61 protein-coding genes, 1 other RNA gene and 1 riboswitch (1 of these 63 only partly in view) are annotated in these 56,759 nt (G+C 43.8%); of the genes, 25 read left to right on the top strand and 37 right to left on the bottom strand.

The window, feature by feature from the left end; translation table 11 throughout:
* The first annotated feature begins 250 nt into the window (after positions 1 to 250).
* The 5 genes from H150_RS0105915 to ppk2 all read left to right on the top strand — a co-directional run bounded on the left by H150_RS0105915 (position 251) and on the right by ppk2 (position 6,685).
* Entirely contained in the window at positions 251 to 1,783 is a 1,533-nt protein-coding gene (locus tag H150_RS0105915; protein WP_019958136.1) for a Re/Si-specific NAD(P)(+) transhydrogenase subunit alpha, read from the top strand.
* Between the two features lie 11 nt (positions 1,784 to 1,794).
* On the top strand, positions 1,795 to 3,177 hold the full coding sequence (gene pntB / locus H150_RS0105910; RefSeq protein WP_019958135.1) for a Re/Si-specific NAD(P)(+) transhydrogenase subunit beta: 1,383 nt from the start codon (positions 1,795 to 1,797) through the stop codon (positions 3,175 to 3,177).
* A gap of 79 nt (positions 3,178 to 3,256) precedes the next feature.
* Positions 3,257 to 3,727: a hypothetical protein gene (locus H150_RS14745; RefSeq protein ID WP_019958134.1), complete on the top strand. Its 471-nt coding sequence runs from the start codon at positions 3,257 to 3,259 to the stop codon at positions 3,725 to 3,727.
* A gap of 37 nt (positions 3,728 to 3,764) precedes the next feature.
* Positions 3,765 to 5,618, top strand: a complete 1,854-nt coding sequence (locus H150_RS13850) for a bifunctional chorismate-binding protein/class IV aminotransferase (RefSeq protein WP_019958133.1) — start codon at positions 3,765 to 3,767, stop codon at positions 5,616 to 5,618.
* Positions 5,619 to 5,794: 176 nt separating this feature from the next.
* Entirely contained in the window at positions 5,795 to 6,685 is an 891-nt protein-coding gene (gene ppk2, locus H150_RS0105895) for a polyphosphate kinase 2 (protein WP_040755721.1), read from the top strand.
* Positions 6,686 to 6,724: 39 nt separating this feature from the next.
* On the opposite strand, the gene H150_RS0105890 is transcribed toward ppk2, so the two are convergent.
* The 13 genes from H150_RS0105890 to pilM form a co-directional block, all read right to left on the bottom strand.
* Positions 6,725 to 7,045: a hypothetical protein gene (locus H150_RS0105890; protein WP_019958131.1), complete on the bottom strand. Its 321-nt coding sequence runs from the start codon at positions 7,043 to 7,045 to the stop codon at positions 6,725 to 6,727.
* 87 nt (positions 7,046 to 7,132) lie between these two features.
* Positions 7,133 to 7,504, bottom strand: coding sequence for a 50S ribosomal protein L19 (gene rplS, locus H150_RS0105885; protein ID WP_019958130.1), 372 nt, complete (start codon positions 7,502 to 7,504; stop codon positions 7,133 to 7,135).
* Positions 7,505 to 7,512: 8 nt separating this feature from the next.
* On the bottom strand, positions 7,513 to 8,259 hold the full coding sequence (gene trmD, locus H150_RS13845) for a tRNA (guanosine(37)-N1)-methyltransferase TrmD (protein ID WP_019958129.1): 747 nt from the start codon (positions 8,257 to 8,259) through the stop codon (positions 7,513 to 7,515).
* Positions 8,259 to 8,774, bottom strand: coding sequence for a ribosome maturation factor RimM (gene rimM, locus H150_RS0105875; RefSeq protein WP_026353514.1), 516 nt, complete (start codon positions 8,772 to 8,774; stop codon positions 8,259 to 8,261). Before rimM ends, trmD begins: the two co-directional genes overlap by 1 nt.
* A 27-nt stretch (positions 8,775 to 8,801) precedes the next feature.
* Entirely contained in the window at positions 8,802 to 9,041 is a 240-nt protein-coding gene (gene rpsP, locus H150_RS0105870) for a 30S ribosomal protein S16 (protein ID WP_019958127.1), read from the bottom strand.
* A 90-nt stretch (positions 9,042 to 9,131) separates the two neighbouring features.
* Positions 9,132 to 11,840 (bottom strand): bifunctional acetate--CoA ligase family protein/GNAT family N-acetyltransferase, encoded by a 2,709-nt coding sequence (locus H150_RS0105865; protein WP_019958126.1) that lies wholly within the window; start codon positions 11,838 to 11,840, stop codon positions 9,132 to 9,134.
* Positions 11,841 to 11,998: 158 nt separating this feature from the next.
* Positions 11,999 to 13,081 carry a 3-dehydroquinate synthase gene (gene aroB, locus H150_RS0105860; RefSeq protein WP_026353513.1) on the bottom strand — a complete coding sequence of 361 codons (1,083 nt, stop codon included), beginning with the start codon at positions 13,079 to 13,081 and terminating at the stop codon, positions 11,999 to 12,001.
* Positions 13,056 to 13,598 (bottom strand): shikimate kinase AroK, encoded by a 543-nt coding sequence (aroK, locus tag H150_RS0105855; protein WP_336234320.1) that lies wholly within the window; start codon positions 13,596 to 13,598, stop codon positions 13,056 to 13,058. The genes aroB and aroK overlap by 26 nt, the downstream gene beginning before the upstream one ends.
* Before the next feature lie 38 nt (positions 13,599 to 13,636).
* Positions 13,637 to 15,796 carry a type IV pilus secretin PilQ gene (locus H150_RS0105850; RefSeq protein ID WP_026353512.1) on the bottom strand — a complete coding sequence of 720 codons (2,160 nt, stop codon included), beginning with the start codon at positions 15,794 to 15,796 and terminating at the stop codon, positions 13,637 to 13,639.
* Positions 15,797 to 15,818: 22 nt separating this feature from the next.
* Entirely contained in the window at positions 15,819 to 16,346 is a 528-nt protein-coding gene (locus H150_RS13840; RefSeq protein ID WP_019958122.1) for a pilus assembly protein PilP, read from the bottom strand.
* Complete coding sequence (locus H150_RS13835; protein ID WP_019958121.1) at positions 16,343 to 17,029, bottom strand: type IV pilus inner membrane component PilO; 687 nt, start codon at positions 17,027 to 17,029, stop codon at positions 16,343 to 16,345. Before H150_RS13835 ends, H150_RS13840 begins: the two co-directional genes overlap by 4 nt.
* A 2-nt stretch (positions 17,030 to 17,031) precedes the next feature.
* Positions 17,032 to 17,628 carry a PilN domain-containing protein gene (locus H150_RS0105835; RefSeq protein WP_019958120.1) on the bottom strand — a complete coding sequence of 199 codons (597 nt, stop codon included), beginning with the start codon at positions 17,626 to 17,628 and terminating at the stop codon, positions 17,032 to 17,034.
* Complete coding sequence (gene pilM / locus H150_RS0105830; protein ID WP_019958119.1) at positions 17,625 to 18,719, bottom strand: type IV pilus assembly protein PilM; 1,095 nt, start codon at positions 18,717 to 18,719, stop codon at positions 17,625 to 17,627. Before pilM ends, H150_RS0105835 begins: the two co-directional genes overlap by 4 nt.
* A gap of 114 nt (positions 18,720 to 18,833) precedes the next feature.
* On the opposite strand from pilM, the gene H150_RS13830 reads away from it, so the two are divergent.
* On the top strand, positions 18,834 to 21,332 hold the full coding sequence (locus H150_RS13830; RefSeq protein WP_081619551.1) for a PBP1A family penicillin-binding protein: 2,499 nt from the start codon (positions 18,834 to 18,836) through the stop codon (positions 21,330 to 21,332).
* A 107-nt stretch (positions 21,333 to 21,439) separates the two neighbouring features.
* Here H150_RS13830 and erpA read toward each other — a convergent pair whose 3' ends face one another.
* The 11 genes from erpA to H150_RS0105770 form a co-directional block, all read right to left on the bottom strand.
* Positions 21,440 to 21,790 carry an iron-sulfur cluster insertion protein ErpA gene (gene erpA / locus H150_RS0105820; protein WP_019958117.1) on the bottom strand — a complete coding sequence of 117 codons (351 nt, stop codon included), beginning with the start codon at positions 21,788 to 21,790 and terminating at the stop codon, positions 21,440 to 21,442.
* A 30-nt stretch (positions 21,791 to 21,820) separates the two neighbouring features.
* Positions 21,821 to 22,873, bottom strand: a complete 1,053-nt coding sequence (gene argC / locus H150_RS0105815; protein ID WP_019958116.1) for an N-acetyl-gamma-glutamyl-phosphate reductase — start codon at positions 22,871 to 22,873, stop codon at positions 21,821 to 21,823.
* A 139-nt stretch (positions 22,874 to 23,012) separates the two neighbouring features.
* Positions 23,013 to 23,405, bottom strand: coding sequence for a 30S ribosomal protein S9 (gene rpsI, locus H150_RS0105810; protein WP_019958115.1), 393 nt, complete (start codon positions 23,403 to 23,405; stop codon positions 23,013 to 23,015).
* Positions 23,406 to 23,414: 9 nt separating this feature from the next.
* Entirely contained in the window at positions 23,415 to 23,843 is a 429-nt protein-coding gene (gene rplM, locus H150_RS0105805; protein ID WP_019958114.1) for a 50S ribosomal protein L13, read from the bottom strand.
* A gap of 190 nt (positions 23,844 to 24,033) precedes the next feature.
* Positions 24,034 to 24,215, bottom strand: a non-coding RNA gene (ssrS, locus tag H150_RS14980) — 6S RNA.
* 25 nt (positions 24,216 to 24,240) lie between these two features.
* On the bottom strand, positions 24,241 to 24,531 hold the full coding sequence (locus H150_RS0105795; RefSeq protein WP_019958112.1) for a cell division protein ZapA: 291 nt from the start codon (positions 24,529 to 24,531) through the stop codon (positions 24,241 to 24,243).
* Positions 24,528 to 24,863 carry a hypothetical protein gene (locus H150_RS0105790; protein ID WP_019958111.1) on the bottom strand — a complete coding sequence of 112 codons (336 nt, stop codon included), beginning with the start codon at positions 24,861 to 24,863 and terminating at the stop codon, positions 24,528 to 24,530. The genes H150_RS0105795 and H150_RS0105790 overlap by 4 nt, the downstream gene beginning before the upstream one ends.
* A 34-nt stretch (positions 24,864 to 24,897) precedes the next feature.
* Positions 24,898 to 25,761, bottom strand: a complete 864-nt coding sequence (locus tag H150_RS0105785) for a helical backbone metal receptor (protein WP_019958110.1) — start codon at positions 25,759 to 25,761, stop codon at positions 24,898 to 24,900.
* A gap of 75 nt (positions 25,762 to 25,836) precedes the next feature.
* Entirely contained in the window at positions 25,837 to 27,681 is a 1,845-nt protein-coding gene (locus H150_RS0105780) for a TonB-dependent receptor domain-containing protein (RefSeq protein WP_019958109.1), read from the bottom strand.
* A 106-nt stretch (positions 27,682 to 27,787) separates the two neighbouring features.
* Positions 27,788 to 27,979, bottom strand: a riboswitch (cobalamin riboswitch).
* A gap of 62 nt (positions 27,980 to 28,041) precedes the next feature.
* Positions 28,042 to 29,241: a branched-chain amino acid ABC transporter substrate-binding protein gene (locus H150_RS0105775; RefSeq protein WP_019958108.1), complete on the bottom strand. Its 1,200-nt coding sequence runs from the start codon at positions 29,239 to 29,241 to the stop codon at positions 28,042 to 28,044.
* Positions 29,242 to 29,379: 138 nt separating this feature from the next.
* The gene (locus H150_RS0105770; protein WP_019958107.1) at positions 29,380 to 30,378 is read right to left on the bottom strand and encodes an NAD(P)H-dependent glycerol-3-phosphate dehydrogenase; all 999 of its coding nucleotides are present in this window, start codon (positions 30,376 to 30,378) and stop codon (positions 29,380 to 29,382) included.
* A 362-nt stretch (positions 30,379 to 30,740) separates the two neighbouring features.
* Between H150_RS0105770 and acpP the strand changes: the two genes are divergently transcribed.
* From acpP to H150_RS0105755, 3 genes are all read left to right on the top strand, one after another.
* Positions 30,741 to 30,974 carry an acyl carrier protein gene (acpP, locus tag H150_RS0105765; protein ID WP_019958106.1) on the top strand — a complete coding sequence of 78 codons (234 nt, stop codon included), beginning with the start codon at positions 30,741 to 30,743 and terminating at the stop codon, positions 30,972 to 30,974.
* An 81-nt stretch (positions 30,975 to 31,055) separates the two neighbouring features.
* Positions 31,056 to 32,300: a beta-ketoacyl-ACP synthase II gene (gene fabF / locus H150_RS0105760; protein WP_026353511.1), complete on the top strand. Its 1,245-nt coding sequence runs from the start codon at positions 31,056 to 31,058 to the stop codon at positions 32,298 to 32,300.
* Between the two features lie 208 nt (positions 32,301 to 32,508).
* Entirely contained in the window at positions 32,509 to 33,705 is a 1,197-nt protein-coding gene (locus H150_RS0105755) for an amino acid aminotransferase (protein WP_019958104.1), read from the top strand.
* Positions 33,706 to 33,786: 81 nt separating this feature from the next.
* On the opposite strand, the gene H150_RS0105750 is transcribed toward H150_RS0105755, so the two are convergent.
* The 8 genes from H150_RS0105750 to H150_RS0105715 form a co-directional block, all read right to left on the bottom strand.
* The gene (locus H150_RS0105750) at positions 33,787 to 34,212 is read right to left on the bottom strand and encodes a roadblock/LC7 domain-containing protein (protein WP_019958103.1); all 426 of its coding nucleotides are present in this window, start codon (positions 34,210 to 34,212) and stop codon (positions 33,787 to 33,789) included.
* Between the two features lie 5 nt (positions 34,213 to 34,217).
* Complete coding sequence (locus H150_RS0105745; protein ID WP_019958102.1) at positions 34,218 to 34,778, bottom strand: GTP-binding protein; 561 nt, start codon at positions 34,776 to 34,778, stop codon at positions 34,218 to 34,220.
* 34 nt (positions 34,779 to 34,812) lie between these two features.
* Entirely contained in the window at positions 34,813 to 36,306 is a 1,494-nt protein-coding gene (locus H150_RS0105740; protein ID WP_019958101.1) for a hypothetical protein, read from the bottom strand.
* Between the two features lie 84 nt (positions 36,307 to 36,390).
* The gene (locus H150_RS0105735; protein ID WP_019958100.1) at positions 36,391 to 36,747 is read right to left on the bottom strand and encodes a hypothetical protein; all 357 of its coding nucleotides are present in this window, start codon (positions 36,745 to 36,747) and stop codon (positions 36,391 to 36,393) included.
* 285 nt (positions 36,748 to 37,032) lie between these two features.
* A complete protein-coding gene (cysE, locus tag H150_RS0105730) occupies positions 37,033 to 37,818 on the bottom strand; it encodes a serine O-acetyltransferase (RefSeq protein WP_019958099.1) in 786 nt (261 codons plus the stop codon).
* A gap of 19 nt (positions 37,819 to 37,837) precedes the next feature.
* A complete protein-coding gene (gene rng, locus H150_RS0105725) occupies positions 37,838 to 39,334 on the bottom strand; it encodes a ribonuclease G (RefSeq protein ID WP_019958098.1) in 1,497 nt (498 codons plus the stop codon).
* A 339-nt stretch (positions 39,335 to 39,673) separates the two neighbouring features.
* Positions 39,674 to 40,267, bottom strand: a complete 594-nt coding sequence (locus H150_RS0105720) for a Maf family protein (RefSeq protein WP_019958097.1) — start codon at positions 40,265 to 40,267, stop codon at positions 39,674 to 39,676.
* Positions 40,268 to 40,296: 29 nt separating this feature from the next.
* Complete coding sequence (locus tag H150_RS0105715; RefSeq protein ID WP_019958096.1) at positions 40,297 to 41,121, bottom strand: SDR family NAD(P)-dependent oxidoreductase; 825 nt, start codon at positions 41,119 to 41,121, stop codon at positions 40,297 to 40,299.
* Positions 41,122 to 41,203: 82 nt separating this feature from the next.
* Here H150_RS0105715 and H150_RS0105710 point away from each other — a divergent pair, with 82 nt between their 5' ends.
* The 7 genes from H150_RS0105710 (at position 41,204) to H150_RS0105680 (ending at position 45,099) form a co-directional block, all read left to right on the top strand.
* On the top strand, positions 41,204 to 41,503 hold the full coding sequence (locus tag H150_RS0105710; RefSeq protein ID WP_019958095.1) for a hypothetical protein: 300 nt from the start codon (positions 41,204 to 41,206) through the stop codon (positions 41,501 to 41,503).
* Positions 41,500 to 41,919, top strand: a complete 420-nt coding sequence (locus H150_RS0105705; protein ID WP_019958094.1) for a YqaA family protein — start codon at positions 41,500 to 41,502, stop codon at positions 41,917 to 41,919. Before H150_RS0105710 ends, H150_RS0105705 begins: the two co-directional genes overlap by 4 nt.
* A gap of 41 nt (positions 41,920 to 41,960) precedes the next feature.
* Entirely contained in the window at positions 41,961 to 42,749 is a 789-nt protein-coding gene (rsmA, locus tag H150_RS0105700; RefSeq protein WP_019958093.1) for a 16S rRNA (adenine(1518)-N(6)/adenine(1519)-N(6))-dimethyltransferase RsmA, read from the top strand.
* A 26-nt stretch (positions 42,750 to 42,775) separates the two neighbouring features.
* On the top strand, positions 42,776 to 43,507 hold the full coding sequence (locus H150_RS0105695; protein WP_026353508.1) for an amino acid ABC transporter ATP-binding protein: 732 nt from the start codon (positions 42,776 to 42,778) through the stop codon (positions 43,505 to 43,507).
* A 119-nt stretch (positions 43,508 to 43,626) separates the two neighbouring features.
* Positions 43,627 to 44,460, top strand: a complete 834-nt coding sequence (gene hpnC / locus H150_RS0105690) for a squalene synthase HpnC (RefSeq protein ID WP_019958091.1) — start codon at positions 43,627 to 43,629, stop codon at positions 44,458 to 44,460.
* A gap of 44 nt (positions 44,461 to 44,504) precedes the next feature.
* Entirely contained in the window at positions 44,505 to 44,795 is a 291-nt protein-coding gene (locus tag H150_RS0105685; RefSeq protein WP_026353507.1) for a hypothetical protein, read from the top strand.
* Between the two features lie 16 nt (positions 44,796 to 44,811).
* Positions 44,812 to 45,099 carry a hypothetical protein gene (locus H150_RS0105680; protein WP_019958089.1) on the top strand — a complete coding sequence of 96 codons (288 nt, stop codon included), beginning with the start codon at positions 44,812 to 44,814 and terminating at the stop codon, positions 45,097 to 45,099.
* Positions 45,100 to 45,169: 70 nt separating this feature from the next.
* Here the strand turns inward: H150_RS0105680 and H150_RS0105675 are convergent, their stop codons facing one another.
* The 3 genes from H150_RS0105675 to asd all read right to left on the bottom strand — a co-directional run bounded on the left by H150_RS0105675 (position 45,170) and on the right by asd (position 47,318).
* Entirely contained in the window at positions 45,170 to 45,391 is a 222-nt protein-coding gene (locus tag H150_RS0105675; protein ID WP_019958088.1) for an NF038104 family lipoprotein, read from the bottom strand.
* Between the two features lie 171 nt (positions 45,392 to 45,562).
* Complete coding sequence (locus H150_RS13825) at positions 45,563 to 46,042, bottom strand: FxsA family protein (RefSeq protein WP_019958087.1); 480 nt, start codon at positions 46,040 to 46,042, stop codon at positions 45,563 to 45,565.
* Between the two features lie 154 nt (positions 46,043 to 46,196).
* On the bottom strand, positions 46,197 to 47,318 hold the full coding sequence (gene asd / locus H150_RS0105665; RefSeq protein WP_019958086.1) for an aspartate-semialdehyde dehydrogenase: 1,122 nt from the start codon (positions 47,316 to 47,318) through the stop codon (positions 46,197 to 46,199).
* A 335-nt stretch (positions 47,319 to 47,653) separates the two neighbouring features.
* Between asd and H150_RS0105660 the strand changes: the two genes are divergently transcribed.
* The 3 genes from H150_RS0105660 (at position 47,654) to H150_RS0105650 (ending at position 49,790) form a co-directional block, all read left to right on the top strand.
* On the top strand, positions 47,654 to 48,226 hold the full coding sequence (locus H150_RS0105660; RefSeq protein WP_019958085.1) for an RDD family protein: 573 nt from the start codon (positions 47,654 to 47,656) through the stop codon (positions 48,224 to 48,226).
* A gap of 391 nt (positions 48,227 to 48,617) precedes the next feature.
* The gene (phhA, locus tag H150_RS0105655; protein ID WP_019958084.1) at positions 48,618 to 49,406 is read left to right on the top strand and encodes a phenylalanine 4-monooxygenase; all 789 of its coding nucleotides are present in this window, start codon (positions 48,618 to 48,620) and stop codon (positions 49,404 to 49,406) included.
* Between the two features lie 33 nt (positions 49,407 to 49,439).
* A complete protein-coding gene (locus H150_RS0105650) occupies positions 49,440 to 49,790 on the top strand; it encodes a 4a-hydroxytetrahydrobiopterin dehydratase (protein WP_019958083.1) in 351 nt (116 codons plus the stop codon).
* A 59-nt stretch (positions 49,791 to 49,849) separates the two neighbouring features.
* Here H150_RS0105650 and H150_RS0105645 read toward each other — a convergent pair whose 3' ends face one another.
* Positions 49,850 to 50,431 carry a DJ-1/PfpI family protein gene (locus H150_RS0105645; protein WP_019958082.1) on the bottom strand — a complete coding sequence of 194 codons (582 nt, stop codon included), beginning with the start codon at positions 50,429 to 50,431 and terminating at the stop codon, positions 49,850 to 49,852.
* A gap of 195 nt (positions 50,432 to 50,626) precedes the next feature.
* Positions 50,627 to 51,250, bottom strand: coding sequence for an isochorismatase family protein (locus tag H150_RS0105640; protein WP_026353506.1), 624 nt, complete (start codon positions 51,248 to 51,250; stop codon positions 50,627 to 50,629).
* Positions 51,251 to 51,432: 182 nt separating this feature from the next.
* On the opposite strand from H150_RS0105640, the gene argJ reads away from it, so the two are divergent.
* From argJ to H150_RS15310, 6 genes are all read left to right on the top strand, one after another.
* Positions 51,433 to 52,647, top strand: a complete 1,215-nt coding sequence (gene argJ, locus H150_RS0105635) for a bifunctional glutamate N-acetyltransferase/amino-acid acetyltransferase ArgJ (protein WP_019958080.1) — start codon at positions 51,433 to 51,435, stop codon at positions 52,645 to 52,647.
* A 568-nt stretch (positions 52,648 to 53,215) separates the two neighbouring features.
* Entirely contained in the window at positions 53,216 to 53,554 is a 339-nt protein-coding gene (locus tag H150_RS0105625) for a P-II family nitrogen regulator (protein ID WP_019958078.1), read from the top strand.
* Between the two features lie 12 nt (positions 53,555 to 53,566).
* Complete coding sequence (locus H150_RS0105620) at positions 53,567 to 54,880, top strand: ammonium transporter (protein ID WP_019958077.1); 1,314 nt, start codon at positions 53,567 to 53,569, stop codon at positions 54,878 to 54,880.
* A 151-nt stretch (positions 54,881 to 55,031) separates the two neighbouring features.
* The gene (locus H150_RS0105615; protein WP_019958076.1) at positions 55,032 to 56,102 is read left to right on the top strand and encodes a metallophosphoesterase; all 1,071 of its coding nucleotides are present in this window, start codon (positions 55,032 to 55,034) and stop codon (positions 56,100 to 56,102) included.
* Positions 56,103 to 56,180: 78 nt separating this feature from the next.
* A complete protein-coding gene (rfaE2, locus tag H150_RS0105610; protein ID WP_019958075.1) occupies positions 56,181 to 56,678 on the top strand; it encodes a D-glycero-beta-D-manno-heptose 1-phosphate adenylyltransferase in 498 nt (165 codons plus the stop codon).
* Positions 56,675 to 56,759, top strand: partial view of a biotin--[acetyl-CoA-carboxylase] ligase gene (locus tag H150_RS15310; protein ID WP_019958074.1) — the start only. It continues 1,748 nt past the right edge of the window; only the first 85 of its 1,833 coding nucleotides appear in the window; it begins with the start codon at positions 56,675 to 56,677; its stop codon lies beyond the right edge, outside the window. The genes rfaE2 and H150_RS15310 overlap by 4 nt, the downstream gene beginning before the upstream one ends.

Raw genomic sequence — 56,759 nt, 5'->3', positions numbered from 1 at the left:
GTTTGATGTGTATATTTTTAATAATAAGTGAATGAATTATAACATATTTTGAATAATGTGCTAATGAAAAAATATGCTATCAACTCATTGAAATTTTGGGTTGAATTGGTGAAACTCGCATGATGGGACAGATTCAATTTACAAAATGATGGATGGTTTTGATTCAAATGTCATGGTTGTGGATGTGAGTCATATCTTTTGAACGATAGTTATTGTGATCAATCACACCATTTTATGAAGGAGGCATGCGATGAAAATCGGGATACCTAAGGAAAGTTTGAGTCGTGAGTTGCGTGTTGCGGCTACACCCACCACGGTAGCGCAATTGGTAAAATTGGGTTTTGCAGTGGAAGTCGAAACCCAAGCGGGGATGGGAGCGAGTTTTGATGATTTGGCTTATGTCAATGCAGGCGCTTTGGTGGTGGATGCAGAGCAGGTCTGGCGAGCAAACATGCTTTTAAAGGTCAATCCACCGACTTTTACAGAAGTCGAAAAAATGCAAAAAGGCGCAGTATTGGTCAGTTTCATACAGGCCGCTCAAAATCCTGATTTGCTTGAAAAATTGCGTGCTCAAGGTGTGACGGCCTTGGCGATGGAAATGGTGCCGCGTATTTCTCGCGCCCAGTCTATGGATGCGTTGTCGTCTTTGGCCAATATCAGTGGTTACAGGGCGGTGATAGAAGCGGCGCATGAATTTGGGCGTTTTTTTACAGGGCAAATTACCGCTGCAGGCAAAGTACCACCGGCAAAAGTTTTGGTGATTGGTGCGGGCGTGGCGGGTTTGGCGGCTATTGGGGCAGCAAATTCTTTGGGAGCCATCGTTAGGGCATTTGATACCCGTTTGGAGGTGGCAGAACAAATTGAATCCATGGGTGGGCAGTTTTTGAAATTGGATTTTCCGAATGAAGCAGGTGGCAGTGCTGATGGTTATGCCAAAGTGATGTCGGAAGAGTTCATCGCAGCTGAAATGAAATTGTTTACCCAGCAAGCCCAAGAGGTGGACATTATCATCACAACCGCAGCCATTCCAGGTAAGCCTTCACCCAAATTGATTACCAAAGCGATGGTCGACAGCATGAAACCAGGATCGGTGATTGTGGATTTGGCCGCGGTGGGCGGTGGCAATTGTGAATATACCGTGCCGGGTGAATTGATTGTGACAACAGGCGGTGTGAAAGTGATTGGTTACACCGATTTGTCCAATCGCTTGGCAGGACAGTCTTCACAGCTATACGCTACTAATTTGCTGAATTTGACCAAACTTATTACACCTGAGAAAAATGGTGAAATCGTTTTGAATACGGAAGACGTGATTGTGCGCAATATGATGGTGACGCATGACGAAGCAGTAACATTTCCACCACCGCCGATTCAAGTTTCAGTACAGCCTCAAACAGTCAAAACCGAAACCATAGAAAAACCAGCACCTAAACCGGTTGCCGCATGGAAAAAAATGTTGCCTGCCATACTCGCAGCTATGGCGATTTTATGGGTAGGCGCATTGGCACCGACTGAGTTTTTAAATCATTTTATTGTGTTTGTGCTTGCGTGTGTGGTTGGTTATTACGTGGTGTGGAATGTGTCACACTCTTTGCACACACCTTTGATGTCAGTGACCAATGCCATTTCAGGCATTGTGATTTTGGGCGTGATTTTGCAAATCGGACAAGGGCATTTCTTGGTCAGTATATTGGCTTTTGTCGCCGTATTTTTGGTCAGTATCAATATTTTTGGCGGTTTTTTTGTCACTCGCCGCATGCTCAATATGTTCCGTAAAGGTTAAGGGGAAAACTCATGTCTTCAGGATTTGTCAGTGCCGCTTACATTATTGCGGCCGTTTTATTCATCGCCAGTTTGGCAGGTTTGTCCAAACAAGAAACTGCTAAGCGTGGCAATGTTTTTGGTATGTTGGGAATGACTATTGCGTTGGTGGTGACGGTGTTTGGTCAAAACACGCAAGGCTTGGTTTGGATTTTGATTGCGATGTTGGCAGGTGCCGCTGTTGGTATTTACCGTGCCAGCAAAGTTGAAATGACACAAATGCCCGAACTCATCGCGATTTTACACAGTTTTGTCGGTTTGGCAGCGGTGTTTGTAGGCTTTAACAGCTATATTGAACCCGGCAATATTGCCGCTGACATGCACACCATCCATATGGTCGAAGTGTTTTTAGGCATGTTCATTGGCGCGGTGACATTTACGGGTTCGTTGGTCGCATTTGGTAAGCTCAATGGTAAAATCAGCTCCAAAGCCTTGACCTTGCCCAATAAAAATTTGCTCAATATTGCGGCTTTGGTGTCTGGCGTGATTTTGTTGGTTTTATTCTTGGGTGCGGGCGGCGCTTGGTGGGGTACGGCGTGTTTGTTGTTGATGACCGTGATTGCTATGGGTTTCGGTTGGCATTTAGTGGCGTCTATTGGTGGTGCTGACATGCCTGTGGTCATTTCCATGCTCAATTCGTATTCAGGTTGGGCTGCCGCAGCAACAGGTTTTATGTTGTCGAATGATTTGTTGATTGTCACAGGTGCTTTGGTCGGCTCTTCAGGGGCGATTTTGTCATACATCATGTGTAAAGCCATGAACCGCTCGTTTATTTCGGTGATTGCAGGCGGTTTTGGCAATGAAACCAGTGCCAATGCCGAAGAAGTGACGGGCGAGCACAAAGAAATTCAAGCCGATGCGTTGGCTGCCATGCTCAAAGAAGCCAGCAGCGTCATCATTACACCGGGTTATGGCATGGCGGTGGCACAAGCGCAATATCCTGTGGCTGAATTAACGCAAAAATTGCGTGCCAAAGGGATTAACGTGCGCTTTGGTATTCATCCTGTGGCAGGGCGTTTGCCTGGACACATGAATGTGTTGCTCGCTGAAGCGAAAGTACCTTACGACATTGTGTTGGAAATGGATGAAATCAACGATGATTTTGGTGACACCGATGTGGTGTTAGTCATTGGTGCCAATGACACGGTCAATCCTGCTGCTGCCTCTGACCCGCACAGCCCTATTGCAGGCATGCCTGTTTTGCATGTGTGGGATGCTAAAAATGTGGTGGTGTTCAAGCGTTCGATGAATGCAGGCTATGCAGGTGTGCAAAACCCATTGTTTTTCAATGACAACAGCTTTATGTATTTTGGAGATGCCAAAGACAAAGTTGCGGAAATTTTGCAGCACTTGTAAAAGCGTCCTGAAAACTTTGACAAGCGGCTTACAGGCCGCTTGATTTGATAGGACAATCGCCATTAATGAAGGAAAACACATGTTGTGTAAACAGAAAGTGCAAATTATTTTTGGGTTGTTGTTGTGTGCCTGTATCACGGTAGCGGGCGCGCAATCGCCTGCGGGATTTGTCAAAAAAGTGTATGCCGATCACTTGAATGAAGATTTATTAGGCATTGATACGATTAAATTGCATGCCGCACCGCAATTGCGCCGCTTGATTGAAGAGCGCGATCGCATTGCCGATGCGCATGAAGGTGAAATGTGTGAATGGGTCTATGATGCGTATCCACTAATTCCGGGCAATGACTATGACACTCGTTTGAATCAAATGACATTCACACCGTTGGCCAATGGTCGCATCAAAGCCAAAGGCCGGAATTTTGGTCAAACATTTGAAATTGATTTTGCGGTGGCATGCAGTGGCGATACTTGTAAAATCGTCAATTTGTATACGCCTGATGATTATCGGGCAAAAATGGCACAAATCATTCGAGCGGGAACGTGTTAGTGTTGTTGTTAATTTTTAAAATGAATAAAGTCAAAGCATGAAATCATTAGAAAGACCGTATTTTGTGGTTTTGGACGATGCCCAAACCAAGCGTTGTCGTTATTACCAAAACTGGGTTGGTTTGGATACCATCACTGCCGATCAATTGCATCAAATAGATGGCTTATTGCGGCAAGGGTGGGACAAATCTTGGCATGTGGTGTTGTGGCAATCATATGATTTTGGTGTCGATGTGATGTTTGGTGACCATGAGCATGCCATGTATTTGTTGTGGTTTGAGCGTTGCGATGTGGTGGATGAGGCCGATGAAAGTTTGCCTTGGCGTGCGGTACAAGACCATGCTGGTATTGTGGATTTGTGCAATACCACCGAGCAAGAGGATTATTTGCGCCACATTGCAGAGATTCATGCGGCCATCGGTCGGGGGGATGTGTATCAAATCAATTACACCACTGCTTGGACAGGGACGGCTTATGGCGAGCCTGTGGCTTTGTATCAGCGTTTGCGTGAACGCCAACAAGTGCCTTATGGCGTTTTGGCGCATGTGCCGCCTGAAGTCAATGGTGGCGCAGCTTGGCATTTGGGTTTTTCGCCTGAATTGTTTTTGCAATTGCAAGATGATGGCACCATGCTTACCAAGCCCATGAAAGGCACGGCACCGATTTTACAGGACGGCTTAGATGAAGCGCGTGCACACGCTTTGCAAAACGATGCCAAAAATCGTGCTGAAAACGTGATGATTGTGGATTTATTGCGCAATGATTTGGGCAAATTGGCCACTGTGGGCGGTGTGGCTGTGCCGCAAGCGTTTGAAGTCAATGCGTTCGGTTCGGTGTGGCAAATGACTTCCACCGTCACCGCCACGATGCGTCCTGAAACCAAGGTTGCAGACATTTTACAGGCCGCTTTTCCTTGTGGCTCGATTACAGGTGCGCCCAAACGCATGGCGATGCAAGTGATTGCCGATTTGGAGCAGCGCAAGCGTGGTATGTACACAGGCAGTATTGGTTATTTAGAGCCTTGTGATGGCGGTTTGGGCTTTGAAGGTGTGTGGAATGTCATCATCCGTTCTTTGAGTTTGACACAACAACAAAACAGCCCACATTATGATTTGAATATGGGCATTGGTTCGGGCATTGTTATCGATAGCGTGGCAGAAGATGAATGGGACGAATGTTTGTGGAAAGCCCGTTTTGTACAGCAATTGCCCTCAGCGATAGGCTTGATGGAAACGATGTTGGTCGAAGATGGCGTGTGTGCGCTATTGGATTGGCACAAACAGCGTTTGCACCACAGCAGCAAGGCTTTGAGTGTGCCTGTGAATGTAGAACAGGTGTGGCAAGATTTACAGGACGCTTGTGTGCAAAAATATGCACAAGGACGCTTTCGGGTGAAATGTGAAGTTTTGCCTAATGGCGAAGTGGTGTGGACGGATGCCCCATTAATCCCTTTGCAAGGCAAACAGCGTGTGTGTGTCAGCGAGGTGGTATTGCCTATTCAAGACGTGTTGCGCCGCCATAAAACCACGCAGCGACATGTTTTGGACAGCGTGTGGCAAGCTGCGATGGTGCAAGACTGTTTTGATGGTTTGCTGTTTAATCAAGCAGGCTATCTGCTTGAAGGTGGTCGCTCGAATGTGTTTGTGCAAATGGCTGATGGACGTGTGTATACGCCAAGTTTGGATTTGGATATTTTGAATGGTGTGATGCGCCAAGCTGTTTTGCACAATCCTGCACAATACGGTTTTGAGCATGGTGTACAAGAATCGGCTTGTATTGATTGGGTAATGTTACAGGACGCTGCTCATATTTATATGAGCAATGCCTTGCGTGGCTTGATGGAAGTGGATTTGCTTGATTCATTTGACATAACACAAAAGCATATTGTTTAAGTGCTTAATTGTGGTGATAATCGGCTTATAATATTCATAAAAATGTCATTAAAATCATTTATCACACAAATCACGAAGGTCGATATATGGGTACGTCGTTATCTGAAGTAGTGGAAGTTTCGCAAGATGTCGTGCAAGACGATGCGGTTGTTGTTGAGGAAAAAGACACAGTAGACATGGTGCTTGTCAATGAATTGGTGGAGGAGCTGGCTGATATCGATGAAGATGGTCTGTCCATTTTCACCGAAAGCGTGTTGCATACGCCTTTGAGCCAAGAAAATGCTGATCGGGCACCTTTACCTAAAAATTATCCGTACAAAAACCGCATAAGTCGTAAAGTGTATGAGCATGACAAACAATTGTTGCAAATTGAATTGTTAAAAGTGCAATCTTGGGTCAAAGAAACGGGTCAGCGCATTGTATGTTTGTTTGAAGGTCGTGATGCAGCGGGCAAGGGCGGTACCATCAAACGCTTTATGGAGCATTTAAATCCGCGTGGTGCGCGTGTGGTGGCGTTGGAAAAGCCGACTGAAGTCGAGCGCGGTCAATGGTATTTTCAACGCTATTTAAATCATTTGCCAACAGCAGGTGAAATGGTGTTGTTTGACCGTTCTTGGTATAACCGTGCTGGCGTGGAAAAGGTGATGGGTTTTTGTGAATCGCATGAATATTTACAATTCATGCGCCAAGCGCCTGAAGTGGAGCGCATGTTGGTCAATGATGGCATTCATATTTTTAAATTTTGGTTTTCAGTCAGTCGTGAAGAGCAATTGCGCCGTTTTATTTCACGCCGTGATGACCCATTAAAACATTGGAAATTGTCGCCGATTGACATCCAATCTTTAGACCGTTGGGATGATTACACTGAAGCGAAAAACCAAATGTTTTTCCATACCCATACAGGCGATGCGCCGTGGATGGTCATCAAATCGGATGACAAAAAACGGGCGCGTTTGAATTGTATTCGTCATTTTTTACATGCTTTGGATTATCCGGGTAAGGATGTCAAAGCCATTAAAGGGGTAGACAATAAAATTGTGTCTAAACCCAGAATTAAAAACAAATAATCAGCCTTCAATAAGCGTCCTGTAACCATACAGGACGCTTTATTTGTTTTTGGGTAATATTTGGGCTCGACATATTTGAAAAGCTGCTTGGGTGGACTGGCTGTATTGTTGTTGTAACTGCGCTTGGGATAATTGCGTTAAGCGCCACAAATCACGTACAGACAATTGTTGCTTGGCTTGTGTGACCATACAACGGCAGATGGGCGTGTGTTGGCTGCTAGAAAGCTTCAATTGTGGCAATTGGCTGAGGTATTGGTGGCATTGTTGTTGTAACCATTTATCAGGGCTAAGAGTCCAGTTGGCATAAATGCTGTGGCTCAAACATAACAAAGCCATGCTGAATAAAACCGAATGACGCATAAACGACCTTTGATTGTGGGTGGAAGCATCATAAAAAAAACGGTGCCATTTGGCACCGTTTTTAACGTATTTTTAGCAAATACTGAATTATTTAGCCACTTTACGTGCTGGCAATTTCTCTTTAATACGAGCAGCTTTACCAGTCAAACCACGTAAGTAGTACAATTTAGCGCGACGAACGTCACCACGACGTTTCACTTCAATTTTAGCTACTGAAGGAGCGTACAATTGGAATGTACGTTCAACGCCTTCACCGTTAGAGATTTTACGAACGATGAAGCTAGAGTTCAAACCACGGTTACGACGAGCGATAACAACGCCTTCGTAAGCCTGCAAACGAGTACGAGTACCCTCAGTTACAGATACAGATACGATTACAGTGTCACCTGGTGCAAATGCAGGGATTTCTTTGTTCAAGCGAGCAATTTCTTCTTGCTCTAATTGTTCAATAATGTTCATTTAATATCCTAAATATCATATGGCCTTGTCTGTTGACTCGATGAATCGAGTTCAGACGCCTGTAATTTCAACGCAGCAATCAAATCAGGTCTGCGTTGTTCAGTGCGCAAAGTGGCTTGCTGGGCTCGCCATTTTGCAATCTTGGCATGATTTCCTGAGAGTAAAACTTCAGGAACATTCATGTTTGCAAAGCTTTCAGGCCGCGTGTAATGTGGGCAATCGAGTAAGCCGTTGGCAAATGAATCTTGTTCTGCCGATGCTTGTTTTCCGAGTGTGCCATCAATTTGACGCAATACAGAATCCATTAACATCATGGCAGGCAGTTCGCCGCCTGTGACCACAAAATCACCAATTGAGATTTCTTCATCTACATGGCTGTCAATCAAGCGTTCATCCACGCCTTCATAGCGACCACACAGTAAAATCAAACCATCTAATTGTGCCAATTCTTGCGTTTTGGCATGTGTTAGCGGTGTGCCTTGAGGGCTCAAATACACCACACGAGGAGTTTTTTGGCCTTGATGTTGGGCTTTAGCATGTTCGATTGCAGCTGCCAAAGGCGGCGCCATCATCACCATACCAGGTCCACCACCATAAGGTCTGTCATCGATATAACCGAGTTTGTTATCAGCAAATTGACGCGGATTGATCGCGCTAAATTGCCACAAGCCTTGGTTTAATGCGCGCGAGGTCACACCATAATCGGTGAGTGCGGCAAACATCTCTGGCAGTATACTGATGACTTGAATGTGCATCAGTAATCCAAACCCCATTCCACTTCAATGGTTTTGGCTTCCAAGTTCACTTCGCCAACAAAGTGTTCAATGAATGGAATCAGTTTTTCGCCGTGTTCACCACCACGAATCACCAACACATCATGTGCACCTGTTTGCAACAAACTGTGGACGTTGCCAAGAACAATACCTTCTTTATTGATGACACTCATGCCAATCAAATCTGTCCAGTAATATTCACCATCTTCGGTTTCTTCAAAATCCGCGCGAGCAATGGCAATAGTATAACCTTGCCACAATTCAGCTTGGTTACGATCATCGCAACCTGCGAATTTAACCTGCAGTTCTTTATTGTTCACGACTTTGCCGGTTTCAACTTCGATTTCAACACGTTGTTTGCCTTTAATCAGGTACCAAGTACCATAATCCAGCAAACTGTCGAGATACTCGGTATCGCTACCGATTTTGACCCAGCCTCTGATACCAACGGCACCACGGACAAAGCCCATGGTAATCAATGCACTGCCATCTGGCAGGGTTAAAACCGCATCAGTCATCGTGAATTAAGCTTGTTCTTTAACCAATTTGGCAACCGCGTCGCTCAATTGTGCGCCTTGGCTAACCCAGTGGTTCAAACGGTCGTTGTTCAAACGTACGCGTTCTTGTTTTTCGTTCGCAACTGGGTTGTAAAAACCAACGCGCTCGATGAAACGACCGTCACGACGGTTACGAGAGTCAGCAACAACAACGTTGTAGAAAGGACGGTGTTTAGAACCACCGCGAGACAAACGAATGACAACCATGTGTATTCCTTAAAAATCAATAGAAGTAAACCCGCAATTTTAGGCTAAAAATAGCTTTAATGGCAAGCTCTTAATCGCAAGCTGCTGAATTTAACTGACGGTTTCAACATTCAAAGGGCGAGTAACGATGTAAATATTATGGTCTTCGGGGTCTTTTTTCAGTTTGAAGCCTAATTTTTTAACCAAAAATTGCATACCTTTGTTGCTGACTAAAACTTCACCGCGCATACTGAGTAAGCCTTGTTCGCTGGCAACTGCGAACAGTTTGTTCATTAAAATCGTACCAATACCATGACCTTGCCAAGTATCCGCAATTGAAATGGCAAACTCACACACTTCCATATCTGGGTCTGTGGTATAACGGCTCATGCCCAATACTTCTTCTTGACCATTTTCATCGGTACGCACCAAAGCCAAAGCCATTTCACGGTCATAATCCAATTGCGTAAAACGTACCAAAACTTGTTGTGACAATTGTTTGATGCTAGACATAAAGCGGTTGTAACGACTTTGGTCGGATAAATTGCGTACAAATTCTTGTACCATATCCGCATCTTCAGGCCGCAATGGGCGCAATGCCACAGGCATTCCATTTTTCAGTTGCAAGGTTTCCTCTAAATAAGCAGGATAAGGCATGATGGCCATGTGTTGATAGCGTTGCACATTTTGGGTTGCGGTAGATTGTTTATCAATAATGATACGAGCATCCACTGCAATAGCGCCTTGTGGGCTTAAGAGCAGTGGGTTGATTTCTACTTCAATGATTTCGGGCATGTCGCTGACCAAATCTGACACTCGTAGCAACACTTTTTGCAATGCTTCAAAATCAATGGCAGGCATATGTTTGAATGCACCCAAAGTTTGACCAATTTTGGTACGGTCTATCATGTCTTGGATGATGAATTTATTCAAAGGTGGTAATGCCGTTGCATTGTCTTTTTGAATCACCGCTGATACCCCACCTGCACCAAAAGTGATGACAGGGCCGAATATTTTGTCGCGCGTCACACTGATCATTGCTTCACGTGTGCTTTTTTGTTGCAACATTGGTTGTACGGTCAAGCCTTCGATGCGTGCTGAGGGAGCGAGTAAACGGGCTCGTTCCAGAATTTGACGATAAGATTCACGCAAATTGACTTCATCGGGAATGTTCAAACGCACACCGTCGACATTGGATTTGTAAAAAATATCGGGCGAGTCGATTTTTAAGACGACGGGGTAACCCATTTTTTGTGCCAATTGCACCGCTTCATCTTCGCTTTTGGCCAAATGGGTTGGATTGGTGTGAATGTGAAAACAATTTAACAGACTTTTAGAAGTGTATTCTGGTAAGACCGTCAAATTTTGTGCTTGGGCCGAAGCAATCAATTGTTTGGCTTGCTTGTCATCAGCAGCCACGGTTTTGCCTTCTAAAGGGTTGGGTGTTTGCCATAACAAGGCTTGGTTTTGTTGAAACTTGGCCAAACTGCTGAATACTTCAATGGCAAACTCAGGCGATTTGAAACGGATGGCTTGGGCTTGTGCCAATAATAAATTGCTGTTTTTAACCTTGTCATTGCCCATCCATGCCAGTAGCAAAGGTTTGCTGGTTTGCCTTGCCAATTGCAGCATCATTTTGGCAGTACCAATGTCATCACTGGCTTGTTGAGGTGAAAAAATCACCAACACCCCATCCACATTAGAATCGTCCATGCAAATTTTAGTCACTGAGCGAAAGCGAGCAGGAGACGCATCGTTGCCAATATCTATTGGATTTTGAATTTGAAAGTGAGCAGGTAAAACTTGTTGTAGCAATTGCTGGGTTTCGGGAGCCAATTTGGCTAATGGCACTTTGGCATCGTGTGCATTGTCTACGGCCAAAACACCCAAACCAATGCCATTGGATATAATGGCCAAACGATTGCCTGCTGCGCGATAGTTGGCGGTTAACATGCGTGCTGCGGTAAACATTTGTGACATGGTTTGCACTTGCAACACACCTGCGCGGCTCAAAGCACTGTTAAAAATATCATTGCTGTCTAATAAGCTGCTGGCAGTGGACAAACCATCAATATGATCTTCATCTCGTCCTGATTTTAAGACAACGACAGGTTTTAAGCGTGCCGCTGAGCGCAAAGCACTCATAAAACGCCGTCCATCTTGTATGTGATGGATGTGTAACAAAATGGCTTTGGTACCTGCATCGCTGACCAAAAAATCTAAGATTTCGCCATAATCAATGTCTAAAGATTCAATACCCAATGACAAAACGGTTGAAAAACCAATTTGGCGCGAATCAGCCCAGTCTAATAAAGCAGAACTCAAACCGCTAGACTGGGTGATTAAGGCTAGGCTGCCTTGTTTCAGGACGCCTGGATAGGTAGAGGCTTGCAAGTTTTTGCTGGGGCGTATCAAGCCTAAAATACTGGGACCCAATAATCGGATTTTCAAACGCTTCGCCAACTTGACGGCTTTGTGTAACAATTGCAAATCTTTGGGATTAGGTTCATCTAGATTTTTAATCAACACCACAAAGCGTATTTTTAATTTGGCACAGTCACGAATCAAGCTGTCGTATGATGTGGGTGTCGTGGTGACAATCACCACATCGACTTGAGTCGTCAATTGATTCAAATTGGCAACAGCAGCAATGCCAGCCACCATTGGATGGCGAAGGTTGACAGGGCTCAATTGCCCCTTAAATTCACCGCTTAATAATTGGGTAAAGATGATTTGACCCGTGCTGTGCGGCCGATCACTGGCACCAACCACGGCAATGTGCTTGGGATTGAATAAATCATGCAAATAGTGTGGTTTCATTTGGCGGATCTCAGTAATGGCTATTGAGATATTCTACCTGAAAACAATATGTTATTTGTATATGTTGTATCAAGTTTTGTGAATATAATAATCAAACGAAACAAAGGCGTCCTGTAAGCTCAAGACGCCTTTTTTATGTTGAATATGGCTGATATTGTTTAAACGTGAGGGATGACGTTCGCTAGGATTTCCGCCGTGATGCCTTTGGCCATTGCCGCTTTACCCAAACGCTCTAAAACCACAAAACGCATTTCACCATTGATGACTTTTTTGTCATGTTGCATGTGGGCAATCCATGTGTCTAAATCAAAATCAGGTGCTTGTGTTGGCAATTGGGCTTGTTCTAATAAGCGAATGACACGTGCTGTGTCTTCAGCATTGATGTGTCCTAAATGCTCAGACAAGTGGCATGCTAACACCATGCCCGCAGCCACTGCTTCGCCATGTAACCACACGCCATAACCCATTTCCGTTTCGATGGCGTGGCCAAAAGTATGACCCAAATTCAAATAAGCGCGCACGCCATGCTCTTTTTCATCTTGAGCGACAATGTTGGCTTTCATTTTGCAACAATGGAAAATCACTTGCGCCAAAATGTCTTGTTCTTGCGCTTGAATGGCAGAGATGTTTTGTTCCAAAGTATTCAAAAATTCAGCATCGCCTAATAATGCGTATTTGATCACTTCGGCCATACCTGCTGCAAATTCACGTTCAGGCAAGGTTTTCAAAGTGTCTAAACCAATGAACACCGCTTGAGGCTGGTAAAACGCCCCAATCATGTTTTTGCCCAAAGGATGGTTGATGGCTGTTTTGCCTCCGACGGAAGAGTCGACTTGGCTCAACAATGTGGTTGGAATTTGAATGAATGGCGCACCACGTTGGTAGGTAGCAGCGGCAAAACCGACCATGTCTCCAATCACACCACCGCCCAAAGCAATCAATGTGGTGGAACGTTCAGCATGGTTTGTCAGCAAACCATCGAAAATCAAATTCAAACTTTCCCACGTTTTGTATTCTTCACCATCTGGTAAAATAATGCTGAATGCATCCACACCAGCTGCTTTACAGGCCGCTTGTACTTGTTCTAAATACAAAGGTGCAATGGTATGGTTGGTCACAATGGCGGCTTTTTTAGAGCTGTATTGTGCCAATTGACGCATCAAAGCGTCCTGTAAACTGGATTCAATGAAAATAGGATATTGGTGAGAGGGTGCATCAACAGTCAGAGTCAGTGGCTTCATACAATTTCAGTTGTTGGATTAATTGGCTGACGACAGCGGAAATAGGCTGTGTGTGGGTTTCGATGATGACATCGGCAATTTCATGGTACAAAGGGTCGCGCAATTGAAAGAGTTTTTCCAATTGTTCTCGTGGATTTTCCACTTGTAATAAAGGTCGTGATTTGTCTTGTGAGGTGCGCTTTAAGATGCAGTCTATGCTGGTGCTTAGATAAATGACGGTGCCGGATGCTTGGAGCAATTCACGATTGGCGGCCTGTAAAATTGCGCCACCACCTGTGGCAATCACACAACGCTTCATAGCACTTAAATCTTGTATGACGGCGTGTTCGCGCTCACGAAAACTGGCTTCGCCTTCGAGTTCAAAAATAGTACTGATGGGAACGCCAGAACGTTTTACGATTTCTTGGTCTGAATCATAAAACTGCCAGCCAAGACGCTGCGCCAAGCATTTACCTATGGTGGTTTTGCCTGCGCCCATCAAACCGATAAAAATAAGATTGCCTGCTATGTAGTCCATAGCAGGCATTGTAACCGAACTTAAACCAATCGGATATATCAATAACGCAAGTTTGTACCTGTCGCGCTCATGATGCGAGGTGTGATGAAAATCAACAATTCACGTTGCTCATCGTTTTTGGTTTGACGTTTGAATAAATTGCCCAATACTGGAATATCACCCAATAAAGGCACTTTATCATGTACGCCACCATTACTTCGACGATAAATACCACCGACAATAATAGTTCCACCATTTTCAACCATGACTGTACTGTTCAAATTGTTGGTAGAAATACATGGTTCAGACGCGCGGCAGCTGTTATCAACTGAGTCATTGGTAATATCCAAATCCATAATGATATTGCCATCTGGCGTAATACGAGGCGTGACTACTAATCCCAATACAGCTTCTTTAAATGAAGTAGAGGTTGCGCCACTTGAGCTGGCCTCTTGGTAAGGAATTTCGGTACCAGATTTGATTTCTGCTTTTTTGCCGTTTTGTGTTAAAACACGTGGGCTAGAAATGGTTTTGGTTTTGTTAGTCGCTTCGGATGCGGATAATTCTAAGCCTAAAGCACCTGACAATGTTTGGCGTACCACTGCGATGCTGCTGGTTGGAGCGCTGGCACCTAAATTAACGCTAGGAATATTAGCAAAATTCATTGGGCCTGCCCATGCATTATTGGAACCTGAGTTGCCTGCGGAGCCAACAATACCTGCACCAATCCCTGTAGCAGTGTTGCCGCTAGAGCCTATGTGAGTTTGTTGACCAAACCAACGAGTACCTAGCTCACGAGAGAAACCTGTACCAGCTTCAACAATTCGAGCTTCAACCATAACTTGTTGCGAAGGAACATCTAATTCTTCAATTAGAGTTTGAATTTTACGCAAAGATGAAATCACATCATTAATGATAAGTGTGTTAGTTGCAGGATCAATTAATGCTGAACCACGGCTAGATAAAATAGAGTTACGATCACTGGTACTGGTTGCACCGCTAACTGGAATATTCAAAACTGTACGGAATTCTTCCACACTCTTATATTTTAATTGGAAAGACTGTGAAATCAATGGACCCAGCTCTTCCAATTCTTTGGCGGCAGTCAAATTACGCTTGTCTTTAGACAATAGTTCTTCGCGAGGCGCTACATTAATGATGTTGCCATTTTGACGTTTGTCTAAATCGCGGGCATCTAAAACCAATTGTAATGCTTGATCCCAAGGCACGTCTTTTAAGCTGATGGTCATGCTGCCTTGAACAGAGTCACTGGCAACAATATTCATACCTGATTCTTTGGCCAAAATTTGCAAGATGGTGCGCACTTCGACATTTTGGAAGTCCAAAGTGACATTGCTGCCTTTGAATTTTTGGTTTTTAGAGCTTAAACCAGCTTGGCTCACATTGCTTTGAGGAATGATGTGGAATACTTGACGACCATTCTCCAATTTGTTTTGGTATGACCAGCCACCAGTAGTTATGATTTCCAATTGGGTTTGTGAGTTGTTGCGAGTCAAGTTAATGAAACGAACAGGTGTACCAAATGTAGAAACATCCAATTTCTTTTGCTCAGCAGTACTAATGCTGGTATTTGGCAAGGTCACAATTAGACGGTCGGCTAAGCGTTTGATATCAAATTTGGTTTTTGGATTAGGTAGATTTAAAGTAATTTCACCACGGCTAGCTGAGCCTTTTTTGAAGTCTATGCTAACGCCGCTGTGAGCATATTCATTTTCATTAGAGGGCAGTTGTGCAGCATTGCCAATAGGAGCACTGGATGTTTTAATGGCTGGCTCACTTTGGGTAGTCAAGCTTTTTGGTGATGCACTTTTAGAACTGATATGCACCCAAATCTCATCGCCTTTGCGTTCAGTATAATATTCACTGCCTTCGCGTAAATCGATGGCCAAACGAGAGCGGCCGCTGGTTTCTGCGGCTAATATTTTACCTAGCAAGCTGTCATTGTAGGCAAAATCCGTCTGAGACAAATTCAAACTGGTATTTGGAAAATCTAATGCAATAGTAGGAGGTGTACCTGTTACAAAACCTTTGGGTTCGGTGACATCGCTATCAAACTTAATTTTGACAATTTTTTTATTGTCAGTTAAAGAAGTGACTTTGATATCCGTAATATTGCCTGCCCAGGCTGTTTGTAGCATTAAACCCAAGCTTAAACCAGAGAGCAGTTTAACGGTTGCTTGAATGTGTTTCATATTCATCCCTTATTTTCTTTTATCACTGTTATTTTCCGGTATCGGCACGGACAATACTGCCTTCTCGGTGCTCCCATGCGCCTTCAGTATTTTCTACCAACTCTTTTAATACTATGCGGTCGGGTTCGATAGCAGTTACTTTACCGAAGTCTTGGCCTAAATAATTACCATTTTGAATGGTGTAAATGTGTCCATCTACTCGAATAAAGCCTATGGTTTTACCTGCTTGAACCATAGAACCTACATATTCTAATTTTTCTAAACCAAAAGCTTCTAAGACCTCTTTGGGGCGATTGCCATTAGGACCATTTGCATTATTGATAGCATTACCAGCTTGTAATCGAGCAGAATCAAAAGAATGTAAGCCAGTATAAGCTGGAGGCGTATAGGTCGCCATAGCATTGATACTAGGCACATCTTGTTCTGGATAGGATTTGATGGCTTTGGCTTTGACATCAGCCATCCATTTTTGTAAGTCACCATGCTCTGAGCAAGCACTTAGCATGATGCAACTTAACCCTAAAGCAAAGTATTTGTATTTTAATGACTTATTCATTTTTTGTTTGCTCCATCTGATTCAGACTTATCTTTGCCTTTAGCTTTGGTATTGGCTTTAGCTTTACCTGAATCTTGTTCTGCTTGAGCATTCAATTGGGCATTTGGATCAACCGCTTTATAGGTATTGGCCATCGCTGTCAACGTGAAGGTATTGGATTTTTCATCTTTTGCATCAGATTTTAACTGGATTTGACTCAGTGTAATGATACGAGACAGTTTGCCAACGCTGCGAGCAAATGCACTGATTTCTTGATGGGTTCCTGTCAACGCAATTTTGTATGGCAAAATATCGATAGGACCGTCGTTAACGATGGCTTGAGGCGTCACTGTATTTAAACGCATGCCGCTAGAAGAAGCAGCGTCATGTAATTCTTGAATCAAGTTAGGCACTTCTGCATCGGTTGGCAATTGGCGTAACAATACAGAAAAAGACTCGTTGATTTGTTCTAATTGTTTTTTCAAAGCAGGCAATTGTGCCGCTTCTTTGGCTTTTTTAGAAAAATCTTCTTTGAGTTTGACTTCTGCTTGTTCAGCAGATTCTAAAGCAGCACGTTGATCACTGAAAACAAAAAAGTAGCCTAAGCCCAAAATGATGACCACCACTGCTACTGCAATCCCTAACTGTACTGGAAGAGATTGCTTATACATTTCCTGTAAATTAAATTCTTTTGACGATGCCATGATTAATTGCCCTCCAAAATAGAGCCAGTCTCAGCAGGTGCCCCATCTTTAATTGCACTGTGGTCAACCAATTTGGCACTCAAAATAAATTCTTGTGCTTTTTCTTTTTTGGTAATACTGGTTAATTGAGGTGTTTCAAACACGCCCGTACTTGGTAAGGTTTTCATAAAAATAGCTACCTTACTGTCGCTCGTGGCATGACCAATCAGTTTATAATTGCGCTTGCTATCACCATCAATCGAAGTCAAATACACACCTTCAGGCGCCAAGATATTCAAATCATCCAAAAGTTTGGCTGCTTCAAAGCGTTGATTTTGTAACTCTTCAATTTTTTGCTTGCGTTGCAAGAAACTGTCTCGAGTCAATTGTAGTGCAGCCACTTCTTTGATTTCATTTTCCAGTTTAGCGGTTTCGTTCTTAAGTAAGGTGTTGCGCTCTTGTTGGGTTTCAACCAAGCCTGCCAAACCTATCCAAACCATAATACCCAAGCCTAAACCGGTTAACGCAGCAGCACCCATTAAAATTTGGAATTTTTTCAGCTGCTCTTTTTTGGCTTCTGCACGGTAATCGAGCAGGTTTAATTTAACTATCTTAATCATGCAACACCTCGCACAGCCAAGCCGCAGCATACAGTTAAACGGCCCGCATCTTGTACCAACGATAATGGGTCAATGTGGCTTGCAATACCTAAAAATTGCAAAGGATTGACGACCACGGTATCAATAGTGCATTGTTCTTCTACGACTTTGCTTAAATTTGGCAAAACAGCAGAACCACCTGTTAAAAGGATTTTGTTGATTTTTTCTTTACCATTAGAATGTGAGCTGGTATAGAAAAACTGTAAGACACGTTGAATTTCCATAGCTAATTCTTGGTTGTAACCACTGACAGTAAATTCTTCGTAGTCAATAGGCTGCTCAGAAGATACTTTGATTTTTTCAGCACCTTCTTGGTCAACTTGGTAATTTCGTTGAATTTCACGCGTTAATTGTTCACCACCAAACAAGACTTCTTGTTTGAACAAGACTTTGCCCGCTTGTACAATCAAGCATTGGGTTTTTAAACTACCAATGTCAAAAATGGCTAAGATTTGGTTTTCTAAATCGGGAGATTGAGTGTTAATCCAGTTAGAAAATGCATTGACGATGGCATATGGTTCCACATCCAAAAATTTAGGTATGCCAAAACCAGCTTCTTCTAAGCAGTCTAAGTAAGGCTTGGTATCGCTTTTCAGGGCGATGACCATCAGAACTTCCTCGCTGTCTGAAGCAGTATTGATGACTTGATAGTCTAAGTCCACTTCTTCAATCGTCGCGATTTGGGCAGCTTCAAAATTGGCTGCGTCCTCTAGTGTGGTGCCTGAATCCAATGTATAGCTAAAATTTTGCGTGGTTACGACATTGTGTGGTAAAGCAGCAACAACTTGTTTGCCACTACCTTTGAACTGGCTGCATGCCTGTTGCAATATGACAGTGAATTGTTCTTCATTGTTGATTTTACCATCTTGTACATAACCTTGAGGTATTGGAAAAATTTTGTAATTTTCCAGCACCAATTGTTCAGGAGAGCGTCCTGAAATATGCGCAATTTTTACATTTTGATCAGTAATATCTATGGTTAATAAACCGCGTCCAGTTGAAGCCTTGCTATTCTTTGGGCTTGATGCTGCGGGTTTCTTTTTGAATTTCATTGCAATTATCCCCGTTTGAAAATTAACCTTTAGAAACGTTAATTTTTTTATCTAGCATAAGGTTAGCTTTAACCTTATACTTTGCGCAATCATTTTGCTGAAATAATTCTCCTGATGTTAAAAAAACTAATCAGTACCCTAATTGGATTGACTTTAGGGCTTATTTTTTTTGCTATTGGCTTGCTAGCCATTGCAGTTTTGGTCACATATCCCAAACTCCCAAATTTAGAATCGGTGACCAATTACCAACCGAAGATGCCATTGCTTATTTATTCATCGGATGAAAAGCTTATTGGTATGTATGGCGAAGAGCGCCGTAATTTTACTCAAATTGATGAGTTCCCTGAGTCTTTAAAAAATGCGGTGATTGCTGCAGAAGACCAACGCTTTTATGAACATTGGGGCGTTGATGTGGTTGGGGTGGCTCGTGCGATGGTGGGTAATCTGACGGGCGGCGTCCGTTCGGGTGCCAGTACTATTACCCAACAAGTGGCGCGCAATTTTTATTTAACCAATGAACAAACATTGAAGCGAAAATTCAATGAGGCTTTGCTGGCTTATAAGATTGAACAAAATCTGAGTAAAGACCAAATTTTAGAGTTGTATTTCAACCAAATTTATTTGGGTCAGCGCTCGTACGGTTTTGCGGCTGCATCTTATGCTTACTATAACAAGCCAGTTGAAAAACTGAGTATTGCAGAGGCTGCGATGCTAGCTGGTTTGCCAAAAGCACCATCCGCTTTCAATCCCATTGTTAATTATGAGCGTGCCAAACAGCGCCAACACTATATTTTAAGAAATATGCAAGAGTTGGGCATGATTACAGCGGCACAGCGAGATGAAGCGATGGCCGAAAAATTGGTGTTTGAGCGTGCGGTTGCCAATATTGATGAAAATTCTTTGTATGTGGCTGAAATGGCACGCCAAGCTATGGTAGATAAATATGGTGAGGAAGCTTATACACAAGGCTTCCGTGTCTATACCACTGCGTCTACGGCACATCAAGAAGTAGCGACTAAGGCATTGCGTACCGCTTTGGAAAATTTTGACCGAGGTGCTCGTTTCCATGGTCCTGAAGCACAAATTGATTTGTCTGAATTGGATCAAAGCAGTGACGAAGCGTATTTAGATGATTTGGAACAAGTATTAAGCCCATTTCATACTGTGCGTGGCGAGAGACCTGCTATTGTGACCAAAATTCAAGGCAATAACAAAGTAACGGTTTATGTTGCAGGTCATGGTTTGACGGATATCAGTGGTACCAATTTGTCTTTAATCAAATCGGTTTTGAACAATAGCAAGGCCAAAGCACGAGAAGTCACACCTGGTTCTTTGATTCGTGTATCGAAAAACAAAGACGCGTGGCGGGTCGTGCAACAACCAGAGTTACAGGGCGCTTTGGTCGCTTTGGATGTGCGCACAGGTGCGGTGCGTGCGTTGGTGGGTGGTTATGATTTCCACCGCCGAACCTTTAACCGTGCAACGCAGGCTTGGCGTCAACCAGGCTCCACATTTAAGCCATTCATTTATTCCGCAGCTTTGGCTAAAGGCGTGACAGCCGCAACTTCTTTGAATGACGCACCTTTGTCTTTGCCGGGTATGGGCAGTGGTGGCAAAGCATGGGAGCCTAAAAATTCAGATGGTCGTTATGCAGGTTATATCAGCATGCGCCAAGCATTGGTTGCATCTAAAAACGTGGTGACAGTCCGTTTGTTGATGATGTTGGGTATTAAAAATACCAAAGATTATTTACAGCGTTTTGGTTTTGCAGACAAAGACCATCCAAGCAGCTTGTCTATGGCTTTGGGCTCAGGTTCGGCCACACCTTTACAAATGGCTGAAGGTTATGCCGTATTTGCCAATGGTGGTTATAAGGTGACGGCTTATGTCATTGATAAGGTTTACGATGGTTCAGGCCGCTTGCGTGCTCAAACACAGCCTTTGGTAGCGGGACAAAATGCCACACAAGCTATTGACCCGCGTAATGCTTATATCATGACCAGCATTTTGAAAGATGTGACACGTCGTGGTACAGCAGCGCGTGCCAACTCAATGGGTCGTACTGATATTGCAGGTAAAACAGGTACCACCAATGATATGAAAGATGCTTGGTTTGTAGGTTATAACCCGAAAATTGTGACGGCGGTTTATGTCGGATTTGACCAGCCACGCAGCTTAGGTCGTGCAGGTTATGGTGGTGTGATTGCATTGCCTGTATGGATGGACTATATGCGTTTTGCTTTAAAAGGTATGCCAAACGAAGACATGAAAATGCCTAAAGGCATGGTGCAGCGTGGTGGTGAATATTTCTATGAAGAGCAACAAAGCACCAATACTAAGTTAAATATTGACAATCGTTCTAGCGCACCTATTAAGCCTGAAGAGCGAGATACAGATATCAATAGTAACGGTGGTGGTGTGACAGTGGATCCGATTAATGGCTTAGGACAACCTGGTGGTGGAACGACCGTAGAGCCTATTCAATCGGGAGCAGGTCCACAAGAGGTGAAACCTATCAATACAGCGCCTGCACAAAACAGTGGGCAAGCAGGTTCTACTCGTCCTCAACACAATACACCTGCGCAGTCACAGAATGTAGATGAATTGTTTTAATATCATTCATAAGAAGTGTTTGAATGCCCAATCTGTTGATTGGGCATTTTTTGTAGCAATTAAAAAAGCGTCCTGTAAATTACAGGACGCTTTGTCATCTTAAATGTTTATACCGAGAAAGAAGAGCCACAGCCACAAGTGGTGGTCGCGTTTGGATTGCGAATCACAAATTGTGAACCATGCAAGCTTTCGGTGTAATCGATTTCGGCACCGATTAAATATTGGTAACTCATTGGGTCTACCAAGAAAGTCAATTCGTCTTTGCTGATTTGGAAGTCATCGTCATTGACGATTTCATCAAATGTAAAGCCGTATTGAAAGCCTGAGCAGCCGCCACCGTTGACGAAAACACGCAATTTCAAATCGGGATTGTTTTCTTCCGCAATCAAATCGCGTACTTTCACGCAGCAATTTTCAGTGAAGATGATAGGGTTGTTATCAGTTTGTTGTTCGCTCATGAGTGCGTCCTTTTTTCATGTATGTGTGGGTTAGGGTAGCAAAGGCATGCAATTTAATGCAGTGTTCTCAGGCAGCCCTAGCATGATGTTCATATTTTGTACGGCTTGACCTGCTGCACCTTTGACCAAATTGTCGATGACAGACAAAATAATCCATTGATTATTTTCGGTTTCAGGCGCTCGGTAAGCTGTGATGCGGCAAATATTGGCACCACGTACAGATCGGGTTTCAGGCAAGCTACCGTTTGGCATAACATCGACAAACAAGCTGTCTTGGTAAGCTTCCTGTAACACTTGTAAAGCATCGATACCTTCATTCAATTCAACATAAATGGTGGCATGCATGCCACGAATCAAGGGGGTCAAGTGTGGAACAAAGGTAAATTTTTTGGCAATGTCTGGATTGAATGCAGCAATTGTTTGGCGAATTTCAGGCAAATGGCGATGACCTGAGACACCGTAGGCTTTGAAATTGTCGCCAGCCTCGCTAAAAAGTGTTCCAATTTCGGCTTTTCGCCCTGCACCAGAAACACCAGATTTACAGTCCGCAATGATATGACTTGAGCTGTTTAACGCATTGGCTTGTAATAAAGCCAATAGAGGCAAGCCGACGCAAGTTGGATAACAGCCAGGATTGGCAATCAATTGTGCTTGAGCAATGTCTGCATGCTTCCATTCTGATAAGCCGTAGACTGCTTTTGCAACCCATTCTTCACTGGCATGTTCCATTTTGTAATAATGTTGCCAAGTCGTAATGTCGTCGATGCGATAGTCTGCTGACAAGTCTATGACTTTAATGCCTTGTGCCAGCAATGCAGGAGCTTCTTTCATCGCCACACCATTAGGTGTTGCAAAAAAGACCACATCACATTGATCTAGTTGCGCATCGTCTGGTGCTTGAAAAGTCAAATCATATACGCCGCGCAAGCTTGGGAAATAATCTGCAATGTGTTTGCCTGCCTCTTGGCGACTGGTTATGGCAGCTACACTCACCTGAGGGTGGTGTGCCAACAAACGCAACAATTCCACGCCGGTATAGCCTGTTGCGCCTACAATGCCTACTTTGGTTTTGGTCTCGCTCATCATCCATCCTGTGCTCAAATATCACAGTCATTTTACGCTGTATTGCAGCATAACGGTATGCTTTACATGTATGAATCTGATTGCTTTTGACAAACAAAAAGCCACCCGAAGGCGGCTTTTTGTACACAAAACGTAAATATTAACGTTTTGAGAATTGTTTTGCACGACGTGCTTTGCGCAAACCTGGTTTTTTACGTTCAACTTCACGAGCATCGCGAGTTACGTAACCAGCTTGTGACAATGCAGGTTTCAAAGCTGCATCAAAGTCGATCAAAGCGCGAGTGATACCGTGACGGATCGCACCAGATTGACCAGTTTCGCCACCACCGCATACGTTTACTTTGATGTCGAAGCTTTCCAAGTTTTCAGTCAAAGCCAATGGCTGACGAACAACCATGCGGCCAGTTTCGCGAGCAAAGAACTCATCTACTGGACGACCGTTAACAATGATTTGGCCTGTACCTTTTTGCAAAAATACACGCGCTACTGAACTTTTGCGACGGCCTGTGCCGTAGTAATATTTACCGTTCATCGTGTATCCTTAAATATCCAAAACTTTAGGTTGTTGAGCTTCGTGCGTGTGCTCTGCACCAGCGTACACTTTCAATTTCTTGATCATGGCGTAACCCAAAGGACCTTTAGGCAACATGCCTTTCACTGCTTTTTCCAACACACGTTCTGGGAACTGTTGTTGCATTTCAGCGAAGTTACGCTCGTAGATACCACCAGGGTAGCCAGAGTGACGGTAGTATTTTTTGTCCAATGCTTTGTTACCAGTCACACGCAATTTGTCAGCATTGATCACGACGATGTAATCGCCAGTATCGATGTGAGGAGTGTATTCTGGTTTGTGTTTACCGCGCAAGCGGTGAGCGATTTCAGCAGCCAAACGACCCAAAACTTTGTCTTGAGCATCAACTACGTACCATTCGCGCTTCACCTCATGGGGTTTAGCTGAAAAGGTTTTCATAGGAATAGTTCCAAAAATAGTGAATACTGTAAACCAACGATTTTATGTGAGTGTGACGGTACTTGTCAATATAAACAAAGGGCTTGCGATGAAGTTTTATGTGAAATCGACCAAAATGGTCAAAATAGTGATAATTGGATTTGAGTTGCTTGCTATAAGAGGCTTGTTGAAGATGGTTTTGAAGAGGAGGGAATCCCCCGCCTGTGTCGGTTAGGCACAATTCGCTTGAACCTTGGGGACAAGGCTAGTCACATGGGTATATTTCGGGTACGTTCGACTAAGGAACGTTCGCGCCCATACACCACGGTGCAACTATAAAGCGAACTTATTGGTTCAAAGGAATATAAGCCCGTTCGAACACTGCAGGGGAAAACTTAAAACTCGTTTACTAAGCAGCTTAAACCTTGAGAGCGGTTTCGCATGCTTGAATCATGTCGCTTATTTTACGCTCAAACTGAGTAAATTCCAAGCCATCTTTGGTCGTCATTTTTAAAAAATCATGCGCCAAGTTCAAAGCTGCCATGATGACAATTTTGTCAGTTTCTACGATGCGGCCTGTATCTTGGATAGCGGCGATTTTTTGATTTAATAAATAAACGGCTTGACGCAAGGTTTCAGCTTCGTCTGTTGGCGTACCAATGGTAAATTGGCGACCTAAAATATTCACATCAACTTGTGAAATACTCATTGTTCAATCTCCTCTTGCACCACTTTCGGCAAACGGGACATCAAGGTTTTGATGGCGTCGGATGTGTCGATTAACGTGGCACGCAAAACCGTATTTTCAACTTTCAAATCATTGATCTGTTTGTCAGATAAGTTTTGTAAAGTATTGACATGTTCGGTATGCAATTGCTCTTTGCTGCTTAATTGCGCATTATATTGCTCAATTAATTGACGTTTTTCTTGCTCTAAAGCTGTGATGCGTTGGTTTAAAGAAGCATTGTCGGCATTGAGCGTATTAAACTTAGCGACCAAAGTATTGACGCAGTTATATAAGTGTTCTAATTGATTTTCCATGGCTCAGACAATAACGTAAATTGGAATGATGAAATCAATGCCGTTTTCGGCGTTTGGACTCGATTATAAGGCACATTTGCTCTAATGACGACTTAATACGCAAACTGGGGCGCAAATCCGCTTGTATGATATGTATTTCAGGTCGCTTACGACTGTGTGCATACAGCTGTTGCCATTGTGACAAATTTTGCTCACCGCTGACAAACACAATTTCAGTTTGTTGTTGTAATAAGGCTTCATGATTAATGGGCACCGCAGGCATAGACAAGTTGCCAAAAACATTGTCGGCACCGCAAGTTTGTAATAATTGCCCTAAAAAACTGCGATTGCTGATGGCATAAATTGGCTGCAAACTGACCAAAAAAGCACTGGAAATGCGATTTGGATACGTCTGTTTTTGTTGTGCCAATACCAATTGGCGAAACGGATAGGTATTTTGTTTGGCAATATTGGGCGTGCTATTGAGGATGCCTAAAGCATGAATTTCATCGGAAATCGATAGTAAACTCACAGGATTAGAAACAAAGACGGCAATGCCCAATTGTTTCAAATGTTCAATCAAGCGTTGTTGTCCACCGTCTTGCCATGCCACGACCAAATCAGGCTTCAACGCAATGATTTGTTCCACATTGATTTGGTTGTAAGCTCCGACTTTGGGTAGGTTTAAAATCGGTTGAGGATAATCGCTTTCTTGCGTGACACCCACAATTTTGCTGCCTGCACCTGCGCTATATAAAAGTTCGGTGGTGTGTGGTGCCAATGATACGACTTTGCGCAATGGTTGTTTGAGGGTGACAGTTTGCCCTGTGCCGTCTTGCACTTGCCATTGCGCATAAGCGGGCAATAGCCATAAAGACAATAGGGCAAATAATAAACCGAAACGAATAGATGGGAACATAGGCTTTGAATTTTACAGGACGCTTAGTATGACCCAAGCGTCCTGTAAACCGTAATGGCAATGAATCATTGCGGATTAAAACTGATAGCGTCCTGAAGCCACCACGCTGCGACCTTGGGTATGGTAACCACGAACGGTGGTGTATTGTTTGTCCAACAAATTGCTGCCGCTTAAACGCAACTGCCATTGTTGGTTGGGTTTGTAAGCAACACTCATCCCCAATAAACCATAACCGCCTAAGCTGGTGGTATTGGCAGCATCGGCAAAACTGCGACCGTGTACATGCAAATGGGTATTAATAGACCATTTTTCATGTGGTTGATAATCAATACCAATATTACCAAATACGCGCGCACGTTGAATCAATAATTTGTCATTGCTATCGTCACGAGGGTCTTGGTAAGTGACGTTGCTATAGAGTTTGAAATGTTGCCATTGCTTGCTCGCTGCCAAACTGGTGCCGACCAAGGTCGCTTCATTGATGTTTTGAGCAGGCCAACCGTTAATCATTTCTTCCAATTGGGTTTGAAATACTGTCCAATCCACGCTGAAATCTGATTGATGGTATTTTAAGCCCGCTTCCCAAGAACGGCTTTTTTCTGGTTTAAGCAACGGGTTGCCGCCACCGTATGGGTAATACAACTCGTTGAAAGTGGGTACACGAAAAGCAGTGCCGTAGCTGATGCGACCGACCAAAGCATCGGTCAATTGATAACCCAGCGCCAAGCGTCCTGTAGTGTGATGACCATATTGGCTGTCACGGTCTTGGCGCAAAGACGATTCGATTAAAAAGCGGTTGTAATCGGCATTCATCGCTCCAAAAAATGCCCAATTTTTGCGAGAATCGACCACATAATCGGTATCGGAATCAATGTTTTGTTTGAGCCATTCTGCACCTGTTTGCCATTGTATGTGCTTGTGTTGACCGCTCAATGTCCATTGCGCACGCGTGTCTTTGCTCTTGATAAAGTAATCTGTGCTGCCTTGGGTGACGCTTTTGCCTTCGTCACGGCTGGTGGAAAATTGTAAATTGGATTCCAATTGCTCGTTGATGCGGTTTTTAGAAGCGATGCTAAATTGAGTCAAATGGGTGATGTAGTTTTCATCGTCTCTGGCAATAGGTGCCCACGTAATCGGGTCTGAACCACCACCGTCGTATTGAGCCTCGCCTTTATAACGCAAAGCACGCATGCTCAATTCTTGTCCTTCTGCCCATTCATATGCCAAGCGTCCTGAAACATTTTGGTTTTGATAACCATCTTCATCAGGATGGTGACCAAATGGATAGTCGGTATTGGTAGCAGAAATGCCGCCATCGGTACGCTCTGTGCCTGCACTTAATTGATAGCTTACGCCATGTGTGTTGCCGCTCAGGTTGGCATCGATACCACGTTGACCTTCGGTGCCGATTTTGACACCAATATCGCCGCCGAACGGTTGATTTTCAGCTTTGCGGGTAAAAATTTGTACCACGCCACCAATGGCATCTGCGCCATACACGGAGCTACTGGCACCGCGCACGACTTCAATGCGCTCAATTTGATTCAACGGAATGTGGTTGTAAGAAGCAGTGCCTGTGGTGGCAGACACCAAGCGCACGCCATCAATCAAAATGATGGTTTGGTTGGTGTTGGTGCCACGCGTGAACAAGCTGCCGACAGAGCCTACACCGCCATTGCTGACCGTTTCTAAGCCTATGCTTTGTTGTAGTAATTCAGGCAAAAATTGGGCATTGCTTTTTTCGATGTCGGCACGAGTAATGATGCTGACATCGTTTAAGCTTTTAAGTGGATTTTGGCTGATGCGTGTGGCAGTGATGACCACTTCTTCTAAAGCCGTATCATTGTGGCTGTCATTGGCCAATGCCAAGGGCGCAGCAGACAATAGCAATAAGCTTGCTGCCAAGGTTTTGGTTTGCATGAGGAACACTCCAAGTATTTTGTAAATACCGAGTGCGAAAAGAATGTGTATTTAACCGCAATGTAAAAAGACAAAACAGTCAAATATCGCCTCCCCGCGATACTCGAAATTAAGACTGTTCAGTCGGTCTTCGGACTTGGCTCGCTGATTTCAATGCCTTCCCATTATCTTGGTAACAGTGACTTGTATTGAACAGTTTTATGAGCTTTACCGCTGCGGGGGCAGTGTGGGATTTTCACCTAACTTCCCGTTTCTGAAACAGCGAGATGATTGTAACACAGTCAATAGCGCAGCTTAGCTTTCAAGTATTACAGGACGCTTGCAAGCGTCCTGTAAAAGCATGACTATATTAATATTGCATTAATTGCCGCTAGAGATGCTGTCCACAGGCACCCATTTTCCTTGTTCTACTTTATAAACGGTGATGGCAATGTCTTTTAAATCGCCTTTGTCGTCGTATGAGAATGTTCCACTGGTCACACCATTCAAACTCACGGCTTTCAATTTGCTTAAATAGTCTGCCGCTTTCGATGAGTTGGCGTCTTTCATGGCGGTAATCATCGCCCAAGTTGCGTCATAACCATATGGAGAATAAGTGGCGACGTCTTTGCCATATTTGGCTTTGTATTTGGTTGCGTATTCAGTACCTTTAGGCATTTTGTCTAATGGGAAACCTGCCAAAGAAGTGAACACACCTTCGCCATCAGCTGCTGCAATTTCTAAGAATGTCGGTGTTTTGGTCATTTCACCCGACATAAATGGCACAGTAATGCCCAAACGGCGGATTTGTTTGATCATCGGCGCTGATTGCGTGTCTGCACCACCGTAGAAAATCACGTCAGGTTGTTGGGTTTTGTAGCCTGTCAAAATAGATTGGAAATCAGTGGCTTTGTCATTGGTAAATTGGCGCGGCAAAATGTTGGCGCCTGCGGCTTTGGCTGATTTTTCAAATTCGTCTGCCAAGCCTTGACCGTAAGCGGTGCGGTCGTCAATGATGGCGATGTTTTTGTAACCCAGTTTTTCAACCGCATATTTGCCCAAAACAGTGCCTTGTTGGCTGTCTGAAGTCATAGAGCGGAACACGTATTGCAAGCCACGACCAGATAAGGTTGGGCTGGTTGCCATCGCAATATTTGGAATTTGGTTGTCTTCGTAAACTTCAGATGCTGGAATGGCGGTGCCTGAGTTAAAGTGACCAATCACCCCCGCCACTTTGGCATCCACGAAACGCTCAGCCACTTGTGTGGCTTGTTTTGGGTCCGCAGCATCGTCTTCAGCCATCAATTTGAACGTGGCGGGTGCGCCATTGATGGTTAATTTTTGCTCGTTGGCTTCGTCAATGGCCAATTGCACGCCGTTTTTGTATTCTTCACCGTAATGTGATTGTGGACCTGTTAAAGGTGCGGCAAAGCCAATTACGATTTCATTGTTGCCATTGGCAGCAGGGGCTGACGAAGTTGTTTTGGCAGCGTCGCTACCACTGTTTTGACCGCCGCAAGCTGCCAGCGCCAAAGCCACCATCAAGCTCATACTGGTGGTTTTCATGTTTAATTTATTCATATTATTTTCCTTTTGACTGACCTGTTTTGAAATTTAAAGCGACCTGAATGGTAAAGCAAACCACTTTATTTTGAAACTGTTGGCTTGGAATTTGTGGTTTGCTTAGGGGGATAAAAAAATCAAATAAGATGTGAGTATTTAGGATTTGTGTTCCAGTGTGGGGCTGCGCATCATTAAAGCATATGCCACTTGAGCGCTGTTCAATTGACCATTGAGCAATTGAAACAAGGTTTCAGTAATGGGCATACTGATATGGTGTAATTGTGACAGGCGATAGGCTTCAGAAATGGTATATACGCCCTCAGCCACATGTCCTAACTCTTCTAAAATGGTGTCTAGATTTTTGTCTTCGGCCAGTTTCAGGCCGACTTGGCGATTGCGAGATAAGCCGCCTGTACAAGTTAAAATCAAATCACCCAAACCCGAAAGACCCATTAAAGTGGCTTCTTGTGCGCCCAAATGTTGCGCCAAACGGCTGATTTCAGCCAAGCCGCGTGTCATCAATGCCGCCCGTGCGTTCAAGCCATAATGCAAACCATCACACAAACCTGTGGCAATTGCCATCACGTTTTTCAACGCACCACCTACTGCCACACCGATGACATCGCTAGAGGCGTATAAGCGCAATACGGAACTGTTCAAATTGCGGCACATTTGTTCAATCCAAGCTTGGTTTTCAGATGCCAAAGTGACGGCACAAGGCAGTTGTTGCGCCAATTCTTGCGCAAAGCTAGGACCTGATAACAAAGCCACGTGTTTTTGTTCGGGCAACATACTGGTAACCACTTGATGTGGCAATTGACCTGTCGAAACTTCAAAGCCTTTACACGCAGTCATAATCGGCATGTTATTGTCTATGAATGGCTGGATGGCTTCTAAAATAGGGCGCAAACCTGAAACAGGTGTCACAATCAAGACCAATTCGGTTTGATCCAAAGCGTCCTGTAAATGATTTTGTAAGTTTAAGTTGTCAGGAAAGTGGCAGTTTTTTAAATAACGCTGATTTTCACGGGTTTGTTGCATTTGTGTGACGTGTTCGGCATTGCGTGCCCACAAACATACTTGGTGGTTTTGTTGGGCAAAATGGATGGCAAGAGCCGTGCCCCATGCCCCTGCGCCTAAAACGGTAATTTTCATCGGATAACCTTTACTGCCAATTGAAAAAAAGCAAATATTTAAAGTGATGGTTAGAATCATACCATTGACGATTAAAAGAGGGTGTTTGTGCCACAATGCTTTAAATGAAATTGGATGGTTCTTGTGTGTTGAGTCAGGATTTAGGCTTGTGTTAATATTGGCGAAAATGGCAGCCTATCCATGCAGTTCGCACATGAAGCTAGTCAAAATATGTGGAATGTGCTTACAATATGCATGCTTATGGATGGAAAGCTCTATTTAAATTCAGTAGAATGAGCGCTGGATTTTGGTAGTCGACCATTATTAACAATTAATTCTATCTGAAATAAACCCTTATTTAAGATCAAGGTAAAGGAAGTAACATGGAAAATATCGAACAGCGCGTAAAGAAAATTGTTGCTGAACAATTGGGTGTGAATGAAGCTGAAGTGAAAAACGAATCTTCATTCCAAGAAGACTTGGGCGCTGACTCTTTGGATATCGTTGAATTGGTAATGGCTTTGGAAGAAGCTTTCGATACTGAAATTCCTGATGAAGAAGCAGAAAACATCACTACTGTACAACAAGCTATCGACTTCTTGACAGCTGCTGAGTAATTTTTCTTAGCCTCAATATTTTAGCCTCTGCAGAGCACATCGGTTTGCTGTGCAGAGGTTTTTACTATGGATTTCAAACGCATGAATAAAAAAAGGATCGTCATTACCGGTTTGGGTGTTGTATCACCATTGGGTAATAGTGTGGCCGAAAACTGGGAAAATTTGCTCGCTGGTGTCAGCGGTATTGGCCCTGTGACTCGTTTTGATGCATCGACCTTGAATTGTCAGATTGCTGGTGAAGTCAAAGATTTTGACATCACCCAATACATTCCAGCCAAAGAAGCACGTCGTATGGATGTGTTCATTCATTATGGTATTGCTGCGGCATTGCAAGCGATTGAAGATGCAGGCTTGGATCATATTGAAGGCTTGGACAAAACCCGCGTGGGTGTGAATATTGGTGCTGGTATTGGTGGTTTGCCATTGATTGAAGATACGGGTGCTGATGTGATTGCTGGTGGTACACGCAAAATCAATCCTTTCTTTATTCCAGGTTCATTGATTAATTTGATTGCAGGCCATGTGACCATTTTAAAAGGTTATCAAGGTCCGAGTTACGGCATTGTGTCTGCTTGTACGACAGGTGCACATTGTATTGGTGATGCGGCGCGTATGATTGCTTATGGCGATGCAGACATCATGGTTGCAGGTGGTGCTGAAGGTGCGATTTCGACTTTGGGCATGGGTGGTTTTGCGGCGATGAAGGCTTTGTCTACTCGCAACGATGATCCAACCAAAGCATCTCGCCCGTGGGACAAAGACCGTGATGGTTTTGTGATGGGTGAGGGTGCTGGTGTGATGGTATTGGAATCTTATGATTCTGCTGTGGCGCGTGGTGCAAATATTTATGCTGAGTTAGTCGGTTTTGGTATGAGCTCAGATGCACATCATATTACCGCACCTACTGTAGATGGCCCTGCTTTGGCGATTAACCGTGCTTTGAAAGATGCGGGTTTAGAGCCAAGTGACATTGATTATGTCAATGCACATGGTACATCTACACCTTTGGGTGATGCCAATGAAACCAATGCATTGAAATCTGCGTTTGGTGAGCATGCTTACAAAATGGTGGTCAACTCTACCAAATCCATGACAGGTCACTTATTAGGTGGTGCTGGTGGTTTGGAAGCGGTGGTGACTGCTTTGGTGATTAAAAACCAAATAGCCCCTCCAACCATTAATATCGACAACCAAGACATTGAAGCAGGTTGTGATTTGGATTACAACAAAGATGGTGCACGCAAAATGGAAGTTCGTGCCGCCATTTCTAATTCGTTCGGCTTCGGTGGTACCAATGGTACTTTGGTTTTGAAGCGCGTTGATTGATGTTGTTTTATCAAGCGTCCTGTAAATTTACAGGACGCTTTTTTTGTGTGATACCGTTGGTGTTTATTGAAATAAAATAAAAATTAGACCAAGCTCAACACAAGTTTGTAAACGTGTTAAAGTATGGGTCTTGTTTTTGATGGGTGCAGGTTGCCATATAAACGACAACTTGGACTGTTTTAATCTGCAACTTTAGGACAAAAACCTCATGTTTAATCATGTTGATTATTATCCAGGCGACCCTATTTTGGGTTTGAATGACTTGTATAACAAAGACACACGCGCTGAAAAAGTAAATTTGGGCGTGGGTGTGTATTATGACGAAGATGGCAATTTGCCTTTGCTCGACTCGGTATTGAAAGCCGAAGCTGAGCGTGCCAAAGCGCCTCAAGCTCGTCCATATTTGCCTATGAGCGGTTTGGCTTCTTATAACACTGCGGTACAACGCTTGTTGTTTGGTGCTGACAGTGCAGCTGTGACCGAAGGTCGCATTGCAACCATCCAATCTATCGGCGGTTCTGGTGCATTGCGTGTGGGTGCGGAGTTTGTGAAACAATACTTCCCACAAAGCAAAGTGTATGTGAGCAAACCAACTTGGGGCAACCACATCAGCATTTTTGAAGCAGCTGGTTTGGAAGTGGGCGAATACCCTTACTACGATGCTCAAACAGGTGGTGTGAAATTTGATGCTTTATTAGAAGCATTCAAAGGTTATAACAAACACGATGTAGTTTTGTTACACCCTTGCTGCCACAACCCAACTGGCGTTGATTTGACGCCTGCACAATGGGATGTGTTGTTAGATGTGGTGAAAGAGCGTGAATTGTTGGCATTCATGGACATCGCTTACCAAGGTTTTGGCGATGACTTTGAAACCGACGTGTACGCCATTCGCAAAGCAGAAGCTTTGGGTTTGAGCTATTTTGTCAGCAGCTCATTCTCTAAAAACTTGTCGTTCTACGGCGAGCGTTTGGGTGCTTTGTCTGTGGTGTCAGCTACGGCTGAAGAAAAGCGTTTGGTGTTCAGCCAATTGCAATACATCGTGCGTCGTTTGTACTCTAACCCTCCTTGCCACCCTGCAACCATCGCATCTGATGTTTTGAACAGCGATGAATTGTTTGCTTTGTGGACAGAAGAAGTGGCTCAAATGCGCGTGCGCATCAAAGAAATGCGTCAGCGTTTGTTTGAAGTATTGACTGCCAAAGTACCAGGTCGTGATTTCTCTTACATCACGGCTCAACGTGGTATGTTCAGCTTCTCAGGCTTGAGCCCAGAACAAGTGGCTCGTTTGGCTTCTGAATTCGGTATTTATTTGGTGAGCAACGGTCGCATGTGTGTGGCTGGCTTGAACACTAAAAACATCGATTACGTTGCCAATGCATTTGTTGCTGTATTGCAAGACTGATTGCTTGATTGAATAAAAAAGCGTCCTGTAAATGTTTACAGGACGCTTTTATTGATTGCGCCACCGATTGTCAGCTGTATATCAGCGTTTGTTGAATTCTTCGACAATGTCATTGATGGTCTTTTTGATGGTCCATAATGCCGTAGCATAATTGGCTGTGCGTGAGCAAGCGACCAATATTTCGATGGATTTGTCGGTATCCAATGCCACACGGCGGCTGAAGATTAAACCATTTTCACATTCGATGGTTGTGGCCATAGTATGATTGAATCCTGATTCTGCACTGACAGAGTCGCTTAATCCACCTAAAGAAGCGCACATGGCCGCTTTGCGTGCTGCATCACGGTCATCTGCCAATGTATGGGTAATGGGAAAACCATCGTCACTGGCAATCACGATAAATTCAATATCACTGAAATTTTTCTTTAAAGCACGCACATGGCGGGCAAACATGTCTTGGCGCGCCATAATATATTGATGTTTGCGGACAGCTTCGCTGTTATCCATGGATTTTATTCCCCTTTGATTTCTGAATTCGCTAGTATCACTTCTAATAACATTAAAACATCTGCTTTTTCACGCACATCGACTTCCATAATGGGTGCGTACATGTCGCGTTCGGCAAAATATTGGGTATATTTGTCCAAAGCATGGCTGTCTTTTTTGGTTTTACCTATGCCAACGACAAAAGCTTGTTTGCTGATTAAATCACGAAACTCATGTAAATAAAGTTTTAAGTCTTCAATAGGATTTTCGCGTGTATCATCAATGAGCAAGATACAACCCATAGAGCCTTTGGCAAGAATAGGCCACATGAATTTGAAACGATCTTGCCCTGGAATGCCATATAAATGAACCACTTCATCAGGGCCTAATTCAATACTGCCGTAATCCATTGCCACTGTGGTCGTGGATTTGTTGGATTGTTCCGAGTCTGAGTTGCTGGCCTCTGTGCCAATAGGGTTGGTGTCGCTGATGCAATGAATGGCAGTGGTTTTGCCTGCACCCATTGGACCGATAAATAAAATTTTAAGTAAAGGGCCTGTGAGATTGGGTTCGTTGCTGACTGACATGGCGAACTTTCTGTATAAAATATATATCGATAAATTAATCTAAAGATGATTCAAAATGTTCATTAGTATGTAGCTTTTCGCGCAGTCTGGTAATCCATGATGATTTTTCAGACGCATTTTTTTGTAATGAATTTTGTTGTTGTTTTGTGCTTTGAGGTAGTGCTTGGGTTTGCCAAGTTAAGCCTGCTAAATGTGCAGCATAAATAAAATGTTTGATTTGTTGGTGAGATGCTTTTCCTTTGGCTTGTGCAGCATAAATACTGTGATAGTTTTGAGCAAATAAAGTCGCTAAAAATAACCAAGTGGGATGTGTTTCCCATTGACCAAATCTTGGGAAACCCTTGAGTTTCCATTCTTGGTTTTCCAAATCCAAGTTTTGACTTTTTTCATCACATTTTGGTGTGTGCAAGCCATATGACCATAAGACTGCTGGTAATGAAAAATGTTTTAATGTATTTGGAATATTATTTGTTGTTTCTGCTGGCTCAGTATTAACCTGAAGCAAGATGTTAGCCAACTCGTTTGCATGATTGACAGAAGCTGCAATCATTTGATTATCATAATCTACATAAACACCCAATTTTTTAAGACAAATCATACCGCTGTTTTGTTGAGACAGGCTTTCCCAGACATCTTGGACTTGGGTTTCAATCGTAGGGATTACAACAGTCTGTTCGGTAGATACAGATGGGTTGGTGCTTGAGTTTATGTCAATCTGAGGGTGAGCGACATTGTCTGAATTTTTATGATTTGTGTCTTCAGCTGGCGTATTTTCTTGAGAGGAAGCTAGGTCAGTTGTTTTTTTTTGATTGGTATTATTTTTTAAACTACCATATAAAATGAATTTTTCTTTTGAGTTTTCATGTGTCTTGGTTTCTGAAGATACTTTAGAAGACGCAGATAAACTGTCTGTACCATTGGATGGGATTTGGGTGTTTTGTTTGGTTGAAGTGGCTTCTTGAGCTGTTTCAGTCGCATTGGGCTGTGGTGTGGTTTGGTTTTTTCGAAATGAGCCATAAGTATAAAAAACCGGCTTGTCTTCCTCGGTTTGAGTGGGATCAGTTTTTTTATTGTTATTGGTCTGATTTGGGGGTGTAAGAGTTTCTTCTGTGTTAGCAGGGACAATCATCGCACCATCACGCCAAAAAGTGATATTGGGTTTGTCGCTTGAGACGTTAGAATGTTGAGCAGGCGGTTCTGTAAAAAAGACTTGTTCAATATTTTTTAAAACATCAATCAAATCAAAAGTGGTGATAGGGTGAGGGCAAGGAATGAAATTATCCGCCACAAGGTCTTGATTGCTTAAGATAGGGGCTTTAGACTGGTGGAGGTAATGTGGTAATGTTGAATCAATGACAAAATGTACCTGACATTGGTATGCGTTTTGACCAATCTCCCAACGGTATTGGAGATGGTTTTGAGCTGTATTCATGCGGTTAATAGCATCAATTTGTTTGGTAAACTTATCGGTTAAATCTGAGTTGAAACCAACCAAATTCAGTTTTATATTTAAATTTTTAGCGGACATTTGTTCTCGCTCAAGCAAGATAGCCTCGGCAATAATATATTACCGAGGCGAGTGTAGAAACGAAGACAATCTAGAAAACACCAATTAAGCTAAGTGTTTTTCTGCATCGCGTAAGGCACGGCGCGCCAAGGCTAAGTTGGATTTTCCCTTGTCCAATACTTGGTACAAAAACAAACCATCATGTTTTTGCAAAGGACGCAACAAATGGTATTGCTCGCCCAGTGTAATCAAGATGTCATCAATGACATCATTTAAGCCTAGCATGCCCATGGTTTTCATTTTTGCGCGCATCACCTCAGTATTGCCAGCTGCTGCAATCTCCAAATCGATAGAAGCTGTGCCGCCACCTGCAAGCAACATGCCACTTGAATAATCTACAACTGCAGCCGCAAGAGCACCGTCTACATTCAATAATTCAGTGATTGTTTTATCAAAATTCATGGTAAATCCTTTTCGTTGCATAAATAAATTAAAAGGTCTGCTACAAAGGTGATGCAATGAAAATGTCGTTGATATTGACGGTTTTTAATTCCATAAATAGTCATTGGTAATGGCCTGAAATCAATAAGCCTCAAAACCGTACATTCTCATAGTATCATACTAAAATCATCTTTCAATCAATCTAATACAGATTATTGAGATAATCTAGATTGGTATCAAAGTTGACTTTATTATTGCAATTGGTTCCGCAGATTGAGGGCTTTTTTTATTTGTATATCATGACCTCTATGATAAGGTTTGATCCATCTCTTGAGAAGGAATAGAACCTAATTTCCCCACCTCTTTGGCAGGTACGCCTACCACTGTAGTCCGAGCAGGAACATCGTTAACAACCACACTGCCAGCACCAATTTTGGCACATTCATGGATTCTAATATTGCCCAAAACTGAGGCATTAGCACCTATCATGACGCCGTTGCCAATTTTAGGGTGGCGGTCACCAGACTCTTTGCCTGAACCACCTAAAGTCACACCATGTAACATAGAGATGTCATCACCTAAAACCGCTGTTTCACCAATCACAATACCAGTACCATGATCAATCATAATACCTTTACCAAATGTAGCAGCAGGATGAATGTCTACACCAAATACTTCTGAAGAGCGATTCTGCAAGAAGTATGCCAATGTCTTTCTACCTTGTAGCCACAGATGGTGATTAATTCGATGTGCTTGAATTGCATGATAACCTTTGAAATATAACAAAGGTAAAGAGTACGCATCACAAGCAGGATCGCGCTCATAGTAAGCAATGATGTCTGCAATGGCAGCATCATGAATGGTGGTATCGGTTTTCAGAGCTTGGTGGTACATTTCATACAATGTGCGCGCATCCATCACTGCACTGGCCAATTTACTAGACAGGTGAAACGCCAAAACACGATCAAAAGAGCTGTGGCGTAAAACGCTAAGATGTAAAAAACTGGCTAATAAAGGTTCATTTTCAACTGCTTCAACTGTTTCGGCTAAAATGGTTTGCCAAACTTGCTCTGGTGTGTGTGCTGCCGTCAAGATTTGTTCTCCAATTGGACTACATCAAAATGATGTCAAATTGTTCTTGTGTGTATGAGGTTTCAACTGCCAAGGTGATAGGCGAGCCAATGAAATCAATCAACATGGCTAAAGATTGCGCCTCTTCGTCTAAAAACAAATCTATTACCGATTGGGCAGCTAAAATCTTGTAGCTGTTGGCTTTGTAGCGGCGTGCTTCACCGACAATTTCACGTTGGATTTCGTAACAAACTGTTTGTGCTGTTTTGACAGTGCCACGTCCTTTGCAACAAGAACAAGGCTCGCTTAATAAATGGCTGAGGCTTTCGCGTGTGCGTTTGCGCGTTAATTCAATCAAACCCAAGCTGGTAAAGCCGTTTAAGGTGACGCGGGTGCGGTCTAGACTTAGAACACGGGTCAATTCATTTAAAACCGATTCGCGGTGTTGGGCTTGTTCCATGTCGATGAAATCGATGATGACAATGCCGCCAATATTGCGTAAACGCAATTCGCGCGCAATGGCATGACAAGCTTCTAAATTGGTTTTGTAAATGGTTTCGTCAAAATTGCGCGTACCCACAAAGCCGCCAGTATTGACATCTATGGTTGTCATGGCTTCGGTTGGGTCTATGATTAAATAACCACCAAACTTCAAATTCACGCGCGGTTGCAAAGCCTTGCCAATTTCGTCTTCGACACCATAAGTTTCAAACAAGGGGCGCGCACCATCGAATTTTTCAATTTTATTGACGGCATTGTGCACATACATTTGTGCAAACTCGAGCATGGACTCGTAGTTTTCAGTGGAGTCAATCAAGATGCGTTGGGTGTTGTCGCTGAACATGTCACGCAAAACACGGCGACTTAAAGGCAAATCTTGGTATAACAAGGTTTCGGGCTTCACGGTTTTACTGCGCTTGCGAATGTTGTCCCATAAGCGAGTTAAATAATCGATGTCGGCCTGTAACTCTGCATCGGTAGCGGTTTCGGCACTGGTGCGAATGATATAACCGTGGCAAGAGTCTTCTGGCAACAAGTCTTCCAAGCGCTTGCGCAATAAAGCTCGTTCTTCTTCATCTTCAATTCGCTGTGAAATACCAATGTGTTCATCTTGTGGTAAATGAACCAAAAAGCGACCTGCCAATGAAATTTGGGTAGAAAGGCGAGCGCCTTTGCTGTTAATTGGGTCTTTGATGACTTGCACCATGACACTTTGACCCTCAAATAACATGTGCTCGATGCGTTGGGTTTCAGTGGGTTGTTGGCGTTGTTCTAAGATATCAACAATATGTAAAAAGGCAGCACGGTCTAAACCAATGTCGATAAAAGCACTTTGCATGCCTGGTAAAACACGCTTGACCACGCCTAAATAAATATTACCAACCAAACCAAGATCGGAGTTGCGCTCAATATGCAATTCACAAACAGTTGAATTTTCTAAAATAGCAACACGGGTTTCTTGGGGAGTGACGTTAACGAGAACCGTTTCAGGTGGGCGTGGCACATCCTTAGCCAAGGCAATAGCATTTTGCAACATGGTCGTCCTTTGATTTTCAATGTGGTTTGTTGAGTATGCGATAAGTGCAACATACTTAACAAACGACACTACTTGGCTGCGCTTCATCTTATCACAAGCTTTTATCAGGCGTGTAACAACAAATTAACCGCTCGATAGCCATTAAGATGGATTGCCATACTTTATTTGATGGGGACATGATCGATATTTTACAAGCGCATTTGGCATGATAAAAACGCTATTTTAGTGTTCTTATCAAGCGTCCTGAAATATTCAAATAAAATACTGTAAATATCGTGTGAGTTACCACGATGGCAAGTGTTTTACCGTGTTCGCCATCATGGTGTCAATTGTCTTGATTTAGATGTCGAGGCAATTCAAATGGCACAACTGTAATAATTGTGTGGTTTCAAACAAAGGCAAGCCCATCACGCCACTAAAACTGCCATCTAAATGGCTGATAAACACCGCTGCCAAGCCTTGTATGCCATAAGCACCCGCTTTGTCGTCGGCTTCTCCGCTGGCAAGATAAGCATAAATTTCTGCATCTGACAAAGTTTTAAACGTCACATCGCTGATTTGAGTGGTACGGTGGCGTGTACCTTGATGCCAAACGACTACTGCGCTGATGACTTGATGTGAGCGGCCTGAAAGTTGTTTGAGCATTTGGTAAGCATCTTGACGGTCGTTAGGTTTGCCCAAAATTTGGCCATCAACGGCCACTGAGGTGTCTGCGGTTAAAACAGGGATGGCAGGGGCTTGCCCATGTGCTTGAGTGAATAATTCTAAAGCCTGTTCTGATTTTTGCCATGCCATGCGTTCGGTATAAGCTTGGGCATCTTCATTGTCATGTGGCGTTTCATCGATGTCACTGCTGATTTTTTGGGCTTGAAAACCCAATTGTTGTAATAATTGCAAACGGCGAGGGCTGCCTGAGGCTAAAAATAAATCCATAAATCACATCTTTCTGTATCTTGATAAGGTTAGGCTTTGTCATTGCCGCCAATTAACAGGCGGTCTAAAAGGACGGTCGGTAGCGCTCGTTTTAAATAGGCCAAGCTATGGGTTACCATCGTCACACGGTAACGGGCTTTGGGGCGAGGGGTATTTAAAGCTTGGGCGCATACGGCAGCACAAGCTTCGCTGCTCAATGCCAAAGGATGAGGTTTGCCTTCGCCACGCAAGCGTTTGAGCAAACCTGTGTAATTGGCATGAGGGGAATCTGGGTTCACATGGGCTAAAAAATGTTGCAAGGTATTGTCACGAAAACGGCTTTTGATGGGACCCGGTTGCAATAAGCTGACGTGAATAGAAGTGCCATGTAATTCCAAACGCAAAGTGTCACACAAGCCTTCTAAAGCAAACTTACTGCTGTTGTATGGCGCACGCAAAGACATGGCAGCAAAACCCAAAACACTGGAATTAACCAAAATTCGTCCAAAACCTTGTTGGCGAAACAAGGGCAAAACGTGCAAAATGCCATCCCAAGTGCCAAAGACATTGGTATCGAATTGGGCTTTGATTGCAGCCAAAGACACATCGTCGACCGCACCATTTTGCCCAAAGCCTGCATTGGCAAAAAACGCGTCCAAAGTGCCTACTTCTCGTTGGATGTAAGCGATGGCGGCACGGTAATCTTCAGAACAGCGCACATCTACTTGTAGACATTCCAAGCCTTCGCTTTGTAAGCGTTGTACATCTTGCGCTTGGCGGCAACTTGCAATCACACGCCAGCCTTGTTGTTTGAGTAAGTGGGCGGTGGCATAGCCGATGCCGCTAGAGCAGCCAGTAATGAAGATTGTTTTCATGTATGTTGTCCGTCATCAATACAGTTATAATACCATGTCAAAAGATGCCTGATAAAAGAGGCGTCCTGTAAAAGGAATCAGCATGAAATCATGGTTTGCTTCAGAATCTATTTCGCCGCGAGCCAAAGCATGGAAGTTTGCGAAGAGTTTGCGTGACAGCAAAAAATACCCTTGGTGGGACAAAGAAGTGGCTTTGGCGGAGGCATTTGTGGCTGAAACCTTAGATGCCACACAATATCGCCAAGCTGTTTATGCGGCAACGGATTGGAATCACATCAAAAACAGCGATGATTTTGGTGGTTACAGCCAATCAGAGCGAGACCATCGCGCGGATATCATTGCGACCATGGAAATTACGATTGCTCAAAGTGAGCGTGGATGATGAATGAAATTTGGTGGCAATGGTTAGGCTTGTGGTTTTCGGCTTTTAGCTCGGCAACGATTTTGCCAGGGACGTCCGACGTGGTGTTGGTGGCGATGATACACCAACATCCGCAATGGTGGGGTTGGGCTTGGCTCATTGCTACCATCGGTAACAGCATGGGTGGGGTGGTTTCGTATTATATGGGACGCTTATTGCCACACAAACACCGTGCGCCTGACAAAATGATTACGTGGATTTACAAATATGGCTATTGGGCTTTATTGATGTCGTGGGTGCCATTTATTGGTGATGGTTTGGCTATTGCGGCAGGTTGGTTGCGTTTGAATGTATTTTTGAGCGCGTTAATGCTGACAATAGGCAAATTTGCACGTTATGGTGTGTTGATTTTTGGTACACTGCAAGTGATTGCATAAACAAGGCTTTGAGCCAAGCTCAAAGTTGGTAGAAGGAAGTTATGGCAGAACACAAAGCCCGCAAACGATTCGGGCAAAATTTTTTACAAGACACGCGCATTATCAGCGATATTGTCAACGCAGTGCGTCCGCAAGCGGATGATGTGGTCATTGAAATCGGTCCTGGTTTGGCAGCGATTACCGAGCCTTTAGCGCGTCCACTGAAACAATTGCATGTGGTGGAAATTGACCGTGACATCATCAAACGTTTGAAACGTTTGCCATTTGCCGATAAATTGGTGATACATGAAGGCGACGTGTTGCAATTGGATTTTCGCAGCATTGCTGGCATGAAAAAAATTGTGGGCAACTTGCCTTACAATATTTCCACGCCATTGTTGTTCCAATTGGTGGAAGTGGCAGATGAAGTGGTAGACATGCATTTCATGTTGCAAAAAGAAGTGGTAGAGCGCATGGTTGCCGAACACAGAACCAATGATTACGGTCGCTTGAGTGTGGTGTTGCAATACTATTTTGAGATGGAAAAAATCATTGATGTGCCGCCTGAATCTTTTGACCCTGCGCCAAAAGTAGATTCAGCTGTCATTCGTATGATTCCCAATAAAGGTCGTATTGGCATTGCCGATGATTTCAATCATTTGAGTCGCATGTTGCAACAAGCGTTTCAACAACGCCGCAAGACTTTGCGCAACAATTTAAAAGAATGGATGAACGACGAAGATTTTGCCGCAGTGGGATTAGACCCAACTTTGCGTGCGGAACACGTCGCTCCAGAAGAATATGTTCAATTGAGTAATTATTTGTTGCGCAAAAACGCAGCAAACGTTTGAAGACAGGATGAACCATGGCTGATGCAATGATCCGTTTTGAAAATATCCACAAATGGTTTGGCAAGGATTTACACGCAATTAATGGTGTGAATTTGGAAATTGCCAAAGGTGAAGTGGTGGTGGTGTGTGGTCCGTCTGGTTCAGGCAAATCGACGTTGATTCGTACAGTGAACCAATTGGAAACCATTCAAGAAGGCAATATTTACATCGATGGTGTGTGTGTGAACGATCACAAAACCGATTTGAATAAATTGCGTGCAGAAGTAGGTTTTGTATTTCAGCATTTCAATTTGTACCCACACTTAAGCGCCATTGACAACATCATGTTATCGCCTATGAAAGTGCGTGGCATGAAAGAAACCGAAGCGCGTGAATTGGCTATGGGTTTGTTGGAAAAAGTGGGTTTGGCTCACAAAGCCGAATCTTTCCCGAGTCAATTGTCAGGTGGTCAACAACAACGTGTTGCCATTGCCCGTGGTTTGGCGATGCAACCGAAAGTGATGTTGTTCGATGAGCCAACTTCGGCGCTAGACCCTGAAATGATTGGCGAAGTGTTGAAAGTGATGAAGGATTTGGCTTTGAGTGGCATGACCATGATGTGTGTGACGCATGAAATGGGTTTTGCGCGAGAAGTGGCCGATCGAGTGGTATTTGTCGATCATGGTGAAATCATCGAAGAGGCGACACCAGAAGAATTTTTCACCAATCCAAAACACGAACGTGCCAAACAATTTTTGAGCCAATTGCGTTCGCATTAAAAAATAGGATTGAAGGCGTCCTGAAACCATTTCAGGACGCCTTTATGCATATTGAAAAAGCAAATATCCATTAGAATTTTAATGAGATACGAGCAGCTGAAAAAACAAGAAAGCAGGCTATGGCAGTAGATCATTACGAAAACTTTCCTGTTGGTTCGATATTGGTACCCAAACATTTGCGCCGTCCTATCCATGCCATTTATGCGTTTTCTCGCGTGGCGGATGATTATGCCGATGAGGGCGATGACAGCGATGAAGTGCGCTTGGCTAATTTGCAAGCTTTGAGCGATGAATTGCTTTTGATTGAACAAGGCAAGCGGCCTGTAAGTGCATTGATGCAGCGTTTGCTTGATGAAGCGATTGCGCCACATCAATTGCCAACAGCATTGTTTGAAGATTTACTGGATGCTTTTCGCCAAGATGTGGTGAAAAAGCGTTACCAAGAATTTGACGAATTGGTCGATTATTCGCGTCGTTCTGCCAATCCAATTGGGCGTTTGTTATTGTGTTTGTATGGTGTCAATGATGAACAGTCTTTGCAGCAAAGCGATGCCATTTGTACCGCTTTGCAGTTGATTAATTTTTGGCAAGATGTGGCGATTGATTGGCAAAAAAACCGTGTGTATTTACCGCAAACGAGTTTGCAGCAATTTCATGTGTCTGAGTCTGACATTGCGCAACACAAGCTCACACCTGCGTTTCAAAATATGATGGCAGCACAATGTCAGCGTGCTTTTCAAATGTTACAGGACGGCTCACCTTTGATTGGCAAATTACCCAGTCGCTTGCGTTGGGAATTGAGCATGATTGTGTTGGGTGGCGAGCGCATTGTGCGTAAACTGATGGCGGTTGAATATGATGTGTTCACGCAAAGACCTGTTTTAACCAAACGAGATTGGTTGTGGATGCTCAAACAATTGTTAACTGGTCATATTGCCATGCCCATACGTTGACGTGGGTGAGGTAAAATGCGAGCTTTGTGTCAAGGTGTTGGCAGATGACAAAACCACCTATGTGGCCGTTGCTGTTATTGTTGGTGTCGGTGCCTGTAACGGTTGTAGGCATGTGGTGCTATTTGTTGGATTTGGATGAAAGTGCTGTCTATGCTTTAACCGCTTGGGTGGCATTTTTATTTTGTTATGCACACCGTTTGGTCTATTTTTACCATGTGCGCCAAGCGCAAAAATGGGTGTATTTTATGGCAATGCCGATGGTGTTAATCATGTATCCGGCATTGTTTGTGTGTTGGATGTGTGTGGCTGCGATGCAGGCAACGTCAGGTCATTAAAAAAAGGAAATGAAAAATGGGTGTTTACATCATGTGGTTTTTGCTGTGTATCAGCGGTATCGGTTTGTGTATTTTGACTTTGATTACAGGCAATCAACGCATGCCAAAAGTGCAGGGTTTTTGTGCGTTTGCAGGCTTGGTATTTTTCGGTGCGACCGTGAGCTTGAGCATTTATGATATTCAAACCAAACCTGAGTTTGACACTTATTTTATGGGGATGCAGGTGTTTCCATTGGCGATGTATGCATGGATGATGTATTTTGCTATCAAGCAATTGAGAACACATCAAAACAAACCAGATTGATTAATCATATATTGACAGGACGCTTGAAGCGTCCTGTTTTTTTTTAAGCGCAGCATGCCAATACTTGGGCTTACTCTTGTGGAAGTGGCTTTGAATCATTGGCATGTTTGTCTTGGTCTTTATCGTCATCGCCATCGGGAATCATGGCACCAACGACAGCGGCAGTTCCTTTAACGGTGTATTTGCCAACGGTATAAACCGCTTTTACGGGTGCGGTGACCAAGGAGGTAACGCAGCCTTGCAATAAGAGGCAGGTGCCAATGGTTAAAATCAGTGGACGTAGTGCAATCATGGTTAGGTCTTCACAACTTACAAACACAGCGCTGTCGGATAACAAACGTGGGTTAAATGGGATTAAAACGGTATTTTAGGCTGTTTTAAGAAAGGTTGCTATATTGCAATGGTATACAGGACGCTTGAAGCGTCCTGTATATTGGGTGAGTCTTGTTGGAATCTAACTAGATTAAGGTTCGATGCGTGGCACATCATTGGATGGGCGTGAAGGTGATGGTTTCACTTCGCTGTAATCACCATCGATAATATCACCATCGGCATGGTTGTTTTGGCGTTGGCGGTATTGTTGATACGCTTGTTGGGCTTGTTCTGAGCCGATATTGGTTTTGGGACCACCTTTTAATGGCAACATCAGACCTGCGGCAATGGCTGTCGATACAAAGCCCGGGCTAATGAGCAAAATGGCAGAAATGATAAAGCGAATCGGCCACATCAATTGATACACGGACAAGCCTTGTGGATTTTTACGCAAGGTTTCACCTGCCATCAACACGCTGGAAAAACCCAAATTGCGCATTAAAAAGATGCCTGTGAAAAATTGCAAAGCCATCAATACCAAAGTCCAAATACCTAACCATTGGCTGACCATGACGATGGAAACCACTTCTAATATCAAAAAGGCCGGAAACAACCAACCAAGATAACGCATGTATGAGCCCTGTCTTTTAATTAAAAATATGCTGTTACAGGCTTTAAAAATATAAGCAAACTATCCATATTTCAAGCGTCCTGTAAGTGAATTTGCGTAAACATGGGTATAAAAAAAGCCTGAAACAGATTCAGGCTTTTCAAAATTGACCAAATTATTGGTCTAAATTGCCCAAAACGATGCGCAACATGCGACGCAATGGTTCAGCCGCGCCCCACAACAATTGGTCACCGACGGTGAACGCAGAAATATACTCGCCGCCCATACCCATTTTGCGGATACGACCCACTGGCACAGACAAAGTGCCTGTCACTTTAGCAGGGGTTAATTCTTCGATAGATGCTTGTTTTTCGTTAGGAACGACTTTCACCCAATCGTTGGCAGAAGCCAATAATGCTTCGATTTCTTCGATAGGCAAATCTTTTTTCAATTTCAAAGTGATTGCTTGGCTGTGACAACGCATTGCGCCCACGCGTACGCACAAACCGTCGATGACGGTTGGATTGTCGCTGTTGCCCAAAATTTTGTTGGTTTCAACGCCGCCTTTCCACTCTTCTTTGGATTGGCCATTGCCCAAGTCCGCATCAATCCAAGGAATCAAGCTACCTGCCAATGGCACGCCAAAATTGTCTTTTGGATAAGCATCTGAGCGCAAGAAGTCTGATACTTTGCGGTCGATTTCCAAAATCGCGCTCGCTGGATCTGCCAATTCAGCCGCCACTTCGTTTTCAATGGCGCCCATACCTGAAATCAATTCACGCATGTTTTTAGCACCTGCGCCAGAAGCCGCTTGGTAAGTCATGCTAGAAGCCCACTCAACCAAATCGTTTTGGAACAAGCCACCCAAAGCCATCAACATCAAAGAGACGGTACAATTGCCGCCGATGTAGTTTTTCACGCCGTTTTGTAAGCCTGCATCAATCACATCACGGTTAACAGGGTCTAAAATGATGATTGCGTCGTCTTTCATGCGCAAAGAAGAAGCCGCATCGATCCAATAACCATCCCAGCCAGTTGTGCGCAAAGGTTCAAATACCGCTTTGGTATAATCGCCGCCTTGGCATGTGACAATGATGTCCATTTTTGCCAATGCTTCGATGTCGTTGGCATCTTGCAAAGTTTTTTCCGTTTGACCGAAATCAGGAGCAGTGCCGCCGACATTCGATGTCGTGAAAAACACGCTTTCCGGAATGTGTTTGAAATCTTGTTCTTCTTGCATGCGTTGCATCAAGACAGAACCCACCATACCACGCCAACCAACAAAACCAACTTTCACTTCTTGCTCCTTAAACGGGATAATTTTTCACATATGGATACGAATCGAAAATCATAACCGAAAATGCGTTCAAATTGCAGAAAACAGTGAAAATATTTTAATAAATTATCAGAATTGTCGGGAAATCGTTTTCATTTTGAATATGAAATGTTTTTTTTGAGAATGATTGTTATTTTATTGGAATGTAATAGTAATTAACCTAAAATAGCGGCTGTAAGTGCAATATTGATGATGTTGATGGATGAGCGAGCCAGTTTTTACGTTGATGTTAAAATCACAATATGTCGTTGTAAAAATGCTTTGAATGTAGATTAAAATCGATAGAGGAGTCCACCATGCAAGACTTTAAGGAAATTTATCAATCCACCCAACTAGAAAAAAGCCATATTGAGGATGATTACGATGAGTTTGAGCTCGCCAATCCAGGTAAGCGTATCGCAGCTTATATTCTCAATTATTTGATTGGTGCGGTGGCTTATATTCCTTTGATTTGGGGCGTGGTTGAAATAGCTGGCGGCTATTCAGGCATGAATCCTGAGAGCAATATTCAACCCGAGCTCAGTGGTTTTGGTATTGGTCTGACAATGTTAGGCGGTGTGTTGATTTTGGGATTTTTGATTTTTCAAGCGGTGTTGATGAGTAAAACAGGTCAATCTTTGGGCAAACGTATCATGAAAATCAAAGTGGTGGATGAAGAAGGAGAAAATCCAGGTTTCAAAGGCGTGGTATTGATGCGCGAAATCGTACCTAATTTGGCATTGACCGTGATTGCCATGATTCCTTTTATTGGCGGCATCATACAGTTTGGTTTTTGGATTGCGTGCTTGGTGATGTTGTTCTTGATTGATCGCAATCGCCAAACTTTGCAAGATTTGATTGCCAAGACTTATGTGGTGGATGCAGATTAAGCGGCATTTTTGACACTACAGCGTCCTGTAAATTGACAGGGCGCTGTTTTTTTGGCTGATTATGCTGTGATTGATTCGATGCCTTTTGATGCTGATATGTATGGAAAGCCCTTATGTTGGGATAATTGCCACTGATGAAAAGCATGTAAGTGGCTGGTCAGAACCGATGTGTTTGAGCTGTATCTAACCCAAGAACCTGATGGTTGTTGGGTTTTTTTGCATGGATGGATTGGTTTTAAGGAGATTTAGAGATATTTTTATTTTATTGTTGGTTTAATAGTGTTGATAATTTTAATTTTGTAATGTATAAATTTAAAAAAATATAAAAATATGAATTTATATGTTTTTAAAAAACATATTATTAAAATAATTACATACTCAGGAGCCTGAGATGGAAACGCAACACGTTTACACTGCCAAACAAAGCGATGCACATGGTCATATTGCATGGACTGAGGTGGAAGATGAGACTTGGCAACGTTTATTGACACGTCAATTGAGCCATTTACAAGACAAAGCTTGTGATGAATATTTGTTGGGTTTGGAACGCTTAGATTTGCCACAAGACCATATTCCCAATTTGCAAGACATTAGTCGTGTTTTGTACCAAGCGACAGGTTGGCAATGTGCGGAAGTGCCTGCTTTAATCAGTTTTGACCGCTTTTTTAAATTGTTGTCTGAGCGCAAATTTCCAGTAGCGACCTTTATTCGCCGTCCTGAAGACATGGATTATTTGCAAGAGCCTGATATTTTTCATGAAATTTTTGGGCATTGTGCCATGTTGACCCATCCTGCGTTTGCAGATTTTACCGCACAATATGGTAAGTTAGGCATGGCAGCGAGCAAGCAAGAGCGGGCATATTTGGCGCGTTTGTATTGGTTTACTGTGGAATTCGGTTTGCTCGAAACCTCACAAGGCCGCAAGATTTATGGTGGTGGTATTTTGTCTTCGCCGCAAGAAACCGATTATGCTTTTGCCTCTCAAGTGCCTGAGCGCCGCATGTTCCATTTGTCCGATGTATTGCGCACCCGTTATCGCATTGATGTATTGCAACCGATTTATTACCATTTAACTGACGTCAACGATTTGTATGATTTGGCTCATATCGACATCATGAGCGAAGTGCGCAAAGCCCAAGCTTTGGGCTTGTTTCCTTTGCCTGAAGCCATCAGCCATTAAACCATTTACATGATTATCAATAGGAAATCTTCAATGAGCGCCACCGAAACTTTGAACCAAATGCAATGTGAAGCGTGCCAAGCTGGCGCACCGCAAGTAGACGAACAAGAATTGCCTGAATTATTGCGTCAAATTCCCGATTGGCAGCCAATTGTGGTCGATGGTGTGATGCAGTTGCAGCGTCAATACTCATTTAGAAATTTCAAACAAGCATGGGCAGCGCATCAAAAAGTAGCAGAATTGGCAGAGGCAGAAGGCCATCATCCTGCTTTATTATTGGAATGGGGCAGTTTGACCATTACATGGTGGACGCATGCCATTAACGGCTTACACAAAAATGATTTTATTTGTGCCGCCAAAACCGATGCAGTGTTAAATATGTAATGGTGTTGTAACCAAAATAAAACTGATAAGCGTCCTGTAAATGTTTACAGGACGCTTTGTTATGGAATTTCAATTTTAGTACCCAAAGCCATCAACAATTGCGCCATCCAAGCAGGTTGTGCCAGCCAAGACGGTGCGGTAATAATATGCCCATCGGCCATTGCATTGTCATTAGGCACTTCGATGTATTTGCCACCAACAAGGTGAATGTCGTGGGCGCAGGTATGAAAAGAAGCAATATAGCGATTGTGTATCACCCGTGCCGCCGCCAACACCTGTACACCATGGCACATTGCGGCAATCGGTTTTTTGGCAGCATCAAATTCACGTACAATATTGATGACTTTGGGATTCAAGCGTAAATATTCAGGCGCACGACCGCCTGGAATGATTAAACCTTGATATTCACTTGTATTAATGTGATTGAAGTCAGCGTTCAATGTGAAATCATGACCGGATTGTTCACTGTAAACTTGATCGCTGGCCAGATTGCGAATGATGGTTTTAATGACATCGCCCGTGGATTTGTTTGGGCAAATGGCATCAACTTGATAGCCAATTGCCCAAAAGGCCTGAAATGGCACCATGACTTGGTAATCTTCAGCATAATCACCGACGAGCATCAACAGTTTGGCAGACATATGATAATCCTTATGTTATTAGGGTAAATGACATTGAGATGCAATAGACTGTGAATCTTCAAAAGGGTGCGATGAAATTGAAAAAAATTACTGCCGCAGTGGTTTTGATGAGTGATATTCGGATGAAAATACCAAACCAAACAAGCGTCCTGTAAGCTTTACAGGACGCTTGTTAGATGATTCAAATGATTTAAATTAAGTAGGCAATTGGCTGCTATCGTCTACGATTTGTGCACCTGCTAGGCGCATGTCTTCAATGGCGGTGATGACGGTATCGTCTGCAATGCCGCGACACGCACCCAAATTCACCCACACTTGCCAATTTTTTGAATAAGCACACAATTGTAATACGGTGTTTTTGACACAATAATCGGTTGCCAAGCCGCCCACAAAAATATGTGTGGCTTGTTTGACGGTGAGCCATTCCAATAAACCTGTGCTGATGCGTCCTGCCAAATCGTGGTAACAGGCGCCATAAGGGTGCATGTGGTTTTCTACGCCTTTGTAAACCAAAAAATCATATTGTTCAGGTTCAGGCAAGCCGGGCAAGGCTTTGAAGCCATCGGTGCCGACTTCGGCATGGCGCACCCAGCCGATGTCCGAATCGGGTAAACCAATGGGCGTGCCGATTTTATCATGGCTATCGACCACCCAAGCGGCGTTGGGATTGTGGGCATCTTTGGTTAACACGCGCAAATGTGCCAAAGCGGCTTGCGCATTCAATTGACCCACGATTTCATCGCCACCTGTGACGGGCAATTCATTCGGACACAATGGGGTAAACGTGCGTTGGGCATCAACATCTATGGCAACGACCAGCATAGCAACATCCTTTAGATTCAAATCACAATCAATACATACTGCATCAGCCATAGACCGCTCGCAAGTATTTGATGCTGTTTTATACGGTAGGCTCTGTGCGTTGGCAAAAAAAAGTAGTATAAACGCAGCTTGCACAGATGTTGCGTACACAGAAAATGATGAATAAAGGAAAAACGGTTATGGCAGTTGATTTGAAACCCAAAAACGCCCAAGAATTGTTGGCCATTGAGGGTGTGGATTTGTTTGTAGGTCAAGCTGGTGTGAAAAAAGCCAATCACAACGATGTGACTTTGTTGGTATTGCGTCCTGAAACACAAGTTGCTGGCGTTTTCACTCAAAACCGTTTTTGTGCTGCGCCTGTGCGGGTGTGCCAAGAATTGTTACCAAGTTCCGACATTCGTGCTTTGGTGGTCAATACAGGCAACGCGAACGCAGGAACGGGTGCGGATGGTTTGATGCGCGCGCGCGCGGTGTGTCAAGCAGTAGCGTCTCATGTTGGTTGTGCAGAAAAGCAAGTATTGCCGTTTTCAACCGGCGTGATTTTAGAGCCATTGCCGTATGAAAAAATTGCTGCGGTGATTCCGAATGTGCAGCCTGTACATTGGGATGTGGCGGCAGCTGCCATCATGACGACTGATACGGTGGCCAAATCAGGCAGTCGCCAAATTGACATAGATGGCGTGAGCATCAAGATTACGGGCATGTCTAAAGGTTCGGGCATGATTCATCCCAATATGGCGACGATGCTGGGTTTTGTGGCTACCGATGCGGCGATTGCCAAAGAGGTGTTGCAAGTGTTGGTCAAAGAAGTGGCGGACGAAACCTTTAACTGTATCAGCGTTGATGGCGACACTTCGACCAATGACAGCTTCATCATCATGGCAACAGGCACCTCGGCTTTGCCTGTGATAACCGCAACAGAAGGCGCGGCTTACGAAGCCATTAAAGCGGCCTTATTGGATTTGTCTTTGGAATTGGCGCAAGCGATTGTGCGCGATGGCGAAGGTGCAACCAAATTCATCACGGTTGACGTACAACACGCCAAAACCAAAGCAGAAGCGCGTTTGGTGGCAGATGCCATTGCCCGTTCGCCATTGGTGAAAACCGCGTTTTTTGCCAGCGATCCGAATTTGGGTCGTTTGTTGTGCGCGGTTGGTTATGCGGGCATTGAGGACTTGGATGTGTCGCAAGTGCAAATGTGGTTGGGAGACGTGTTGGTGGCTGAAAAAGGCGGACGTGCGACAAGTTATGTGGAGGAGGCAGGTGCGGCAGTGATGCAGCAAAGCGACATTACCGTGACGGTGGATTTGGCGCGAGGGGATGCCAGTGGCAAAATGTACACCTGCGATTTTTCGTATGATTATGTGAAAATCAATGCCGAATATCGCAGCTAATCGGTACTTTATCTGAAACTCAAACAAGCGTCCTGTAACTTACAGGACGCTTTTTTTATCGTCTTTATTAAATGGATTTTAATTGTTTTGAATATTATTTCGATTGAAATATTCACAATGAGAATATAACCACCGAACACAAGTTAAGGATACAGGGAAAAGTGATTTATGCTCAATTTGGCAATAAATTGAGACGGTTCTCGAGTGATTGTTGTTTTTATTTTTACCTATCATATAGACTTTTATTTTAAAAAAAAAGATTTTTCGAGATTAAATTTATTAAAAATAATAAAAATGCAATTTAATTTTAATAAAGGGCTGTATTTGCATTTGTAAAATAATGTTAGTTTCAAATTGTGAATCAGAATGAGCAGATTGTGGCGAATTGATTGTTGTGATGTGAAAAATATTGCAGCGCAAAAAAAGCACAGGTATGTTGAATAGAACATTGCGGCGCCGCAATACGAACACATCAATCGTTTTATACAAGACCACACCAACTGTTTGGCATGGCAGGCTCAAGACCAAGCAGTAGGGCAGACAATATATCTTGCTTGAGAGGTGACACATGAAATTGATCAGTGCGGTAATCAAACCGTTTAAATTGGATGAAGTGCGTGAAGCACTGACCGAATTGGGCGTTTCTGGCATGACCGTGACCGAAGTCAAAGGTTTTGGTCGTCAAAAAGGACACACAGAAATCTATCGCGGCGCAGAATACGCTGTGGATTTTCTCCCCAAAATCAAAATTGAAACTGCTGTGAGTGCTGAGATGGTTGAACAAGTGTGTGAAGCCATTGTTCAGGCCGCTTACACAGGCAAAACTGGCGATGGCAAGGTATTTGTTTTCGATTTGGATCAAGTGATTCGCATCCGTACGTCTGAAGTCGGCGCAGATGCTTTGTAAGGGAGAATGAACATGGCTTTATGTAATGTAAAAAAATGGGTGGCGGCAGCGGTGTTGACAGTGCCTGCGGCGGCGATGGCCAATGGTACGGCGGACTGGTTGCAACCTGTTGCCAATTTGGATACGGGTGACAGTGCGTGGATGATGATTTCGGCAGCATTGGTATTGTTTATGACCTTGCCGGGCTTGGCGTTGTTTTACGGTGGTATGGCACGCAAGAAAAACGTGTTGGCGATGATGGTACAAAGTTTTGCGGTGGCATCGTTGGTATCGGTGCTGTGGATGATTGTCGGTTACAGCATTGCGTTCACGCCTAATAATGGCTTTTTAGGCGGCTTTGACCGCGTGTTTTTGCAAGGCATGACGTTCATTGCAGAAGACGAAAAATTGACGATTTATCCGGGTTTGCCAACCATTCCTGAAAGCGTATTTTTCTTCTTCCAAATGACGTTTGCCATCATTAGCTCAGCCATCATTACGGGTGCTTTTGCGGAACGCATGAAATTTTCTGCCATCATGATTTTCATCACGTTTTGGGTGTTGATTGTGTACGCACCAACGGCACACTGGGTTTGGGGCAGCGATGGTTGGTTGGCAGCAGATGGCGTATTGGATTATGCAGGTGGTACGGTAGTCCACATCAACGCGGGTATTGCAGGTTTGGTTGGCTGTATGTTGGTGGGCAAACGCTTGGGTTTTGGCAAAGAACCAATGGCACCACACAATTTGACTTTGACCTTGATTGGTGTGGGCATGTTGTGGGTAGGTTGGTTTGGTTTTAATGCAGGCTCTGCAGGTGCAGCTGATGGCCGCGCAGGTATGGCGATGGTGACCACGCAAGTGGCAACAGCGGGCGGTGCTTTGGCTTGGATGTTGTGTGAGAAATTGTTTGGTCAAAAACCATCGGCTTTGGGTTTGGCTTCAGGTGCGTTGTCGGGTTTGGTGGGCATTACGCCAGCGGCAGGTTTTGTGGCACCCGTTCCTGCTTTGGCAATTGGTTTGTTAACAGCAGCAGGTTGTTTCTTTGCCGTAACCAAACTCAAAGCAATGATGAAATACGATGATTCTATGGATGCATTCGGCATTCACGGTATTGGCGGCATCATTGGTGCGGTATTAACAGGTGTTTTTGTATCGACAACCATCAGTGGTGCAGAAGTGAATTGGTTTGCACAAATTGAAGGCATCATCATTACAGTGGTTTATAGCGGTTTGGTGAGCTTTGTCTTGTTAAAAATCATCGATAAAACAGTAGGATTGCGCATCGATGCCGAAGACGAACGTCAAGGTATGGACATCACTACTCACGGCGAGCGTGTCGAGTAAAAGAACCTCTCTCTACTCTGGACTTCAGGGGCCGCACCAGTCATTTGGTGCGGTTTTTTTTGGCGCAAGAAAAGGCGCGTGCTAGTATGTAAACACAATAATATGAACTAAATAATAACAACCAGTCCTATTAAAGGACAATGGAGTATTTATGCCAATCAATCAATTCATTCAAACTTTACCTAGTGGACCGTTGGACATTGTGGGTGATGTGCACGGCGAGTGGGCGGTGTTACAACAATTATTGACCCATTTGGGTTATGACGAACGCGGCGAACACCCACAAGGTCGTCGTTTGGTTTTTATTGGTGATGTGTGCGATCGAGGTCCTGATTCGCCTGCGGCTTTGGCTTGGGTCAATCGTGCGCGTGAGCAACATGGTGTGTTAAGTCTTTTGGGCAACCATGAAGTCAATATTTTGGCAGGCGACCCTAAAGATGGTTCGGCTTGGTTTTTTGACAGTCGCATTCCTGAAGATGAGCAATACCAGCCTTATCAACGCTTGGCAGTAGAGCATCGTGCCGCTTTATTAGAGCAATTGCAAACATGGCCTGTGATTTTAGAGCGTGACGATTTGCGTTTGGTGCATGCTGCATGGTTGCCTGAATCTGTGGCGCAATTGAAGGCTTTGTCATCTGAGAAAAATGTCTCGCAGTGGTACCATTATTTTGATAACCATGTCCATGAATTGGTGAATCAAGACGTTTGGTACCCACAATATCTACAAGAATACGATGCGTATGAAGCGGTATTGGGGCAAGAACAGTTAAATCCGCCTTTGCTCAAAGGTTATACCGAATTTGATTTGAGCCGTTGGCGTCAAAATCCTGTGCGGGCTTTGTTGTCAGGTAGCGAAGAAGCCGTTGAGACGCCATTTTACTCAGGTGCGCGCTGGCGTTTTACAGGCCGCTCAGCTTGGTGGAACAATTACCATGATGATGTGCCTGTCATCATGGGTCATTATTGGCGTTTGTGGCAAAATAAAATCGAGGCCACTCACCGTCATGCAGGTTTGATGCCTGCCGATGGTCGTGAGTGGTTTGGTGCTCAAAAAAATGTGTATTGCATTGATTTTTCAGTAGGTGCACGTTGGCGCGATCGCCGCTCTGATATTGCTGAGAGCCAATCGAAATACCATTTGGCTGCGTTAAGATGGCCCGAGCAAACGGTGATGCTCGAAAATGGACAAACTTTTGCTACCACATCGTTTCAAACCCTTTAAAATGCCTTTGTGATAAATGAATCAGCAAGCGTCCTGTAAGCTTTACAGGCCGCTTGCTGTCTTTGTGAAAGAAAAACCATGCAACAATTTCCACCACCTGAGTTTGAACAAAAAATTTGCGCACCTGAAACTTTGGCTGAACACTTGGCGCATTTGCCACGTCCGATTGTGTTTACCAATGGTTGTTTTGACATTGTGCACCGTGGGCATGTGACGTATTTGGCACAAGCGCGCGCTTTGGGCGGCTCTTTGGTATTGGCTTTGAATACCGATGCTTCAGTCAAGCGTCAAGGCAAGGGCGATGACAGACCCATTAATGGTTTGGAAAATCGCGCGGCGGTGATGGCAGCTTTGCAAAGCGTGGATGTGGTGACATGGTTTGATGCGGATACGCCAGCGGATTTGATTGAATTGGTCAAGCCTGATGTGTTGGTGAAAGGTGGTGATTGGGCAATAGAGAATATTGTCGGATCCCAAGAAACCCAAGCGCGTGGCGGCAAAGTGGTGTCGATTGCATTTGAACATGCGACATCGACCACGCAAACATTGGCAAAAATCCGTGAGGCGCAAAAGTGAAAGCCTTGCCGCTAAAAGCTTGGGCATTGTGGGCACAATTGGCGGATGGCAAAGCGCATCATGTCAAAGATTTGGCTGCGG

The organism is Vitreoscilla stercoraria DSM 513 (assembly GCF_000382305.1).
Taxonomy (GTDB): domain Bacteria; phylum Pseudomonadota; class Gammaproteobacteria; order Burkholderiales; family Neisseriaceae; genus Vitreoscilla; species Vitreoscilla stercoraria.
The sequence above is the reverse complement of the archived record's forward strand: the minus strand, read 5'-3'. Positions and strand labels throughout refer to the sequence as shown.

Excerpts from the sequence above, each read along its gene's own strand:
- H150_RS0105915 (WP_019958136.1), top strand. The coding sequence starts at position 251 with ATGAAAATCGGGATACCTAAGGAAAGTTTGAGTCGTGAGTTGCGTGTT.
- pntB (WP_019958135.1), top strand. The coding sequence starts at position 1,795 with ATGTCTTCAGGATTTGTCAGTGCCGCTTACATTATTGCGGCCGTTTTA.
- H150_RS14745 (WP_019958134.1), top strand. The coding sequence starts at position 3,257 with ATGTTGTGTAAACAGAAAGTGCAAATTATTTTTGGGTTGTTGTTGTGT.
- H150_RS13850 (WP_019958133.1), top strand. The coding sequence starts at position 3,765 with ATGAAATCATTAGAAAGACCGTATTTTGTGGTTTTGGACGATGCCCAA.
- ppk2 (WP_040755721.1), top strand. The coding sequence starts at position 5,795 with ATGGTGCTTGTCAATGAATTGGTGGAGGAGCTGGCTGATATCGATGAA.
- H150_RS0105890 (WP_019958131.1), bottom strand. The coding sequence starts at position 7,045 with ATGCGTCATTCGGTTTTATTCAGCATGGCTTTGTTATGTTTGAGCCAC.
- rplS (WP_019958130.1), bottom strand. The coding sequence starts at position 7,504 with ATGAACATTATTGAACAATTAGAGCAAGAAGAAATTGCTCGCTTGAAC.
- trmD (WP_019958129.1), bottom strand. The coding sequence starts at position 8,259 with ATGCACATTCAAGTCATCAGTATACTGCCAGAGATGTTTGCCGCACTC.
- rpsP (WP_019958127.1), bottom strand. The coding sequence starts at position 9,041 with ATGGTTGTCATTCGTTTGTCTCGCGGTGGTTCTAAACACCGTCCTTTC.
- H150_RS0105865 (WP_019958126.1), bottom strand. The coding sequence starts at position 11,840 with ATGAAACCACACTATTTGCATGATTTATTCAATCCCAAGCACATTGCC.
- aroB (WP_026353513.1), bottom strand. The coding sequence starts at position 13,081 with ATGAAGCCACTGACTCTGACTGTTGATGCACCCTCTCACCAATATCCT.
- aroK (WP_336234320.1), bottom strand. The coding sequence starts at position 13,598 with ATGGACTACATAGCAGGCAATCTTATTTTTATCGGTTTGATGGGCGCA.
- H150_RS0105850 (WP_026353512.1), bottom strand. The coding sequence starts at position 15,796 with ATGAATATGAAACACATTCAAGCAACCGTTAAACTGCTCTCTGGTTTA.
- H150_RS13840 (WP_019958122.1), bottom strand. The coding sequence starts at position 16,346 with ATGAATAAGTCATTAAAATACAAATACTTTGCTTTAGGGTTAAGTTGC.
- H150_RS13835 (WP_019958121.1), bottom strand. The coding sequence starts at position 17,029 with ATGGCATCGTCAAAAGAATTTAATTTACAGGAAATGTATAAGCAATCT.
- H150_RS0105835 (WP_019958120.1), bottom strand. The coding sequence starts at position 17,628 with ATGATTAAGATAGTTAAATTAAACCTGCTCGATTACCGTGCAGAAGCC.
- pilM (WP_019958119.1), bottom strand. The coding sequence starts at position 18,719 with ATGAAATTCAAAAAGAAACCCGCAGCATCAAGCCCAAAGAATAGCAAG.
- H150_RS13830 (WP_081619551.1), top strand. The coding sequence starts at position 18,834 with ATGTTAAAAAAACTAATCAGTACCCTAATTGGATTGACTTTAGGGCTT.
- erpA (WP_019958117.1), bottom strand. The coding sequence starts at position 21,790 with ATGAGCGAACAACAAACTGATAACAACCCTATCATCTTCACTGAAAAT.
- argC (WP_019958116.1), bottom strand. The coding sequence starts at position 22,873 with ATGAGCGAGACCAAAACCAAAGTAGGCATTGTAGGCGCAACAGGCTAT.
- rpsI (WP_019958115.1), bottom strand. The coding sequence starts at position 23,405 with ATGAACGGTAAATATTACTACGGCACAGGCCGTCGCAAAAGTTCAGTA.
- rplM (WP_019958114.1), bottom strand. The coding sequence starts at position 23,843 with ATGAAAACCTTTTCAGCTAAACCCCATGAGGTGAAGCGCGAATGGTAC.
- H150_RS0105795 (WP_019958112.1), bottom strand. The coding sequence starts at position 24,531 with ATGAGTATTTCACAAGTTGATGTGAATATTTTAGGTCGCCAATTTACC.
- H150_RS0105790 (WP_019958111.1), bottom strand. The coding sequence starts at position 24,863 with ATGGAAAATCAATTAGAACACTTATATAACTGCGTCAATACTTTGGTC.
- H150_RS0105785 (WP_019958110.1), bottom strand. The coding sequence starts at position 25,761 with ATGTTCCCATCTATTCGTTTCGGTTTATTATTTGCCCTATTGTCTTTA.
- H150_RS0105780 (WP_019958109.1), bottom strand. The coding sequence starts at position 27,681 with ATGCAAACCAAAACCTTGGCAGCAAGCTTATTGCTATTGTCTGCTGCG.
- H150_RS0105775 (WP_019958108.1), bottom strand. The coding sequence starts at position 29,241 with ATGAATAAATTAAACATGAAAACCACCAGTATGAGCTTGATGGTGGCT.
- H150_RS0105770 (WP_019958107.1), bottom strand. The coding sequence starts at position 30,378 with ATGAAAATTACCGTTTTAGGCGCAGGGGCATGGGGCACGGCTCTTGCC.
- acpP (WP_019958106.1), top strand. The coding sequence starts at position 30,741 with ATGGAAAATATCGAACAGCGCGTAAAGAAAATTGTTGCTGAACAATTG.
- fabF (WP_026353511.1), top strand. The coding sequence starts at position 31,056 with ATGAATAAAAAAAGGATCGTCATTACCGGTTTGGGTGTTGTATCACCA.
- H150_RS0105755 (WP_019958104.1), top strand. The coding sequence starts at position 32,509 with ATGTTTAATCATGTTGATTATTATCCAGGCGACCCTATTTTGGGTTTG.
- H150_RS0105750 (WP_019958103.1), bottom strand. The coding sequence starts at position 34,212 with ATGGATAACAGCGAAGCTGTCCGCAAACATCAATATATTATGGCGCGC.
- H150_RS0105745 (WP_019958102.1), bottom strand. The coding sequence starts at position 34,778 with ATGTCAGTCAGCAACGAACCCAATCTCACAGGCCCTTTACTTAAAATT.
- H150_RS0105740 (WP_019958101.1), bottom strand. The coding sequence starts at position 36,306 with ATGTCCGCTAAAAATTTAAATATAAAACTGAATTTGGTTGGTTTCAAC.
- H150_RS0105735 (WP_019958100.1), bottom strand. The coding sequence starts at position 36,747 with ATGAATTTTGATAAAACAATCACTGAATTATTGAATGTAGACGGTGCT.
- rng (WP_019958098.1), bottom strand. The coding sequence starts at position 39,334 with ATGTTGCAAAATGCTATTGCCTTGGCTAAGGATGTGCCACGCCCACCT.
- H150_RS0105720 (WP_019958097.1), bottom strand. The coding sequence starts at position 40,267 with ATGGATTTATTTTTAGCCTCAGGCAGCCCTCGCCGTTTGCAATTATTA.
- H150_RS0105715 (WP_019958096.1), bottom strand. The coding sequence starts at position 41,121 with ATGAAAACAATCTTCATTACTGGCTGCTCTAGCGGCATCGGCTATGCC.
- H150_RS0105710 (WP_019958095.1), top strand. The coding sequence starts at position 41,204 with ATGAAATCATGGTTTGCTTCAGAATCTATTTCGCCGCGAGCCAAAGCA.
- H150_RS0105705 (WP_019958094.1), top strand. The coding sequence starts at position 41,500 with ATGATGAATGAAATTTGGTGGCAATGGTTAGGCTTGTGGTTTTCGGCT.
- rsmA (WP_019958093.1), top strand. The coding sequence starts at position 41,961 with ATGGCAGAACACAAAGCCCGCAAACGATTCGGGCAAAATTTTTTACAA.
- H150_RS0105695 (WP_026353508.1), top strand. The coding sequence starts at position 42,776 with ATGATCCGTTTTGAAAATATCCACAAATGGTTTGGCAAGGATTTACAC.
- hpnC (WP_019958091.1), top strand. The coding sequence starts at position 43,627 with ATGGCAGTAGATCATTACGAAAACTTTCCTGTTGGTTCGATATTGGTA.
- H150_RS0105685 (WP_026353507.1), top strand. The coding sequence starts at position 44,505 with ATGACAAAACCACCTATGTGGCCGTTGCTGTTATTGTTGGTGTCGGTG.
- H150_RS0105680 (WP_019958089.1), top strand. The coding sequence starts at position 44,812 with ATGGGTGTTTACATCATGTGGTTTTTGCTGTGTATCAGCGGTATCGGT.
- H150_RS0105675 (WP_019958088.1), bottom strand. The coding sequence starts at position 45,391 with ATGATTGCACTACGTCCACTGATTTTAACCATTGGCACCTGCCTCTTA.
- H150_RS13825 (WP_019958087.1), bottom strand. The coding sequence starts at position 46,042 with ATGCGTTATCTTGGTTGGTTGTTTCCGGCCTTTTTGATATTAGAAGTG.
- H150_RS0105660 (WP_019958085.1), top strand. The coding sequence starts at position 47,654 with ATGCAAGACTTTAAGGAAATTTATCAATCCACCCAACTAGAAAAAAGC.
- phhA (WP_019958084.1), top strand. The coding sequence starts at position 48,618 with ATGGAAACGCAACACGTTTACACTGCCAAACAAAGCGATGCACATGGT.
- H150_RS0105650 (WP_019958083.1), top strand. The coding sequence starts at position 49,440 with ATGAGCGCCACCGAAACTTTGAACCAAATGCAATGTGAAGCGTGCCAA.
- H150_RS0105645 (WP_019958082.1), bottom strand. The coding sequence starts at position 50,431 with ATGTCTGCCAAACTGTTGATGCTCGTCGGTGATTATGCTGAAGATTAC.
- argJ (WP_019958080.1), top strand. The coding sequence starts at position 51,433 with ATGGCAGTTGATTTGAAACCCAAAAACGCCCAAGAATTGTTGGCCATT.
- H150_RS0105625 (WP_019958078.1), top strand. The coding sequence starts at position 53,216 with ATGAAATTGATCAGTGCGGTAATCAAACCGTTTAAATTGGATGAAGTG.
- H150_RS0105620 (WP_019958077.1), top strand. The coding sequence starts at position 53,567 with ATGGCTTTATGTAATGTAAAAAAATGGGTGGCGGCAGCGGTGTTGACA.
- H150_RS0105615 (WP_019958076.1), top strand. The coding sequence starts at position 55,032 with ATGCCAATCAATCAATTCATTCAAACTTTACCTAGTGGACCGTTGGAC.
- rfaE2 (WP_019958075.1), top strand. The coding sequence starts at position 56,181 with ATGCAACAATTTCCACCACCTGAGTTTGAACAAAAAATTTGCGCACCT.